This is a genomic window from Nocardia amamiensis (assembly GCF_015477605.1).
Taxonomy (GTDB): Bacteria; Actinomycetota; Actinomycetes; order Mycobacteriales; family Mycobacteriaceae; genus Nocardia; species Nocardia amamiensis_A.
This window is the reverse complement of the sequence record NZ_JADLQX010000015.1, coordinates 112,913-170,088: the sequence shown is the minus strand read 5'-3', so window position 1 is coordinate 170,088 and position 57,176 is coordinate 112,913. Positions and strand designations below refer to the sequence as shown.

Below are 57,176 nucleotides of genomic sequence, written 5' to 3'. Positions count from 1 at the left end.
TCTGCAGATCCGCGAGCACCTGGCACGGATGGAACTCGTCGGACAGCGCGTTGACCACCGGAACCGTCGCGGTGGCGGCCATCTCGTCGAGCCGGGACTGCTCGAAGGTGCGCCATACGATCGCGTCCACATAGCGCGAGAGGACCCGGCCGGTGTCGCCGAGCGTCTCCTCCCGGCCCAGCTGGGTGTCGCGGCCGTCGACGACCACCGCGTGCCCCCCGAGCTGGGCGATGCCCATCTCGAAGGAGAACCTGGTCCGGGTGGAGTTCTTCTCGAAGATCACGCCGACGCCACGCGGGCCTGCCAGTGGTTGCCGCGCGAACGGCTCCCTCTTGAGTTCCGCCGCGAGCGCGAGGATTTCGGCTTGCTCGGCCGGGCTGACGTCGTCGTCACGCAGGAAGTGCCGCACGGAGGTCATCGCGCCGCAGCTCCTTTCGCGTCGGCGATGGCGCCGTCGAGGATATCCGGCAGATCGGCGACGAAATTGTCCGCCTGCGTCTCGGTGAGCACCAGCGGCGGCGCGAGGCGGATCACGTCGGGCTTGGCCGGGTTGACGAGATACCCCGCCGCCCGCGCCCGCGCCTCGACCAGCGCCGACACCGTGTCGGTGAGCACGATGCCCAGCAGCAGGCCCGCGCCGCGCACGTGGTCGACCAGCGGATGCTCCAGCAGCTCGATGCCGTCGCTGAGCCGTTTGCCGACCGACTCCACGTGCGAGAGCAAGTCGGTTTCATCGATCGTGCGCAGCACCGCGAGCGCGGCCGCGGCGCACACCGGGTTGCCGCCGAAAGTGGTGCCGTGCAGGCCCGGCGTCAGCAATTCGGCCGCGCGTCCGTTGGCCAGCACCGCCCCGATGGGCAATCCGCCACCGAGCCCCTTGGCCAGGGTGATCACATCCGGCACGATGCCGACGGCCTGGTGCGCGTAGAACTTTCCGGTACGGCCGATGCCGGTCTGCACCTCGTCGAGCACGAGCAGCGCCCCGTTGCGCGCGGTGATCTCGCGCGCCTTGGCCAAGTAGTCGAACGGCGGCACCACCACGCCGCTCTCCCCCATGATCGGCTCCAGGAACACCGCGGCGGTGTCCTCGTCGACCGCGGCGTCCAGCGCCGCCGCGTCGCCGTAGGGCACGTGCACGACGCCGGGCGGCATCGGCTCGAACGGCGTCCGCTTGGACGGCTGGCCGGTGAGCGCGAGCGCGCCCATGGTGCGGCCGTGGAAGGCCTCCTCGCACGCGACGATCTTGTGCCGCCCGGTCAATCGCGCGATCTTGAACGCCGCCTCGACCGCCTCGGTGCCGGAGTTGCAGAAGAACGCCCGGCCCTCGCCGTCGCCGAAGTGCGCGAGCAACCGCTCAGCCAGCTCGACGACCGGCTCGCTGGCGTACAGATTCGAGACGTGCCCCAGCGTGCCGAGCTGCTGGGTGACCGCTGCCAGGATCGCCGGGTGCGCGTGGCCGAGGCTGTTGACCGCGATGCCGCCGAGGAAGTCGACGTAGCGGTTGCCGTCCGCGTCGTACACCACGGCACCCGCCCCGCGCACCAGCGCGACCTGGGGCGTGCCGTAGTTGTTCATCAGCGCGGCAGACCACCGCTTCTGCAGTTCAGCTGTGCTCATTGTTTCGTTCCGTCCGGCGAGCCCGGCCCGTCGAGGGCAGGCGTCACCATCGTTCCGATTCCTTCTCCGGTGAACAGTTCCAGCAACACCGCGTGCGGGACCCGTCCGTCGATCACATGCGCGGACGGCACCCCCGCTCGCACGGCGCGCAGGCAGGCTTCCATCTTGGGCACCATGCCCGCATCGAGCCGCGGGAGCAACTCGGCCAGCGCGGCCGTGTCGATGCGCGTGGTGAGCGACGACCGGTCCGGCCAGTTCGTGTACAGACCCTCGACGTCGGTGAGCACCACCAGTTTCTCGGCGCCGATGCCTTCGGCGAGTGCCGCCGCGGCGGTGTCGGCGTTGATGTTGTGCACCACGCCGTCGGCGTCCGGAGCGATGGTCGACACCACCGGGATGCGACCGGCGCCGATGAGGTCGAGCACGGCGTCCGGATTGACTTCGGTGACGTCGCCGACCAGGCCGATGTCGGTCGGTTCGCCGTCCACCTCGACGGTGCGGCGGGTGGCGGTGAACAGCCCGGCGTCCTCGCCGGAGGTGCCCACCGCGTACGGGCCGTGCGCGTTGATCAAGCCGACCAGCTCGCGGCCCACCTGACCGAACAGCACCATCCGCACCACGTCCATCACCTCGGGTGTGGTCACCCGGAAACCGCCGCGGAATTCGCCGTTCAGCCCCAGCTTCTTCAGCATCGCGCTGATCTGCGGGCCGCCGCCGTGCACCACCACCGGGTGCACACCGACCGTGCGCAGGAACGCCATGTCGGCGGCGAAGGCCCGCTTGAGGTTCTCGTCGATCATGGCGTTGCCGCCGTATTTGACGACGACGATCTTGTCCCGGAACTTCTGCAACCACGGCAGGGCGTCGGCCAGAACGTGCGCTTTGTCCAGCGCGGAAAGCGTGTGCAACACCTCACTCATGAGCTGTAGGCCGAATTCTCTTCGACGTAACCGTGCGAAAGGTCGGTGGTGCGGATGGTCGCCGTCGCGGAGCCGGCGTTCAGGTCGATCAGCACCTCGATGTCGGCGCCGGACAGGTCCACCTCGCGAGCGCCCGGCGCGCCGGCGCCGTCCACGCACACCGGATTTCCGTTGAACGACACGGAGATGCGGTTCGGATCGAGCGTCACCGGCGCCATGCCGACCGCGGCCAGCACCCGGCCCCAGTTCGGGTCGGAGCCGAACAGCGCCGTCTTGACCAGGCTGTCGCGGGCCACGGTGCGGGCCGCGGCCAGCGCTTCGTCCTCGGTCGCCGCTCCGGCGACGGTGACCAGCACCCGCTTGGTGACGCCCTCGGCGTCGGCCATCAGCTGGGCGGCCAGGTCGTCGCAGACCGCGAGCACGGCGGCGTCGAGTTCCTCCTGGCTGGGGGTCACCTCGCTGGCGCCGTTGGCGAGCAGCAGCACGGTGTCGTTGGTGGAGCAGGAGCCGTCGACGTCGAGCCGGTCGAAGGTGCGCGCGGTGGCGTTGCGCAGGGCCTGGTCGAGCTGGTCGGCGGTGACCGCGGCGTCGGTGGTGAGCACCACCAGCATGGTCGCCAGCGACGGGGCCAGCATGCCCGCGCCCTTGGCCATGCCGCCGACGTTCCACTTGTCGCGGTGATGGAACGCCGCCTCCTTGGGCACCGTGTCGGTGGTCATGATGGCCCAGGCGGCGTCCGAGCCGCCGGACAGGCCGCCACCCATCTCGTGCACGATCTCCGTAACGGCGGGGATCAGCTTGTCCATCGGGAGCCGGTCGCCGATCAGCCCGGTCGAGCAGACCGCGATCTCCCCCGCGCCGGTCTCGGTGCCCCAGTTGCTCAGCGCTGCCGCGAGCTCCTCGGCGGTCTTGTGCGTGTCCTGGAATCCGCCGGGGCCGGTACAAGCGTTGGCGCCGCCGGAGTTCAGGATCACCGCGCGCAGCCGCTTGCCGGTCAGCACCTGCTGTGACCACAGCACCGGCGCAGCCTTCACCTTGTTGCGGGTGAATACGCCCGCTGCCGGGTATTCCGGGCCTTCGTTGAACACCAGCGCCAGATCCGGCTTGCCGCTGGCCTTGATCCCCGCGGCGATACCCGCCGCGCGGAAGCCGAGCGGGGCGGTCACGCCCTGGGTCCGGACCAGCTTGCCGCTAGCGGTGTCGGTTGTCGTCACGGTGCCACTCCTACGGTGGAAAGTCCTTCGGTCTCGTCGAATCCGAGTGCGAGGTTCATCGATTGCACCGCCGCGCCCGCGGTGCCCTTGGTCAAGTTGTCGATCGCTCCGATCACCACGAGCAGACCGGCGTCGGCGTCCACCGCCACCTGCAGGGTGACGGCGTTGGAGCCCAGCACCGAACCGGTCTGCGGGAGCACGCCTTCCGGCAAGAGGTGCACGAAAGGCTCGTCGGCGTAAGCTTTTTCGTAGACGGCGCGCGCCTGTGCGACGTCGACGCGGGTCGGCGCGGTGCAGGTGGCGAGGATGCCGCGTGGCATCGGCGCGAGCACCGGAGTGAACGACACCGCGACATCCGTACCGCCCGCCGCCGCCAGGTTCTGCGCGATCTCCGGTGTGTGCCGGTGCGCGCCCGCGATGCCGTAGGCCCGCGCCGAGCCCATCACTTCGGAGCCCAGCAGCGCCACGTCCAGCTTGCGGCCCGCCCCCGACGTGCCGCTCACCGCGACCACGTGCACTGCGGGCTCCACGATGCCCGCGGCCACCGCGGGGGCCAGCGCGAGGCTGGCGACGGTCGGGTAGCAGCCAGGGACCGCGATGCGCGTCGCGCCGCGCAGCTTCTCCCGGCCGCCGGGCAGTTCGGGCAGACCGTAGGGCCAGCTGCCCGCGTGCGGGCTGCCGTAGTATTTCTCCCATGCCCCCGGGTCGGTGAGCCGGAAGTCGGCGCCGCAGTCGATGATCACCGTGGATTCGGGCAGCTCGGCCGCGATGGCGGCCGACTGCCCATGGGGCAGCCCGAGGAAGACCACATCGTGTCCGGCCAGTTCGGCGGCCGTGGTCGGCGCCAGCACCCGATCGGCCAGCGGAAGCAGATGCGGCTGCAACTCCCCCAGCGCGGTTCCGGCGTTCGAGCCCGCGGTCAGCGCCCCGATGACGAGGCGCCCGGTTCGGTAGGCCGGATGACCCAGCAGCAGACGCAACACTTCACCGCCCGCGTACCCGCTGGCACCGGCTACCGCGACCCGGATGACGGGTCCGCCCGAGGAATCAACCATGTGATGATTATGCATGATTGTGCAAGCTCATTCACAGCCTGGGTTGCCCGGCTCGGTCACGGGCAGGGTGATACCCGGCCTGCAATTACGCAAACCGCGGCGGTACCGAAACGTCCCATGGCTACCGTCACTGCATGACTTCGCCTTCCGCGCCCGCCCCGACCCCGATGACCAAGTTCCAGATCTTTCGCGGTCTGCACTACCGGGACCAGCCACTGGTGCTGCCGAACGCCTGGGATTTCGCTTCGGCCGCGCTGCTGGCCACCGAGGGATTCCCGGCCATCGGCACCACCAGTCTCGGGGTGGCCGCAGCTGCCGGGCTCGCCGACGGGGTGGGCGTCACCAAGACGGAAACGCTCGCCATCGCCCAGCGGCTGGCGCGGCTGGCGGTGCCGGTGACCGTCGACATCGAGGGCGGATTCGACGAAAGCCCCAGCGCAGTGGCCGATTTCGTCGAGCAACTCGCGGCGTGCGGGATCGCGGGCGTGAACCTCGAAGACGGGCGCGCGGGATCCGCACTGGCCGCGCCCGACCACCAAGCCGAGCTGATTTCCGCGATCAAGGACCGCACGCCGGAGGTGTTCGTCAACGCCCGCGTCGACACCCACTGGCTGAGCCTCGATCATGACTCCACACACGACCGCGTGCGCCGCTACACCGCGGCGGGAGCCGACGGCATCTTCGTTCCCGGCCTGACCGACCGAGCAGGCATCGAGGGGATCGTCACGACGACCGAGCTCCCGGTGAACATCCTGTACGCGGCCACCGGCCCCACCATCGCGACGCTGGCCCAACTCGGCGTACGCCGGGTCAGCACCGGCTCCCTGCTCTACCGCGCGGCACTGTCAGCCGCCGTGGACGTCGCACGAGCTGTGCTGCACGACATACCCGTGCCCTCCGGCATCGTGACCTATCCCGACATCCAGCGCCTCCTGCCCGCTCAGTGAAAAGGGCCCGTTTTCTCCCGCTCCGGAACGATCGTCAGGCGAAGAAAATGCGCGGCCGCTGTCGATCTGCCCCGAGTCCGTTCGTGTAGATGACGAGGCCGGTGCCGACCGGCCACACGTAAGGAGCGGACATGGGCAAGATCATCGCGGTTGAGCACCTGACCCTGGACGGCGTCATGCAGGCCCCGGGTCGTGCCGACGAGGACACCAGGGACGGATTCGCATATGGCGGCTGGGCGCACCGATACGACGATCCGGTACAGGCCGAGGTTATGGGCAGACATATGTCCGCCCATCGCGGCGCGCTGCTGTTCGGCAGACGCACCTACGAAGATTTCGCCGGATACTGGCCGCGTCAGGTCGGGAATCCGATCACCGAGGTGCTGGACAAGACCGAGAAATTCGTCGCGTCCCGCACCGCGCAGGGGCCGCTGGCCTGGCAGAACTCGACATGGCTCACCGGCGATGCGGTGACCGCGGTCCCCGAACTGCTGCGACGGCGGCCGGACCGGAACCTGGTGGTGCTCGGCAGCGGCGATCTGCTGCACTCGCTGATGCGGCACGATCTGGTCGACGAGTACCTTTTGCTGATCCATCCATTGGTGATCGGTTCCGGACGCCGTCTGTTCGACGGCGTGGACCTGGGCGATCTGCAGTTCGCCGATGCCGTACCGACCAGCACCGGCGTCATCATCGCCAGCTACGGGCGCAGATGAGGAGGACGACCCGATGAAGCAGTATCTGCTCAGCATCTACCAGCCCGATGGGGAGAGCGTCCCGGACGATCTCGATGAGATCATGCGCGAACTCGGAAAGCTGAACGACGAAATGCGGGCAGCGGGCGCGTGGGTGTTCGCCGCCGGTCTGCACGCACCCGGGACCGCCACCGTGCTGCACGCCAAGGACGGTGACATGCTCGTCACCGACGGCCCCTATGTCGAGGGCAAGGAGCACATCGGCGGATTCACCGTCATCCGTGCCGCCGATCTCGATGATGCGATGGAGTGGGCGCGCAAGCTGACCACCGTCCTCACCTTGCCCGTCGAGGTCCGGCCGATCCAGGACGAGTAGATGGGCGAACCTGTGACCGGCTCGGTGATCGAGGCGGTGTTCACCGAGCACTACGGTCGCGCGGTGGCGAGCCTGATCCGCGTCTTCGGTGACATCGGCGTCGCCGAGGACGCGGTGCAGGACGCGTTCACCGCGGCGGTCCAGCGCTGGCCCGCCGACGGCCTCCCGCCGAGCCCGCCGGGCTGGATCCTCACCACCGCGCGCAACCGCGCCATCGACCGCCTGCGCCGGGAAGCGTCCCGCGCCGACCGGCACGCGCAGGCCGCACTGCTGCACGCCGAGAACGAGCCCGACGAGGTGGCGGGAACGCTGCGCGACGACCGCCTCCGGTTGATCTTCACCTGCTGCCATCCCGCGCTGGCGGTGCCCGCTCAGGTGGTGCTGACGCTGCGGCTGCTCGGCGGCCTGAGCACCGCGGAGATCGCCCGCGCCTTCTTGACCTCGGAACCCACCATGGCGCAGCGGCTGGTCCGTGCGAAGGGCAAGATCCGCGACGCCCGCATTCCCTACCGGGTGCCCGCGGACGCGGATCTGCCCGCTCGGCTGCGCGCTGTGCTCGCCGTCGTCTACTTGATCTTCACCGAAGGACACACCGCAACTTCCGGTGTGCACCTGGTCCGCGCCGGCTTGTGCGCCGAGGCGATCCGCCTCGGGCGCCTGCTGAACGAGCTCATGCCGGACGAACCGGAGGTCGCCGGTTTGCTGGCACTGATGCTGCTGAGTGAGTCCCGTCGCGCCGCCCGCACCGGCGCCGACGGGTCGCTGATGCCGCTGCGGGAGCAGGACCGCAGCCTGTGGGACCGCGATCTGATCGCCGAAGGGCACGCCCTGGTCCGGCAGTGCCTGCGCCGCAATCAGCCGGGACCGTATCAATTGCAGGCGGCGATCAACGCCGTGCACACCGACGCACCCGTCGCCGCGGCCACCGATTGGACCCAGATACTGCGCCTCTACGACCAGCTCGCCGCGCTCACGCCGACCCCGATCGTCGCCCTCAATCGTGCGGTTGCGGTCGCCGAAGTAGACGGTCCCGCAACGGCATTGGAACTGCTCGACACCCTCGACCTGGCCGGTTACCACCTCTTTCACGCCATTCGCGCCGACCTGCTGGCCCGGCTGGGACGCACCACCGACGCCGCCGCTGCCTATGACGCCGCGATCACCCGCACCGAGAACACCGCCGAACGAGAATTCCTCCTCCGCCGCAAAGCAGAGTTGGGCGGCAGGGAGTCGCGGTAGCCGCGACTCAGCGCTTCTGGACCACGCGCTCGCCCTCGCCGGGCTTCCAGATGGTGATGTCGAGATGGTCGTCGGCGACCTCTACGGTCGAGGCGCCGGTGAGGTCGGCGACGTAGAAATGGTCGAATTCCTGGCCGCGGATGTCGAAACCGCTTTCGTCGAACAACTGCTGGGCGAAGCGGGCGTGCACGGCCCGGTCGGGCAGGTCGACGACGGCGCCGAAGAGTTTGGCGTCGCCGTCGGAGACGTTCGTGTCGACGGTGGCGGTGTGCAGGCAGAAGCGCGGGTCACGGGCCAGGTCACGGAACTTGGCCGTCCCCGGCATGCCCGCGATGACGAGGAAATCCTCGAAGATGCGCGGCTCGACCGGGCTGATCCGCGGGGATCCGTCGGAACGGAGCGTGCCGAGCATGCAGAGGTTGCCCGCGGCACGGTGCCTGCGCAGGAAGATCTCGGCGACATGCGGCGCTTCTTCGGTGAATCGGCTCCAAGTGGTCATGGGCACGACGGTACGGCGAATACTTGTCATCTTCTGTCAGGTTTTCCGGCTAGTCTCGCAGGCATGCGGGCGAGTCGACTGGTGCAGCTGTTGTTACTGCTGCAGACACGCGGCCGGTTGACGGCGCCTGAGCTGGCCAGGGAGCTGGAGGTTTCGGTACGCACCGTGTATCGCGATATCGATGCGCTTTCGGCGGCGGGTGTCCCGGTGTACAGCGAGCCGGGCCGGGCAGGCGGCGTGCGGCTGGTCGACGGCTACCGAACCCGGCTGACCGGACTCACCACCGAGGAGGCCGACGCGGTACTGCTGACCGGGTTGCCCGGAGCCGCCGCCGATCTGGGGCTCGGCACGGTGCTGGCCACCGCGCAGCTGAAGGTGCTCGCCGCACTGCCGCCCGAACTGCGCGGGCGCGCGACGCGCATCGCCGAGCGGGTGCACGTGGACGCGCCGGGCTGGTTCCACCGGCCGGACGAGACGCCGACGCTCGCGACTGTCGCCGACGCGCTCTGGCACGACCGGAGGCTGCGCGTGCGGTACGGACGCAAGGACAAGGTGGTCGAACGCGAGCTCGACCCGCTGGGCCTGGTACTCAAAGCGGGCACCTGGTACCTGGTGGCCCGCGACGGGTCGGCGCTGCGTTCCTATCGCGTGAGCCGCATCCTCGCCGCCGAACCGACCGGCGAAACCTTCGTCCGCCCGGCGGAATTCGACTTGCGGGCACACTGGGCCGACGCCGCCGACGATTTCGCGCGCTCGATGCTGCGCGTGCGGGCGCGGTGCCGGATCGCGGCAAGCCACCTACGGCTGCTGCGGCTGATGAACGATCCGGCGGCGGTCGCGGAGGCGCTGGCCTCCGCGGGACCACCCGATGCCGAAGGATGGGTGGAGGTGGTGGTGCCCTCTGAGTCCTACGAGGTGCTCGCGACGGGCATTCTTCCGCTCGGTGAGTTCGTCGAAGTGCTGGAACCGCCGCAGCTGCGCGCGCGGCTCGCGGCGACAGCCGCCGCGATGCACGCGCGCTACTCCGGCGCGTAGGCCACCCCGGCGCCCGTCCGAGAGACCGGTCGGCGGCTGAGCCGGACGGTGTTGCTTCCGGCATTCTGGACGACATGTTGGAAACGTCGGCCCGCCTGCTCAAACTGCTGGCCCTGCTGCAGACGCACCGCGACTGGACCGGCGCCGAACTGGCCGAACGGCTCGGCGTCACCGGACGAACCGTCCGCCGCGACATCGACCGGTTGCGCGAACTCGGCTACCCGGTCCACGCGACCCAAGGCACGGCCGGTTACCGGCTCGGCGCGGGCGCCGCGCTACCGCCCCTGCTGCTCGACGACGACGAAGCAGTGGCGGTGGCGGTCGGCCTGCGCAGCGCCTCCGGCACCGTGACCGGCCTCGAGGAAGCGTCGCTGCGCGCCTTGACCAAGCTGGAGCAGGTGCTGCCACCCCGGTTGCGGCACCGCGTCCGCACGCTGCGCGGCGCCACGCTGCGCGTTGCCGCGCCCGCTGTACAGGTCCACCCCGATACCCTCATGGCCATCGCCGAGTCCTGTCAGCGACACGAACGCTTGCGATTCGACTACCGCTCGCACACCGGGACGCCCAGCCTGCGCACCGCCGAGCCGCACACGCTCGTGCACTTCAGTAGGCACTGGTACCTGGTCGCCTGGGACGTCGACCGCGCCGACTGGCGCACCTTCCGGGTGGACCGGATCACCCCGCGGATTCCCACCGGCCCCCGCTTCACACCGCGGGAGCCGCCGGAAGGCGATGTCGCGTCGTACCTTTCCATGCGGCTGTCGCTCCATTCGTGGCCGCATCAAGCGACCGTGCTCCTGCACCGCTCCGCCGAGGACGCCGCCGACCGCTTGTGGCCGGGGATGGGCGCCGTGGAGGCCGTCGACGACCACAACTGCCGCCTGTATGTCGGCGCCGAGTCACCGGAGCAACTGGTGTGGATGATCACCTCGGTGGACCTCGACTTCACCTTGCTCGCCGGTCCGCAGGAACTCGTCGATGCCCTCCGCGCCCAAGCCGCCCGCTGCGGCCATGCCCTCCGCGACTTCGTTGCGCCCTAGGTGTACTGCCTCGCGAGACTTCTGCTTCGCCTGGATCGGGACTCGCGTGCGCTGCGCCGTCTGTACCCGGTGTGGCGGGACCTGACCGCGGCAACGCCTGGGGTCGTTTTGACCTTGCGCCCCGGCGACCGTCGCGATCTTCGACTGCCGAACGCCTTCACCGCCGCCGGGTGGAGATTCTGGACGCGGCGGCGACCATCGTCGGCCGATGGGCGGCGCCACTGCCAGAACACCTCGATCAGCTGGTCGAGGACAGCGACGTGCCCGAATACGATCGGGCGGCGTTGCAGTGTGCGGGAGCTTGCCGCTGCCTCGTCGCGGCTGGTCGCGAAAGGAGGAGCACACCGGGCCGGGGATCCGCCACTGAGCCACTATCACGTGCCAGAGTTGCAAACGCTTGTGCGGTTCTGGCAGCTAGCAGGTCCAATCCAGCACTGATCCCAGCGATCTGAGCTGTACCGACGAGGGGATCGCGCGTACCAGGGTGTCGCGGATAGCGACCACAGGCGCGAACGAGAGTTGTGCCGCCGCGCCGAAGCGACGGGAGCGGTCGGCGATCATCCGTGTGCGCGGCCTGCGCGCCCGGTCGTAGCGGGTGAGATCTTCGTCGGCGGCCGCCCTGGCCAGCACCACCGCGTCCTCCAGCGCCTGGCAGGCACCCTGTCCGAGGGTGGGCATCATCGCGTGCGCCGCGTCGCCGACCAGCGCGACGCGCCCTGCCACATAGGTTTTCAGTGCGGGCAGATCGTAGAGGTCGTGCTGCAGCAGGTCGGACTCGTTCGCCGCCGCGAGCAGGCCGGGGATCGGCTCATGCCACCCACCGAATCGGTCATGCAGCTCGGCCAGCCCGCCGCCCGGGGCGCCCTCGGGCATATTCGCCGTCGCGAAGCAGTAGACCCGGCCGTCAGCGATCGCGCCGTAGCCGAAACGCTCGCCGCGGCCCAAGGTTTCGCCCATGCCGACGATCGGCTCATGCGGCGTGACGACGACCCGCCACGCGGTATAGCCGCCATAGCGCGGCCGCACCTCCCCGCAGACCGCGCGGCGCACAACGCTGCGGATGCCGTCGGCGCCGACGACGATGTCGCCGCTGGACGTTCCGGCCGAGTGCCGCACCGTGCCATCGACTGCGGCTTCGGTCACCGTGACGCCGGTGCGCACCGCGTCCGCGGGGATCGCCGAGCGCAGGATGTGCACCAGGTCGGCGCGGTGCATCATGATCGGGCTGCCGTAGCGCGCCCGGATCGCCTCGGCGTCCATCCGCGTCAGCCAGCGGCCCGCTGGATCCCGGATGCCCGCCGTCCCTCCCTCGACGGCACGTTCGCGGACCCGATCGCCGAGACCGAGCGCGTCGAGGGCGCGAAGCGCGTTGGGCCACAGGGACAGTCCAGCGCCGACGGCGGTGATCTCGGTGGCCCGTTCGAGCACTTCGACATCCCACCCCTGCCGGAGGAAGGCCACAGCGGCCGCCAGACCGCCGATGCCACCGCCCACGACGACCGCCTCCGACATGGCTTCCCCTTTCTCCTGCCCGCGCCGCGGGCCGCTCACCTCGACGGTACTACTAATGTAGTGCGAGGCGCGGCGGCTGTAACCAGCATCACTACCGATGTAGTATTACGGTGTGTCCACCAAGCGCGAACTCGTTCTGGACGCGGCGATCGAGCTGCTCGGGTCCCGCGGCACCCGTGCGCTCACCCATCGGGCGGTCGACGAGGTCGCCGGCATGCCCGCCGGGTCGGCATCCAACTACTTCCGCACCCGCGAGGCGCTGCTGACCGGCATCGCCGAGCGGCTCGAAGCACGCGACTACGCGGACTGGGAAGCGCTCAGCCGCAGGCCCGTACCGAGCACGATCGATGAACTCGTCGACGGCATGGCCGCCTTCGTGGTCCACGCGGCGCGCACCGACCGGATACGAACGCTGGCCCGCTATGCCCTGTTCCTGGAAGCGCAGACCATGCCCGCGCTGCGCGAGAGCGTGCGGCGCGGACACCGCCGACTGACCGGCTGGGCCGCCACCCTGCTGGCCGGAGTCGGCGGCGACGAGGCGGCGACGCGGATTCTCGTCGCCCAGTTCGACGGAATCATCCTGCACCAGTTGGCGAATCCGGCGCCCGACTTCGATCCACGCCCCGCGCTGGACCGGTTGGTGCGTGCGCTGATCGGCGGCGCGGCAAGCTGACGGAACCTCTCAGGTCGGTACAGCTAGTCGTCGTCGTTCAGCAGACCCAGCTCGCGTTCGGCGTGCAGTAGGGCCAGCGCATCGATCCCGCGGTGCAGGATCTCGTCCACGCCGACGTCCTCGGCTCGCGGACGCAGGTAGATCAACGCGTCGAGGGCCGCTTGACTACCGGCGACACGTAATGCCTCGTCACGGCTGACCGGCCCGTCGCCGCAGTCCTGGCGGATCACGAAGGCGTACAGGATGCGCCGGACGTCTTGCTGCAGTTCGGTCGCCTTCAGGTACCGATTGATTTCGGCGGCGGCGTCGGCGTGGGACCCCTCCGATTCGGTGACGGTTGCCGTGTAGGTGTAGTTCTCGTCGGACCGAGTCCAGCGTGCGCCGGTGAGATGGACCGTCTCGAAACCTACATCGGAGAGCCGCTCGGCAATCTGGAACGGATCGTCGGATAGTAGGTAACCGGGTGTGTGCTCAGCGAGTCCAGCGCGTTGCGGATATGCCTCCCAGACGACCTTGGTCACCCACCTAACCTAGCCGACAATTGCCTTGAGCACCTGGAGAATCCGAGCAGAAAGGCTGTGACGACCGGACTGCTGGGAGGGGCTGGCGAGAGGCCTCATACGTCGGGGGGCATCGCGGAAGTGCGGTTGCCCGGCACGTAATCGTCGGCGTTCCGGGTCTGGGTTTCGCGGCGCGGGTAGGCAAGAGGCAGAACAACATCCCAATACGCGGATTTCACCGCGTCCCACAGCTGCCAATGCTTGGGGAACCACTCACGCACAAGGGCGAGGTCAGGGCGTGCGCCGTCTTCGCCGAAGTACACGACTCCGGCCGCGCCGTTGGGGATATCCACCGTCGTTCCGTCCAGACGCATCCGGTAGGCAAGGGTCCGACTGCGGTAATCGGTGAACGACTCCATCTCGATGCGTCGGCCGGTCATCCGCCACCTGGCCTCGCCGTGCCCGGTCGAAGTGATGTGCAACATGTTCGCCGGCTCCCTAGGAGTACCGGCCATGGGCCGTGAGCGTGTCCCGGCCTCGCCTGGTGATCTGGTAGCCGCTGGGACCGATCCAGCCGCCCGCGACGATCAGACCTCGCAACCGAAGACGCATCACCGCGTGGCGAACCTGCCAACCGGTAAGCCCGGCCGTCTTCATGAGCGAAGCGACAGAAAGGATTCCGCCGGGCTTCAGCGCCGACAGCACCGCGGCCTGCGCCCTGCTGAGTCGAATGGTCTTAGCCATGCGGAGAAGATGCGTCAACTACCCAGCCGGGGCGCGGGAATACGACGACCTCGGCAAACCCGCCGGAATCGCCTGATGGAGTTGTGCGATGGCGCCTACGATCGGCGCATTCTGAATCAAGCGGTAACCGCGGAACGCAACGATTGGGGGAGCATCGGATGACCGACGAAGGCGAACCGGAGGACTCGGGCAGCACCCTGCTGCGCAGGCAGCTCGGCCGGTTCTTGAGAGAAGCGCGCGAGGGAGCGGGGCTGACCACGGAGCGGGCCGCCGCGATCATGGAGTGGCACAAGTCCACCCTCAACCGCCTGGAACGTGGGCTGACCGAAAAAGTCAGAGTCCGTGACGTTGTGGCGCTGTGTGAGATATACGGGCTCGATGAAGACCAAACGGACGTCGCCAGAGGCCTCGCCGAGCAGACGCCAGCGAAGTCGTGGTGGCACGCCTATGGCGATCTGATCCCGGCATGGTTCAACCTGTATGTCGGATTGGAAACCGCTGCAAAGGAGTTGGCGGTATTCCAGCCGTTGCTGATACCTGGACTACTGCAATCCGCCGACTACGCACGGGCAATTGACCGACGCTACTTCCCGGAAGACACCGAGGAAGAACTGGAGCGCCGTGTGCGACTTCGGCATCAGCGACGACACATCCTGACTCGGTCGCGCCAGCCGACGACGGCGTCATTCGTACTTCACGAGTCCGTGCTACGAACCGTTGTCGGCAACCCGGGCGTGATGGCCACGCAGTTGCGGCATGTAGCGGACGCTGGCACTCTCGCCAATGTGGAGGTCCGAATACTGCCCTTCCATGTCGGGCTTCCGCTGGGCATAGCCCTGCCGCCGTTCACCATCCTGGACTTCGCCCCCGGCGGGCGGGGCAAACCGGGAGAGCCGCCCCTGGTCTACTGCGAGAGCTTCACCGGAAGCGCCTACCTTGAAGGACGAACGGATGTAATGAGATGTCGCCAGGCCTTCGCAACGCTTCAGCAAGCAAGCCTGGACACCCGGCCCAGCCGGGATCTTTTACGTGAGATAGCAAGGGAGTTCGGCCGTGATCGTTGATCTAACCGGGGCGCGGTGGTTCAAGTCGAGCCACAGCGGAGGGGGAGCCGACTGCGTAGAAGTCGCTTTCCTCGCAGGCGGTGCGGTCGGCATCCGTGACAGTAAGAATTCCACCGGCCCCGTACTGGTGTTCACCCCGAGCGACTGGAATGCCTTCACCGCAGGCGTGATGAATGGGGAGTTCGATCGCCCCACTACCTGACCACTCCCGATTTCTCGGACGGCTCTGCACTGGCGTCGCGCCCAGTGCAGAGCCTTCTTCATTTCTCCGCCACCGGACCGACTGACGGACCAGCGACCACATCCGACACCAGCGGCCTGCGTTGTCCAGATTCCGGTCTCGAAACCCGAGCCTTCGGTATCCAGTCGTTGACTGCCTGACGATTGAGGAATCGCGCGTCGCAGAAATCTGCCTGCTGATCCATGCGCCGACTATCCGCACCGGACATCGGTCACATGGTCCGTCAGTTGCGGACGATCACCCCTCAATCGCATCTCGGACAGACGCGCCGATGAGTCGAATCCCCGTGCGAGACAGAAGGAAAAGTGCAGATCAGACAAGGCTTTCTATTGCCTGAGCTGAGCCGTTTCGCCTAGGATTCGAACATGAGTTCGGGTGAGGAGAAATCGTTGTCGCCAGCGGTGGTGCCGCTGGCGGACGCGGTCGCGGGTCTGCTCGAGCTGCCGCTGACCAGATTGTCCGATGACGAGGTTGTCGATCTGCTGCGCGGTATCGAGGCCTGCGCCCGCAGGTTGGCGGCAGTGTCGCATCGGTTGCTGGTAGAGGTGGAAGAGCGGTCGATCCCGGCTCGTGCCGGGGCACGCACCAGCAAACGGTTTCTGATGGAAACCCTGCGGTTGTCGGCCGCCGACGCGGGCAGCCGGGTCGCGGCGGTGCGGGACCTCGGCGTCTGGCACACCATGGACGGCGCCGACACCGCACCGCTCCTGCCGCATACCGCCGCGGCGCAGGCTGCGGGCGAAATCTCGGCCGATCATGCACGCGGGATCGCGGCGGTGATGAAACGGGTACCTCGCGGCATCGACGACGCCGATCGCGAAGCGGCCGAACAGATCCTGGCCGAATTCGCCCGCTCCGGATCCCCGGACGACCTCAGCAAGGTCGGCGACCGCATCCTCGCCCATCTCGACCCCGACGGGCGGCTAACCGACGACGGGGATCGCAAAAGGATGCGCGGCATAACCCTCGGGCGTCAACGCGCGGACGGCATGACCCCGATCCACGGGGAGATCACCCCGCTGCTGCGGGCACTGCTGGATCCGATCCTGGCCAAGTTCGCCCGTCCCGGCATCAACAACCCCGAAGACCCTGACAGCCCCACCGGCCTGGACGGGCCGATCGACCCCCACGCCCTGGCCGACGCCGCGCAGCGTGATCACCGCTCGACCGCCCAACGCAACCACGACGCCCTGGTGGCGGTGCTGGAACCTGAGCTGGCCTTGGATCGATTGGGCAATCACCGCGGGTTGCCGGTGTCGGCGATTCTGACCATGAGCATTGACGATGTCGAAAAGAGGTCGGGGGTGGCGACCACTGCCTCCGGCGGCAGCATCCCCATCGGCGAGGCATTGAAACTAGCCGAACAAGCGCACCTGTTCTTGGCCGTGTTCGACCACCGCGGGCTACCTTTGCATTTGGGCCGCGCCAAGCGGCTGGCCACCCCGGCGCAACGGCTGGCGTTGATCGCCGCCCTACGCGGCTGCTCCCGCCCTGGCTGCGATGCGCCCGCCACTCTGTCCGCCGTACACCACATCACCGACTACGCCAAGGGCGGCGCTACCGACATCGGCAACGAAACCTTGGCTTGCGATCACTGCCACTCGCTGGTCCACGACGGACCCGGCGGCTGGAAAACCGTCACCCTCGGCAACGATTCACGGTTCCCGGGGCGATCAGGATGGATCGCGCCACCCCACATCGACCCCGACCAGATCCCACGCGTGAACCACCGCCACCACAGCGGCGAACTACTCGCCGAAACCATCACCCGCATCCACGAACAACACGAACAACACCGCCGACAACTGCGGCAACCCCCGCAACCCGGCAACACTGCCGCCTGATGGGAGGTAGCGGAGTAAGCCGCTGGCATAGGACACGCACCTGCGCCCCAGACGGACCAGCTATCCGCCGAGGGGAAGCCGCGACGAAGGTGTTGCGAGGCGCCGAGTCGTCACAGGATCCCGCGCAGGCACTAGGTAGTCGCCGCGCCAGATCCTCGGCAATGGTGAAGGTGCAGGCGGTGTCTCGATCACCCCCCAGACGATCGCGGTCGGGCAGCAGACCCCGGACAGGTCGGCGAGCTGCGGTCGCAGCCGCACGCTGTAACCGGCGAAATAGTCCGCGTACCGTTCGCGGCCGGAACGGGTATCCAGCCATCCGACGTAGCGGTCGAGCAGGGCGGCGTCGAAAGCACCTTGCCGAACATAGCGTTTCATGGCGCGGCGATGGATCTCGCCGAGCGGGGAGGAACTCGCGCACGACGTCGACCTCGTTCTCGACACCGTCGGTGGTCGCGACAGCAATCGCTTCCTGCGCACGATCCAGCGTGGCGGCGCCCTGTACCCGGTGTTCTCCGGCGATTACGACGACGAAGAGACCGCGAGGCTGGGCGTCACCGTCTCGGGCACCCAGGTCCGCTCGAACGGCGCGCAGCTCGCCGAACTGGGACGCCTGCTCGACGCGGGCACCGTCCGCGTCGCGATAGACAGCCACATTTCCACTCGCGGAGGCCCGAGCGGCACATCAACGCGCCGAACGCGGCCACATCCAAGGCAAGATCGTGCTCACGGTCGCTCGAGAACGAGCCGTTTCGTAGCCACGTACACGTGGGTATACCAACACGGTCGCGAGATCGACTGGCTAGCAACTGATGTGCTCGCTCGATCACGTGCACTCCTCGGCCGCACCGTCAGAAGAATGTGTGCAGTAGGTCGACTACACGCGGCGTCGGGGCGTCGGCGTCATCGATCACCGGGATGAGCCGCCACTTGTCGAAGGCAGTGCACGGATGAGAGAGGCCGAGTCGCACGACCGCGCCGATCGGCAATTCCGTTGCGGCGGATCCTGGTAGGCGCAAGAAGGTGTGCTGGTCGTTCAGTGCCGACACCATGGCGTCGGGGTCCAGTGGAATGCTTTTCGGTCCGGCGATGCGCTGCGGAATCGGGAACCCCTCATCGAATGGCAGATCGCGCTTTCCCGCATCCAGCAGGGCGAGCCCGGGCTCCGGGCGGGAGAGCGTGCGCGCCCAGCCATGCATCGCGGAGCGCAACGACCGCTCGCTGCGGGGTGCCGCCAAGGGCGACATGGCCGCGTAGAAGCCGTCGTCATGGATGACGTACGCCCCGGAGCGCAGGACTACCGTGGTCGCGACGCCACGTGTGCCCTGCTCGTCGGCGAGCGGGGCGAGGTATTCGACCGCCAGCTCCGGATAGGCACTGCCGCCCGCGGTGATGATCGCCGACCCCGGATACCGCCCGCCAGCGGCGAGTTCGTGATGCAGGCGGGCGAGTTCCGCGAGATAGTCGCGCGCGAATGCCATTCGGGGTGCGGTAGTGTGCGAGCGCGCCCTCGTAACCGCCGACCCCGGCCAGCGTCAGCCGGGACGCCCGGTCGATCGCGCGCGCGACGGCATGCGCTTGCTCGACTGTCCGTGCTCCGGTCCGGCCGCGTGGCCCGCCGAGCTCGACGAGGACCCGGACGCGCTCCGATCCCGGCGCGGTGCGCAGGTGCTCGTCCATCAGCGCGACCGTCTCGACACTGTCGGCCCAGCAGGCGAACTCGAAACCGGGGTCGTTCGCCAATTCCGTGGCCAGCCAGTGCAATCCGACCGGATCGACCAGCGCGTTGGCCAGCAGGATGCGGGCGACGCCGAAGGATCGCGCCACCTGCGTCTGCCAGATGGTGGCCAAGGTTATTCCCCATGAGCCGGCGGCCAGCTGATCGGCCCACAGCTGCGGGGCCATGGTGGTCTTACCGTGCGGCGCGAGCCGCACGCCCGCCGCGCGCACCCAGTCGGCCATCACCGCGATGTTCGTCGCGACCGCCGCGCGGTCGACGGTGAGCACCGGCGTCTCCAGCTGATCGAGAGTCGGTGCCGTGGCGAGGAACTCCCGCACGGTGCGGCCCCAAGAAGTCGGCGGCATGCCCTTGTGCTCAGGACCTATGACCCGGTCCTCGAGTGCCGCGACGGCTGTTTGATCGATCGGCACGGCGCTCTCCTTCCCGGCCTGGTCCGACCGGCATCTCTTCTTCAACTACCCGGCAGTACGGCATGCCGCGCCCTCGTGGAGTGACGCCGGCGAGGCGAACACGGCACTGACGGAGATCGTCGCCAGGTGCCGGGCCTCTTATGAGGGACTGTGTCACCAACGCATCGGCTATCCGGACCGACCGCGTAATCCCCGGATGGCGCAAGGGCTGTTCGGTCGATAGGCACGGATCTTCTCGGCCCACGTCCGGCAGCGTTCCTCTTCAACAGCTCGAGAGCGTCGAGGCGGTGCCCACAGAGTTCCCGCGCGGCGCACCCAGGAAGTCGCCGGTATGCCCTCGCGCGCGAGACCCTCGTGTGATCCCCGCGGGCCGCGACAGCCGCTTCATCGATCGACAGCTCGTCCCGAGCCGTCCGAACTCCACTGCTTCTCAGCGCATGTCTGCCCCAGCGAATCGGCACCAGCCGGTCAGCCCGAGTTACGCAGGGCAGTGGCCAGGCCGTTCATGGTCAGCAGGATGCCGCGCTTGACCAATTCCGAGTCATCCCCCGCGCGCAGGCGGCGCAGCAGCTCCACCTGCATCTGGTTCAGCGGTTCCAGGTAGGGGAAGCGGTTGTGGATGGACTCGGCCAGCGAGGGATTGTCGGCCAGCAGGTGGTCGTTGCCGGTGATCGCCGCGTGCATGCGGATGGTCCTGGCGTGCTCGTCGCGGATCATGCCGAAGATCTGCTCCCGCAGCGCCACGTCGTCGACGAGTTCGGCGTAGCGGGCGGCGATGTCCAGATCGGTCTTGGCCATCACCTGGGCCAGATTGGACAGCACCGTCCGGAAGAACGGCCAGCGGCGGTACAGATCCGCCAGCGTCGCAAGACGCTCCGGGTCGCCGCCGATCCACTCCTCCAACGCGGTGCCGGTGCCGTACCAGCCGGGCAGCATCACCCGCGCCTGGCTCCATGACATCACCCACGGGATGGCACGCAGGTCGGCGACCGAGCTGGTCGGCTTGCGCGATGCGGGCCTGCTGCCGATGTTCAGGTCGCCGACCTCCGCGACGGGCGTGGACTGGCGGAAATACTCTACGAAGCCAGGGGTTTCGTGCACCAGACGCGCATACGCCGCACGGGCGCGCGCCGCCAGGTCGTCCATGATCCCGTAGGACGGCTCCGCGTCGGGCCCGAGGCCTTCCACGTCCAGCAGGGTCGACTCCAGCGTGCCCGCGATCAGCGACTCCAGATTGCGATGCGCCGCACCGGGTTCGGCGTACTTCGCGGCGATCACCTCACCCTGCTCGGTGAGCCGCAGCGAGCCGCGCACCGCACCCGCGGGCTGGGCGAGGATCGCGTCGTAACTGCGTCCGCCGCCGCGGCCCACCGTGCCGCCGCGCCCGTGGAACAGCCGCAACCTGATTCCGGTCTTGCGGGCCACCTCCACCAGGTCCAGTTCGGCCCGGTACAACGCCCAGTTGGCGGCGAGGTATCCGCCGTCCTTGTTGGAGTCGGAGTAGCCGAGCATCACTTCCTGGCGCATCCCCTGTGCCGCCACCAGCTCGCGATACACCGGAACCTCCAGCGCCGCGGACAGGGTGGCCGCCCCGGCTCCGAGGTCCTCGATGGTCTCGAACAGCGGCACGATGCCCACCGGGCAGCTCGGCGGCACGCCGGGCTCCCCCGGATCGAGCAGTCCGCCCTCCTTGAGCAGCAGAGCGGCTTCCAGCAGGTCGCTGACCGACGTGCACATGCTGATGATGTAGTTCGGCACCGCCTCGGCGCCGAGGGTTTCCACCACTTCCCGTGCGGCGCGGACGATGCCGAGTTCCTTCGCGGCCAACTCGCTCAGCCGCGCGTGCGGGCCGAGCAGCGGACGGCGGGTGCTCAGCTCGGCCGTGAGCAGCTCCACCCGCCGCGCCTCCGGCAGGCTCGCGTAGTCGGGGTGCACCCCCGCCCAGGCCAGCAGTTCCGCGACCACCTGCTCATGCACTTCGGAGTTCTGCCGCATGTCCAGGCCTTGCAGGTGGAAGCCGAACGTCTCCAGGGCGTAGCGCAGCGCGGCGAGTCGGTCGTCGGCGAGCAGGTCGTCACCGCTGCCACGCAGCGAGGCGTCCACGGCGTCGAGGTCGTCCAGCACCGCCTGGGGTGTCGAGTAGGGGCGCGCCCCGGCATCCAGGCCGTTCGGGGGAACCTCCCCGAGCGCCGCCTGCGCCGTGGCGGTCAGGCGAGCGCGAATATGATGCAGCGCACGGCGATACGGCTCGTCGGCGTGCGTGGCGGGATCGGGATATCCGGTCTCGGCGAGCGCGGCCACCTCGGGCGTCACCGCTACGAGCCGGGCCGACAGCGACAGCGTCTTCTCCAACTCGACCAGCTCGTGCAGATAGCGCTCGAAGGCGACCCCCGCGGCGCGGTAGGCGGCCTGACGCACGACATCGGCGGTGACGTAGGGATTTCCGTCCCGGTCGCCGCCGATCCACGAGCCGGGCCGCAGCATCGGGCGCGGCAGCAGCTCAACACCGGGCCAGCGTGAACGCAGCGCGGCGCGCACCTCGGCGTTGATCGCCGGGATCACGTCGAACAGGGTGAGGTCGTAATAGCGCAATCCCACCGAGATCTCGTCCTGGATGCGCAAACGGGCCAACCGGATCAGCGCGGTGCGCCACAGGCTGAGCACCTGGCGGCGAATCTGCGACTCGAGATCGGCGCGCTCGCGTTCGTTCTCGGCATAGCGCTGGCGCCGCCGCATCAACTCGGTGATCCGGGCCTGCGCGTCGAAGACGGTGCGGCGGCGGGTCTCCGTCGGGTGCGCGGTGATCACCGGCGAGACCAGCGCGTCGGCCAGCAGATCGGCGACCCGCCGTCCGTCCAGCGCCGCCGCGTCCAGCTTGCGGTAGGTCGCCGCCAGCGAGGAATCCTGCGGCGGCTCCCCGGCCGCCTCGTGCGCGGCGCGGCGACGGTCGCGCTGGATGTCCTCGGCCAAGTTGGCCAGCAGCACGAAATAGCTGAACGCGCGGATGAGCGGGAGAGCCACCGCGATGTCGACACCGTGCAGCATCTCCGCGACGGCGCTGCGACCGACCTCCTCACGGCGCACCCGGAACGCCTCGATGCGCACCCGTTCGATGAGGTCGAAGACCTCCGGTCCCTCGTGGCCGCGGATGGTGTCGCCGAGCACGCCACCGAGGAACCGGATGTCGTCACGCAGCGGCCGGATGGCGTCCTGTGGGGTGTCGATCGTAGGTTCGCCCATGATCAGACAGTATTGTCCGGTCTGCGAATGTGTGCGACGCGGGCCACACCGGGCCCGCCCGGCTCAGCCCTGCAGTTCGGAAAAGCGCAGGTGGTTGCCCCACGGGTCGCGGAATCCGCAGTCACGAACCCCGTACGGCTGCGAGATGGGCTCCTGCGTCACCTCGACCCCGGCATCGCGCAGCCGGGCGAAGGTCGCGTCCACGTCGTCGGTGACGAAGATCAGGGTGCCCTGCGCGCCACTGGCCAGACGCTCCCGCGCCGCCGCGCGCGCCGCGTCGTCCGGCACCATCTCGGGGGTCTCCAGGATGAACTCGATCCCCGGCTGCTTCGCCGGACCGACGGTCACCCAGCGCCCGCCGGCGAACGGCAGATCCGCGCGCACCTCGAGGCCGATCACGTCGCGGTAGAACTCCAGGGCCTTCTCCTGGTCTGCGACCAGCACGCCGATGTGGGACAGGGCGAGGTCTTTGCCGTTGCTCATGACTCTGTGCTTTCTGCTCGTTGGGCTTGCACCACTACAGACGACGGGCGCGCGGCGAATTCATCGGCGGATGCTTCGTTCGTCCGGTGACCGCGGTGCGTTGCGTCGGCCAGTCTGCCGCAATTCGGCCGACCCCAGGATGCCGGACTCGTGGTCGACATCCCAGCCGTCCGTAGCGACCGGTGAACCCCGGCCGAGGTGGTGGCTGAGGCCACAGACCAGCGACCGAGCGCGCGGCAGCGCTCCTCCTGCCGCTCAGGCGGGGAGGTCGACCGTGCGGTGCAGGAGCACCTGCTCGAGCAACGACACCAGCACGTCCTTGACCGAATCGCGTTGCCTCGCATCGCACTCCAGCACCGGAACCCAATGCTCCAGTTCGAGCGCCTCACGGACCTCGTCGAGGTCGAAGTGGGTGCTGCCCTCGAAGCGGTTGACCGCGACGACGAACGGCGTGCCGCGTTCCTCGAAGTAGTCCAGTACCGGATAGCAGTCGTCGACGCGGGTGGTGTCCACCACGATCACCGCGCCGAGCGCGCCGTCGACCAGGTCGTCCCAGAGGAAGACGAATCGGTCCTGTCCCGGTGTGCCGAACAGGTACAGAATCAGCGAACCGTCGAGGGTGATGCGGCCGAAGTCCAGGGCGACCGTGGTCTGCGTCTTGTCCGCGCGGTGTCCCGGATCGTCCACGCCGACGGCCATCTCGGTCATCGCCGCCTCCGTCACCAGCGGCTCGATTTCGGAGATGGCCGCGATGAATGTCGTCTTCCCGACGCCGAATCCGCCGCTGACCACGATTTTCACCGACGACGGCATGGCAGGCGTTCGTATGTCAGAGTGCCCGGACAAGGTCCCTGATCCTCTCGATGGCAGCGGCGGTGAGCTGGTCGGCGGCGCGCACGGTCACGTGTCCGGTGGCGGCCAGGTCGCTGACGACGACCTTCGCGACCCCGATCGGAACGCGCAGCGCGGTCCCGATCTCGGCGATGGAGTGCGGCTGCTGGCACAGCCGCACGAGGGTGTGCTGTTCGAAGCGCAGCGGCGCGGTCAGCGCCCCGGGCTCCGCCCGCACGAGTGTCTCGATCCGCAGTCCGTCCAGCAACGGTGTGGTGCGGCCGGCGGTGACGACGAAGGGGCGCACGAATCGCTCGTCGCCACCGGCTGATTCGTCGGCCGGGCGGCTCGGCGGCGTGCCGAAGCCGCCGTAGGTCCCCTGGACCGAGATCATGCGCGGGTCCGGCAGCCGAGGGATGTCCGGCGGTCTCATCGCCGCAGCGTCTCACGTAGTTCGGCGATGAGCGCCGGGTCCAGCAGCGCGCCCGCGCGGTCGGCGAGTACCGCCATCTCGTAGCCGACCAGGCCGACGTCGCACCCGCTGTCGGCGATCACGCCGAGGCAGCTGCCGTCGCCCATCGCCGAGACGAGCAGGAATCCGCGCTTCATCTCGATCATGATCAGTTTCAGACCGTCGAACGAGTAGCTGCGCGACGCGCTCTTGGCGAGGCCCACCAGACCGGACACCATGGCGGCGAGCCGGTCGGCGGAGGTGCGGTCCAGGCCTTCGGACATCGCGATGAGCAGTCCGTCCGACGAGACCGCGACCGCTTCCCGGACTCCGTCGGTCTCGCGGACGAAGTTCGCCAGCATCCAGTTGAACGTGTGCGGGTCGGCGCTCGATAGGTGGGTGGTCACCGGATCTCCTGTATCTTGCGGGGGTTCCCGCACCCCGGCGGCTCGATGAGCGCTGCGCGATCATGTCTCATCGAGCCTCCTCTGCGATGGGCACGGCAGGCTGTAATTCGTGCGCCGAATCGACGGCGCGGATGTCAGTGGGGCGCGGGGCGGCGGCCGGTGTGCCACGCTGGTGTCCGGTCCGGAAGGCGGACAGCATGCTGCGGGTCTCCGCAGGAGAGCGGTCGACCGCCGGTGCGAGCTGCGGCCGGGGAACGGCGGCAGGACCGGGACGCGCGGCAGCCGCGCGGGCTTTCTTGTTTCGCTTCACCAAGCCGTTCTTGGTGTGCTGAATCGTCGGCTCTTCTGAGTTCGATTGCGCTGTCGGACGGGTGGATTCGACCGCGGGAGGGGTTGGCGCGGCCGCCGATCCGGTTCGCGGCGAGACGAATTGGACATAAGCCGATGTGCCGCCCACGGAGTGCGCCGGGGCCGAGATCACCGACATGGGTGGCGCACCGATCTGATCGGCCGCAGTCGCGGAAGGGCGCTGCACCCCCGCACCCGAAACGACCGGGAGCGGAGCGGTAGCACCTCGCGTTGGGCCACCTGGCGCTGAGTATGTCACTCCGGCCGCCTGTCCGGAGTCGGTCCCGCTTTCGGCTCGGGCCGCAGCAGAGCCCTCACGCACGGCGTCGCCTGGCTGATTCAACTCAGCCTCCAGCATTCCCGGCGGCAGCATCAGGCGCGCCACGATGCCGCTCACCGGCGAGACGCTCAGCTCGACGCCGATGCCCAGCCGCCGGGCCAGCCTGCCGACCACGTAGTGGCCGAGATTGCGGGTGGGCGCGACGACGAAGTCCTGTTCGCCGCGCAGCCGTGCGTTGGCCTGGTCCAGTTGCTCCGCGGGCATGCCGACACCGTGATCGACCACGGCGAGCAGGTACCCGCCCGGCACGGCGCGACCGTAGATCTCCACTTCCAGATCCGGCGGGGAGAAGGCGAGCCCGTTCTCGATCAGCTCGGCGAGCATGTGCGCCAGCTCGCTGGCCGCCGTCCCGCTGATCAGCACGTCGTCCATGCGCCGCAGCACCACCCTGCGGTAGTCGTCGACTTCGGACAGACCGGCCCGGATCACGTCGCTCAACGGGATCGGTTCCGCCCAGCGGCGCGGGCTCGCCTCGCCGACCAGCACGAGCAGGCTTTCGGCGTTGCGGCGCATGCGGGTGGCGAGGTGATCGAGCTGGAACAAGTTCGACAGCGCCTTGGGATCGAGTTCCTCGCGTTCGAATTCGCTGATCAGATTGAGCTGGCGGCGGACCAGGTTCTGGCTGCGGCGGGCCAGGCTCACCATCGACTCGGTGGTGTTGCGGCGCACCAGCGCCTGCTCCGACGCGAGTTCGAACGCGGTGGACTGCACCCGGTCCAGCGCTCCGGCCACCGCGGCGATCTCGGCGCTCGCTCCCGGCGGTGTGCGCACCGGCGCGGGCGGGTCCGGCCGGGTGTCGGCGCCGGTGCGCCAAGCGGCGATCACGTCGGGCAGTCGTCGGCCCGAGACGTCGTCGGCGTCGGCGGCCAGCGTCGCCAGCGGCCGCACGATCGCCCGCACGGCGGCGACGACCAGCGCCACCTCCACCGCGATCGCGGCCAACGCCGCGAGCACGAACGCGCCGAGAACGGCGGCGGCCTTGCGGCGCAACACATCCGCGCGCTGCCGCACGTCGGCGCCGACCGCCTGCTGCACGGTGCGCTGCTCGTCGATCACCGCGGTCATCCGGGTCCACCAGCTGATCGGGTCGACCGGCCGCACCAGCGCTCCCGCGCTGGAGGCGATCGCGATGTTCTCCGCCTCCGCCGCCGCGAGCGCGTCGGCGCCGTCCAGCGCGGCGTCCAGACCCGACCGCTGGGCCGGGGTGGCGTCGCGGGCGAACGCGGCCAGACCGGCCAGCTTGGCCGCGCGGATGTCGAGGAACTGCACGTACTCTCCTGGCCCGAACTCGTCGGCGGCGAAGACCCCGTTGAGGAAGCCGCGTTCCCGCGCGGTCTGCTCCTTGGCCTCGCCCAGCGCGTACAGCGCTTGCAGGCCGTGCCGGACCGTGGGGTCGCTCGCCTGGTCGAGACCGAGGGACAGGTGGTTCAGCGTGTCGATGGCGTCGGTGTAGTACTGGAAGGCGGCCTGCCGTGACGTACGCAGCTCATCGATTCGGGACCGGGTCGCGTCCAGGTCGGTCAGCGGCCGGGCGGCCGAGCGCACCCGATCCGCGCCTGGCGGGTTGCTCGCCATCGCCTGCTGTAAGTCGCGCAGCGCGCGGTCGACGGCGCCGCGCTGGTCGGCCACCGGCTGCCGCAATCGTCCGTCGCCGCCGAGCAGGCCGTTGGTCAGACCGCGCTCCCGCTGCGTCTCGTGCACCAGGTCCTGGACCGCGAGGGCCAGCGACACCGCGGCAACCGTATCCCGGCTCTTGCGATACGCGTCGATCTCCCGCACGACCAGAGCGCCCAGCAACGCGAGCACCAGAACCAGTGACACGACGAGGATTCGGGCCAGCTGTCCCCGAATGGTCCGCGGGCGCACAATTCCGCTGCTGGACGCCTGCCGTTCACCGACGAGGGCGACGGGCGCGGCGACCCGTGTGCCGCCGGAATTCTCCGGCCGTCGACGTAACCGCACCACCCTGGCTCCTCCGATTGCCCCGCCGTGATCGCTCCGCGGTGAGCGCACGAAAACAAGGGCAAACTTTCACAGCGCCTATCCACTGTCAATGCGAAAAGCGGACAAATCGGACACTGTGCGGACTTCTAAACACACTGGCAACGAAGGGTTACCGGGCGCGACAAAAGCGACATCCATCCCCACCGGGCCGGATGCCGAATCACACTGCGTGATACCCGTCTTCGCCCGGCGTCAAACCCACTAGCGCGGCTCTGATACAGTCCGGCCCGACACTCCGGAGGGTAAGAGAGCGGATGGCGCACCGAATCACGTTGGTTCCCTTGGCGGTAGCACTTGTGCTGGGACTGTCCGCCTGCGGCGGCGGCGAATCCGGCGGGACACCGGCCGCGACCAGCACGAAAGCCACGAGCGCCAGTGGTGCGCAAGCCCAGCTGTTCGACCCGTGCACCGGCATCCCCGAGACCGCGCTGACCGCAGCCGGACTCGACCCGGCCACCGAACAGGTCGGCGTCGGCGGCGTCAAACAACCCGGTTGGGAGATCTGCGGGTGGAAGGGCGCCGACTACACCCTCGGCGTGTTCTCCACCAGCGGGACCGTGGCCGAGTTCGAGCGCAAGCCGGGCAATGTCGAATTCCAGGACGTCACCATCGCCGGACGCGCGGGCCGCGAGTTCCGCGTCGACGGGGCGGCCAAGGATCAGATGTGCGACGTGCTGTTCTCCGCCGAGCAAGGGTTGCTGCAGCTGACGCTGGTCAACAAGACCGCCGGGCAGAGTCCCTGCGACCGGCTGGCAGAGGTCGGCGAGGCAATCGTTCCCGCACTGCCGCGGTAACGGAACAGGCTTTCCGATCACGCGCTGCCAACAAGGCAGCGCTCGGCTGGCACAGGCGGGCCTGACGATCGTCCCGGTACTACCGATGCAGCGGAGCTACCCTCTCGCCAGCGGTGCGCACACGGCGCCCGAATTCCGAGCGCTGCAGACGTTATGCCCGTTGTCCTCCAGTCGGTTCCCGTGGCGGTCCGCCTCGAGAACGGCGTTGCCGAGCACTATTCTCCGGCGAGAATACCGCGCACCGCGTCGGAGGTGTAGAACGGTTCGAGGCGCTCGCGAATAAGCTTGGCCAGCAGACCTTCCCGCTTCGCGCCTTCGATGACCGCGGGGCCGTAGCGCAGGATCTCCTTGGCGATGTCGTCGCCGGAGAGGCCGAGTTCGGGCAGCATGGCCGCCAGCGTGTAATCGCCGTACTTGATGAAGAACACTTCGACGCACTCCTCCACGAGCAGGCCGAAGTACTCCTTCTCGCGCGTGGTGACGGCGATTTCGTAGCACAGCAGCACCAGCTCGTTGAGATCCTTCTGGGTCAGGTATTCACGCAGCCCGCTGACCGGTTCGTCGGCATGCAGGTCCCAGAACTCCATCGCGGCGTCGTGCACCGGGGCGTCGCGCAGCATCTCGCGGATCGCGTTGTTGGTGCGCTTGAGCGCGAACAGCGCGCCCTTGCCGGCGAGGTCGCCGACGAAGGTGCTGTCGGCGACCTTCTTCGCCCGATTGGCGGCGGACTGGCCCAGCGACATGAGCGAGGAGACGCCCGGAATCTTCTCGGCGCGTTCCCGGTTGGCCTGCATGAAGTCGTTGATCAGCTTGTCCACGAACTTCGAGGCGACGGTGGCCACCAGCGGGCTCTCGGTGAGCCGGTCCAGGATGCGCTCCTGCGCTTGATGCATGCCGAAGATCTTCTCCAGCAGCGCCTCGACCGGCTCGCGGTCGACCACCTCGCCGAGCGTGTAGTCGTGATTGGCGGCGATGTGGTCGTAGATGGAATCGGCGAACACCCCGACCATGTCGGCCAGCACCGGGCTGCCGCCGATCAGCTCGATGACGGTGCGGACGGTTTCCTTGGCCTGCTCGATCTCGACGATGTCCCGGAAGACCAGCGTGTCGGCGACCGCGAGCACCGCTTCGGTGTCGCGCGCGATCACCTCGGCGAAGCGGTCGCCGGTCACCTCGGCGAGCAGGAATTCCACTTGGGCGTCCAGCAGCCGTTCGGCGATCTCACGCGGCTCGCTCATCGAAATCCATCCATCACAGTCGTCGTCCGGCGCGGCCGGCCCGGATCACGGCTGGTCTGCGTCGGTGTCGTTGCCATGCAACGATTTCCGAATCCGATCCAGGCGCTCCCGCGCGGCCTTCTCGCGCGCCTCCCATTGTTCGTCCACGCCGCGGCCCGCGGGAGTTTGCCGGTCGAGTTCGCTCATCCCCTGCGCGGTGCCGAAGCGCTGCTCGACCTTATCGCGAACTGACTCGAAAGTAGGAACACCCGAGGCCGAATATCCGCCACTCTCGGCGGGTGTGACGATACCCGACGGCGGTACCGGTACCGCCGGTACCGCGGAAACGCCTCCGACCTGGCCGAATACCTCCGGCGCCTGGCCAGGGACCGGAACCGTCCCAGATGGCGTGGCGGGATTCACATCCACCGCGCGGCCTTCGGCACCCGACTCGAGCAGTCCCACCAGCGCCGCGTGGACCGCCGCGAACCCCGGCCGCCCCGCTGTCGCGACCAGCAGCACACCCGCCAGCTCCGCGTCGGACAACCCGGCCAACCGGCCCGCTATATCGCTGTTGTCACTCATGACGCCAGGCTACGCAGCGGCGACCGGAGTGTCCGGCTCACCGCCGGACCACGCTGCCCGCCCAGTGCCGGACCAAGTCGTACCAGGCTGAGCCGCCGACCGTGATCAGGTCGTTGTGCCCCGCGCCGGGAAAGACGACCAGCCGTTTCGGCTCCCTGGCCGCGGCGTAGAGCCGTTCCGCGTGCCGCGGCGGCAGCAGCTCGTCCTGGTCGCCGTGCATGATCAGCACCGGGGCGCGCAGCTCGCGGATGCGGCGTTCGTTCGGATACGCGTTCGGGACCAGCGGCGCGGGCAGGAAGGGATACACCGAGCGAGCCGCGTCGCGCAGCCCGGTGAACGTGGACATCAGCATCAACCCGGCCGGTGGGTGATACTGCGCCAGCTCCAGCATGACGCCGCCACCGAGCGATTTGCCCAGGTAGAGCACATGATCTGGATCGACATCGGGTTGCGCCAGCAGCGCCTCACGCGCCGCGCGGGCGTCGAGGTAGGTGCCGTGCTCGGTGGGCCTTCCGGTGCTGCGCCCGTACCCGCGGTAGTCGAAGGCCAGCACGTCGAACCCCGCCTCGGTCAGCAGCGCGAAGATCGGCACGCGGTCACCGATATTGCCCGCGTTGCCGTGCGCGAACAGGATGTGCCCAGCCGATTCCCGCGCCGGAATCCACCAGGCGTGCAAGACCTCGCCGTCCAAGGTGGTCACGGACAGGTCGGTGTAGTCCATGCCCAGCAACGCCGGGGTCTGCGCGATCGTCCGTTCCGGCAGGTAGGTCAGCGCGTTGAGGATCGGACTGGCCGGATGTCGCATGCCCCTGTTCTTACCCCTGGAGCGTGGCGGGGCGATAGGCGGGTGGCGCCAGAGGGGCGGCACCGGCCATGGCCTGTCACCGACGCTGGCCGAACGCGTCTGCGGACGCCGCCCTCCGGACGCCGCAGCGCCTGGATCGAGCTGCCGGGCGGCACCCCGAGACGCGACCATGCCGCCGCAGCATCGGCACGGTCGCAGAAGCCTCGGCTCAGCCGCGCAGGACCGCACCCACGGCGTCGGCGGCCGCCGCGACGGCCGCGTCCCGCGCGGCGCTCGCCTCGTCTTCGGTGAGCGTCCGATCGGCAGCGCGGAAACGCAGCGCGTAGGTGAGCGACTTGCGTCCCTCGCCCGCCTGCGCGCCCTCGTAGACGTCGAACAAGGCGATGTCCTCCAGCAGCTGGCCGCCGCCTGCGCGCAGCGCGGACTCGACCGAGGCCGCCGGAATCGTCTTCTCGACACTCACCGAAACGTCCTGGAGCACCGCGGGGAACGGCGACACCGTCGGCACCGGCCTCGCTTCCCGCAGCGGCAGCGCGTCCAGGTCGAGTTCGACGGCGCAGGTGCGCGGCGGCAGACCCGAACGCTCCAGCACGGCGGGGTGGAGTTCGCCCGCGTAGCCGACGACGGCGCCCTCGACCACCAGCTTCGCGCAGCGACCGGGGTGCCACGGCAGGTGCGCGGCGGGACGGCGCTCGATGGTGACGCCCGCCGCGTCGGCGACCGCGTCCGCCAGCGCGAACGCGTCCGCGGCCTCGACCGGCCGACCCGGCCCCCACGGCCCGCGCGGCTCGCGGCGACCGGTCAGGACGGCGGCCACGTGCACCGGCTGGTGGGGCAGCGAGTCGAGCAGTTCGGCCACCTCTTCTTCGGTGGGACGCCGGTCCACCGGAAGCGGCTCGATCGCCCGGGTGTTCGGGCCGGGCAGCACCACCTGCGCGATGCCGTAGATCGCGAGATCGCGCGCGCCCCGCGAGATATTGCGGGCGGCCACCTCGAGCAGGCCGGGCAGCAAGGTGGTGGCCAGTTCGGCGCGTTCCACGTCGAGCGGGTTGAGCACCCGGGTGGTGACCCGGCGCGGATCGTCGGCGTCCAGGCCCCAGGTGTCGAACACACCCGCGGGCAGGAACATCGGCGGCGGGACCTCCACGGCACCGGCGAACGCGAGCGCTCGGCTCACCGCGCGACGGCGGCGCTGGGCCTGGGTGAGCCCGCGCCCGGCCGGGGCGGCGGGCAGCACGGACGGGATCTGCTCGAGCCCCTCCAGCCGCAGCACCTCCTCCACCAGGTCGGCGGGTTGCGCCAGGTCGGGACGCCAGCTCGGCGGGGTCACCACCAGCTGACCGTGTCCGGTCTCGCTGACGCCGACCTCGACGGTGCAGCCGATCTGGGCCAGGCGGCGCGCCGAGGTCCCGGTCGGGTAGACGACGCCGGCGACGCGATCGGCCAGATCGATGTCGATGCGGATCGGCTCGGCGGCGGGAACGGGGATCCGGACGTCGGTGAGCACCGGTTCGACGGTGCCGCCCGCGATTTCCGCGAGCAGGCTCGCGGCCCGGTCGAGCGCGGCGACGTTGATCTCGGGATCGACGACGCGTTCGTACCGCTTGCCCGCCTCGGACACCAGCTTGTGCCTGCGCGCGGTCCGGTAGATCCGCAGCGGGTTCCAGGTGGCCGCCTCCAGCAGGATGTCGGTGCTCTCCGCACCCACCTCGGTGCTCGCGCCACCCATCACGCCGGCCAGCGAGACGACGCCGGAATCGTCGGCGATCACCACGTCCTCTGGGTCGAGCACGCGCTCCACGTCGTCCAGCGTGCGCAGCTTCTCGCCGCTGCTCGCGCCGCGGACCACCAGCCCGCCCGACACCTTCGTCGCGTCGAACGCGTGCAGCGGCTGCCCCAGCTCGAGCATCACGTAGTTGGTGACGTCCACCGCGGGCGAGATCGGGCGCACACCCGACAGCAACAGCCTGCGCTGCAGCCACCAGGGGCTGACCGCCGTCGGGTCGATGCCGGTGACCCGGCGCGCCGCGAAGCGGGTGCACTGCGAACTCGGCTCCACCTGGATCGACCAGGCTTCCTGCTGGTGGTCGGGCAGCGTCCGCACCGCCGGGTCGGCGTAGTCGAGATCGAACCCGCAGGCCAGTTCGCGGGCCAGGCCGCGTACCGAGAAGCAGTAACCGCGGTCGGGGGTGATGTTCAGCTCGATGACCGTGTCGTCCAGCCCGAGCAGTTCGTTGGCGTCGGTACCGGGCTCGGCGGTGCCCGGCTCCAGCACCAGGATGCCGGAGTGGTCCTTGCCGATGCCGAGTTCGGCGACCGAGCAGATCATGCCGTTGGAGACATGGCCATAGGTCTTGCGCGAGCTGATCTGGAATCCACCCGGCAGCACACCGCCGGGCAGCACCACGACCACCAGGTCGCCGACCGCGAAATTCCGCGCGCCGCAGACGATCTCCTGCAACTCGGGATTACCGACGTCCACCTTGCAGAAGCGGATCGGCTTCTTGAACTCGGTCAGCTCGGTGATCTCGGCGACCCGGCCGACCACCAGCGGCGGCCGCCCCTCCCCGCCGTTGACGCGCTGGAGCTTGTCGACCTCTTCGACTTCCAACCCGACCCGGACGAATCCCGCGTCGAGCTCCTCCGGCGTCACCGACCACTCGGGGTTGGTGCGCTGGATGATGTCGGTCAGCCAGGACTGCGCTACTCGCACTTGACGTTTCGCTCTCTCGATCGAAGGGTGGGGTCAGGACCGGATACCGAAGGGCAGTGTGAAACGCACGTCGCCTTCCACGATGTCCCGCATGTCCGGGATGCCGTTGCGGAACTGCAGCGTGCGCTCCAGGCCCATGCCGAACGCGAATCCGCTGTACACCTCGGGATCGATCCCGCTGGCGATCAGCACCTTCGGATTCACCATGCCGCAGCCGCCCCATTCGACCCAGCCGGGACCGCCCTTCTTGTCCGGGAACCACACGTCGACCTCCGCGGAGGGCTCGGTGAACGGAAAGTAGTTGGGGCGCATGCGCGTCCGGGTCTCCGGACCGAACAGCGCCCTCGCGAACGCGTCCAGGGTGCCGCGCAGGTGCGCCATGGTCAGGCCCTTGTCCACCGCCAAACCCTCGATTTGCGAGAACACCGGGGTGTGCGTGGCGTCCAGTTCGTCGGTGCGGAATGTGCGGCCGGGGCAGACCACGTAGATCGGCAGGTCTCGTTCCAGCATCGAGCGCACCTGCACCGGAGAGGTGTGCGTGCGCAGGACCTGCCGGGAGCCCTCCGGCGCGATGTGGAAGGTGTCCTGCATGGTGCGCGCCGGGTGGTCGGGCAGGAAGTTCAGCGCGTCGAAGTTGAAGTGCTCGGTCTCCACCTCGGGGCCCTCGGCGACCTCCCAGCCCATAGCGACGAACACGTCGGCGATCTGCTCGGAGATGACCGTGATCGGATGCCGGGCGCCCACCGCCGTGCGGCGCGCAGGCAGCGTCACGTCGATGGCCTCGGCGACCAGCACGGCGGCGTCGCGCTCGGCCAGCAGCGTGGCGCGGCGGACCTCGAACGCCTCGGACACTCGGCCTCTGGCCAGGTTGACCCGCTTGCCCGCGTCGGCCTTCTCCGCTTTCGGTAGTGCGCCCAGAGCGCGCTGCGCCAGCGCCAGCGGCGCCTTGGCGCCGAGGTGTTCGGTTTTCGCGACTGCGAGCGCATCCAGGTCGGCGGCAGCGGCGAACGCCTTCTCGGCGGCCGCCGCGGCCGCGGCCAGTGCCTCCTCGGTCAGCGCCGCGTTCTGCTCGCCTGCGTCGATGTCGTCGGCCACGATGCTCCGTCTCTCCCCTGGGGATCGGTTCGCGGGCACAGCTCATTGCCGACCCGCATTGCTGCTGGTCGCATCGTATTCGATGGCTCGGGGGCGATTCACGCGGATTACCCGCTAGCGCAGACCGGAGAGTCTGTTATCGCGCTCGAAATGCGCCCCTTCCAGCCGCAGCGCTGGGAGGGGCGCACCGCATGCGATCAGCTCGCCACCACCCGCCGCGGCAACAGCAGGGAGATCAGCGCGCCCGCCGCGACGATCCCCGCGCCGACCCAGACCGCGGGTACCAGCCCGTCCACGAAGCTTTGCGGCGCCAGGTAGGAACCGGACGAGGCGAACACCGACGCCAGCACCGCGACACCCACCGCCACGCCGACCTCCCGGACCGTATTGTTGGTCCCCGAGGCCATGGCCTGGTCCTCCGGAGCCGCGCTGGCCATCACGATGGTCGACGCGGGCGCGAAGGTCAGCCCCATGCCGACGCCCGCGAGCAGGAACGGCGCGACGTAGGAGCCGTAGCCGATGTCGACGGTGGTGATCGCGGCCATCCAACCCAGCGCGACGGCCAGCAGCACCTGCCCCGTGGTGATCAAGGTGCGTGCGCCGATCCGGTCCACCAGCAGGCCCGCGATCGGCGCCACCACCATCGGCGCCATGGTCCACGGCATGGTGCGCACACCCGATTCCAGCGGGCTGTAGCCCTGCACCACCTGGAAATACTGTGCGAGCAGGAAGATCGACCCGAACACGCCGACCGAGAACGCGAAGCCGACCACGTTGCTCACACTGAAGGCCCGGGAACGGAACAGCCGCAGCGGCAGCATCGGCTCCGGCGTGCGCAGTTCCCAGCCGATCAGGCCGACCAGCAGCGCGGCGCCGCCGATCAGCGCGGACAGCACGCCCGCGGAGGTCCAGCCGTCATCGGCCCCGTGGATGATGCCCCACACCACCGCGAGAACGCCGCCCGCCGACAGCAGCAGGCCGACCGGATCGAGGCGGCGGCTGCCGCCGTGCGATTCCGCGAGCACTCGCGCCGCGAACGGCAGCACCAGCAGGCCGATCGGCACGTTCAGCCAGAAGATCCACTGCCAGCTGAGCCCGTCCACCACCGCACCGCCGACGAGCGGCCCGAGCGCGACGCCGAGACCGGCGATCCCACCCCAGATGCCGATGGCCGCGTTGCGCAACCGTTCCGGCACCGCCGCCGACAGCAACGTCAGCGACAGCGGCATCACGCCCGCCGCACCGAAGCCCTGCACCGCGCGTGCGGCGATCAGTATGCCCGGCTCGGTCGCCAGCGCGCAGGCGGCGGACGCCAGCGTGAACAGGCCGATGCCGAACAGGAAGATCCGGCGCCTGCCCAGCCGGTCGCCGATGGCGGAGGCGGTGAGCAGCAGCGAGGCGAACGACAGCGTGTACGCGTTGACGAACCACTGCAGGTCGGCCAGCGAGGCACCCAGTTCGGTGCGGATCACCGGCAGCGCGTTCGTCACGACCAGGTTGTCCAGCGTGACCATGAACATCGGGATGCCGACGGCGGCCAGGACGGCGGCGAGCCTGCGCCCGCCGATCGTCCGCGCGGGCGCCGCGACCGGCGCCGCGGCGGCGGATGGGAGAGTTTCGGTCATGTCCGTCCTTGTTGTAATTGACTGATAACAACTGATTCGAACAGTATGCATTGACTGATAACATGTCAAGGGCAGGCCCCGAAGGCGAGTTCTCGCCCGATATGGCGAGGCGTTCTCACCCGGAGCGGCGGACGCCCTGCCGCGAAAACGACAGAAATGGAGCACGATGGCGGGAACGACCAGGATCAGAATGACCGCGACCGAACGGGGCGAGCAGGTATTGCGCGCGGCCGTCTCGGCCTTCGCCGAATCCGGTTACGCCGCCACCCGCACCGACGAGATCGCCAGGCGCGCAGGCGTTTCTCAGCCGTACGTGATCCGGCTCTTCGGCACCAAACAGCACCTGTTCCGCGCCGCGATGCACCGCGTATGCGACCGGATCGAAGAAATCTTCCGAGCGTCACGCAACGCGGCGCCCCGCGATGCGAGCCCCGACGAGGCGCTGACCGCCCTCGCCAACGGCTTTTCGATGTTCCTAGCCGAACGCGAACTGCTCCAGGTGCTACTGCACGGCTTCGCCGCCAGTGCCGACCCCGAGATCGGCGACGAGGTAAGGGCGCGGTTCGGCGGGATCTACCGACTGATCCGGGAACTGACCGGAGCACCCGAAACCGAGGTACGGCGGTTCCTCTCCACCGGCATGTTGCTCACGGTGATGAGCGCGATGCGGGTTGCCGGGCCCGACGCGGTACCCGCGGACTGGGCGACGGAGATCATGGAAGACCTGGGCAAATACGGCGATTGACCAGGCGGGGCTACGTCCCGCCGGACCGGACATCCGGTGCCGGACCGGGGCGTCACCGTTCGCGGCAGCCACAGCCGACCCGGAGGGCACACCGTGATGACGCGATCGCCACCGCCGCACGCAATGCGTTTCCACCGAAGCAACACCGACCATTGCCCGTTCGCGACGCCGCAGGCGCCGCATATTAACCGCCGTAGCGGACGCGAGAGTTCGCGTAGAGGCAGATCGCGGCGGCGGTGGCCAGATTCAGGCTCTCGGCGCGGCCGCGAATGGGGATGCGGATGCGGTGGTCGGCGCGGCGCGCGACGGCGGGGTCCAAGCCGTGCGCCTCGTTCCCGAACAGCCACGCGACCGGTCGGGTGAACAGCTCATCGGCGTCGTCGAGATCGACTTCGCCGTTCGCCGCGGTCGCCAGGATCGTGATGCCCGCCGCCGCGATCGCCTCCAGCGTTTCGGCGACGTCCCGGTGCCGTGCGATCGGCACGTGGAAGATGCTGCCCGCGCTGGCCCGCACGCACTTGCCGTTGTGCGGGTCGACGGTGTCGCCCGCCAGCACGACGCCGTCGGCGCCGACGGAATCGGCGACCCGGACCAGCGTCCCCGCGTTCCCGGGCTCAGCCATCTCGACCGGAACGGCAAGTATCCGCGGGCTCGCGTCGAGGATTCGCGCCAAAGGCACGTCGAGCAGATCGCAGACCGCCACCAGCCCCGGAGCCGTGACGGTCTCGCCGAGATGCTGTGCCGCGCGGTCGCTCACCAGCGTGGTGCGAACCCCCGTGGCGGCCGCGGCGGCGATCAGCGCGTGGTCGCGTTCGGCGGCCGCTCGCGAGTAGAACAGTTCGTGCACCCGCGCCGTCTCCAGTGCGGCGGCGACGGCGTTGGCGCCCTCGGCGAGGAATCGGCCCGCCTTGCGACGCTGCGCGCTGCGCTGGAGCTTGACAGCGGAAACGACCCGAGGATTGCGCCAGTCGATAGCTTCAGCTTCCACAGCGACCTGCCGATGTCGACCCCGGCACGGGAGCGACTCGCGGATTGCGCGAGCTCATCGAGAGATGGCTCAGCGGATCGGCCGGAGGTCTACTCGACAGAACGACCCGTGGATTGCGCTCGCTGAGCGCTTCCACGGGTCGTTCCGACAGATGTTCTTGTGTCAACGAAGCCTGGCTCAGGCGGCCGGGGCGTTGACATCCTGCGGCAGGGCGGCCTTGGCGACCGCGACGAGACCGGCGAACGCCTCGGCGTCCGACACCGCGAGCTCGGCGAGAATCTTGCGGTCCACCTCGACACCCGCGGCCTTCAGGCCCTGGATGAAGCGGTTGTAGGTGATGTCGTTGATCCGCGCCGCGGCGTTGATCCGGGCGATCCACAGCTTGCGGAAGTCACCCTTGCGCGCCCGGCGGTCCCGGTACGCGTAGGTGAGCGAGTGCAGCTGCTGCTCCTTGGCCTTGCGGTACAGCCGCGAGCGCTGGCCGCGGTAGCCCTTGGAGGCCTCGAGAATGGAACGGCGCTTCTTCTGCGCGTTGACGGCCCTTTTGACGCGTGCCACTGGTCAGTCCTGTTCGATGTGGGGGCGCGGAGCGGCGCCCGGAAATGGGTCGGGAATGGCGCCGGACATGGTCCGGTCGCGATGCGCCGGCTGGTCTGCGCGGCGGCGCAATCAGATACCGAGCAGCTTCTTCACGCGACGGACGTCGGCGGCGGCGACGACCTCCACGCCGTCCAGACGACGAGTCCGGCGGGTGGGCTTGTGCTCGAACAGGTGGCGACGGTTCGCCTGCTGGCGGAGCAGCTTGCCTTTACCGGACACCTTGAATCGCTTCGAGGCGCCGCTGTGGCTCTTCATCTTCGGCATGGATTCCTCTATCTGTCGTCCGGCGGCCCCGTGGGACCGCCGGTGTTCTGATCGGTGTTACTGCGGGCCGGCCGTCTCGGCCTGCTCCGCGGCGGGCTGGCCGGCCGGTGCGGCGCTGGGCGCCGGGCGCTGGGCGGACTCCTGCTGCGCCTTCACCCGCGTCTTCGCACCCTTGTGGGGGGCGAGGACCATGGTCATGTTGCGACCGTCCTGCTTGGCCGAGGTTTCCACGAAACCGAGGTCGGCGACGTCGGACGCCAGCCGCTGCAGCAGCCGGAAGCCGAGTTCCGGCCGGGACTGCTCACGGCCGCGGAACATGATCGTCACCTTGACCTTGGACCCGGCCTCGAGGAAGCGCACGACGTTGCGCTTCTTGGTCTCGTAGTCGTGATCATCGATCTTCGGACGGAGCTTCTGCTCCTTGATCACCGTCTGCTGCTGGTTCTTCCGAGACTCGCGCGCCTTCTGCGCCGTCTCGTACTTGAACTTGCCGTAGTCCATGATCTTGCAGACCGGTGGACGGGCATCGGGTGCCACCTCGACGAGATCGAGGTCGGCTTCGAGGGCGACGCGTAATGCATCCTCAACACGCACGATCCCAACCTGCTCGCCGCCAGGTCCGATGAGCCGGACCTCGGGAACACGGATGCGATCGTTGATGCGGGTCTCAGTGCTGATGGGGCCTCCTAGGTCAAGCGGTGTCGTCAGACGACCGCACGCAATAACTGCAACCCCTGTTCAACACGAAGGCCCCGGTGCGGTATTCCGCGACACGGGGCCCGATGTCGACCGATCGCCGATCGCGAGCGAACTCGGATCGACCCTCGTGTGGCGGCTCTCCTGCGAGAACCGCGGCACGAGAAACCCGCCCTCGCGGGGCGGGTGACCGGACCGTTGGCCGTACGATCACTCGTCGGCAACGGTGGGAGTCGGGCTCCACTTATCAGCCCCGGGCAAGCCCCGGGGCGGTCGTCAGCGGACAGTCTAACATTCCGTTCGGCTATCGCCGAATCGGCACGAATCGGGACGAAATTCGTTTGCCCGGGCGTGTGCGGCGCCCTGGTGGTGGGGCGCTGCGATCGATCACGCCGAGGGGAAGACCCCACCCGCACGCGAGGACGTGCACTGGCCCGGCGACGGCCCGGCGGCCATCACCTGTCTGCGCGATCTCGGCACCGAGTGGGAGCGCGTGCTCGACGGACTGACCGAATCGGACCTGGATCGCCCCTCCGCCTATCCCTGGCCCGCCGACGCCGGGCTGACCCTCGCGCATCTGGCCGGCTGGGTGAACGCGGAGCTGATGAAGAACGTCGCGGAGATCGGCCACCTCCGGATGCTGCGGGCGGCGTCGCTAGCCTGATGGGCATGACTGACGAGCTCGACTCCTCCGTACGCGAACTGGCCGACATCCCCGCGGTCGAGGTGATCAGCCGTGCCGCCGTGATGCTGATGAGCTCGGCGGCGGAGAAGCTCGGGCTGGCCGACGCCGATCCGGACGCCAGTCCGCGCCGCGACCTGGACGAGGCGCGGCGGGTGATCACCGCGCTGGCCGGGCTGGTGACGGCGTCGGTGGAGTACCTGGGCCCGCATGCCGGGCCGATCCGCGAGGGTCTGCAATCGCTGCAGCGCGCCTTCCGCGAATCCTCCGCCCATCCCGACGAGCCGGGCAAAGGTCCGGGCGAGAAATACACCGGCCCGGTCTACTGACTCGAAGCTGAACTCACTCCCGCCGAGGCATCGGCTGGAAAGCCATCCAGCCGCTGCCATGCGCCACCCCAGGCGCGCGAGGCGGAAATTCTGGACGAAACACACTCTCCCACACCAAAGTTTAGGAAAATTCCCAGCGGGTAGGGCACAGTGAGGCCATGGCTACTCGGATTCTTCTCGCTCCCGGATTCTGGCTCGGTGCATGGGCGTGGGACGAGGTCGCCCCCGATTTGCGCCGGCGCGGCAACGAGGTAACCGCGCTCACGCTGCCCGGCTTGGACGCCGCGGACCCCGACCGGTTGTCGGCGACCCTGGAAACCCAGGCGCAGGCCATCCTCGACGCGGTGCCCACGGGTGAAACCGTCGTGCTGGTCGCGCATTCCGGCGGCGCGGCGCCCGCCTATCTGGCCATCGACCGCTCGCCCGAACTGTTCCGCCGCGCGATCTACGTCGACAGCGCGCCGCTGCCGAACGGCTTCGTCATCAACTCCGCGCTCGACATCGCGGCACGCGAATGGACGCTGCCGGAATGGTCCGACCTGGAAGCCGAGGGCAGCAGCCTGGCCGGACTGGACGAGCTGGCCTTGGCACGCTTCCGCGAGCGCGCCGTGTCCGAGCCGGTGTCCATCGCCGCGGCGCCGCTGCGCCTGAGTGATTCCCCCGAACGGCTCGCCGTCCCCACCACCGTTGTCTGCAGCACCATGACCGCCGAACTGGTCAAGAAGCTGCGGGACAACGGCGAAACGTCGATCTTCGCCGAGCTGGGCCGCATCGACGCCGAATATGTCGACCTGCCGACCGGTCACTGGCCGATGTGGTCCAAGCCGAAAGAACTCGCGGAGCTCATCGACGCGATCGCAAACCGCTGACAGCATCGCCAGGCGACACCTTCAACCGCCGACCGGCCAACGCACCGACGACGAAAACGGCGCGACCCGATCGAACCCGGACCCCACCGCGCCCACGACGGGTCAGCCGACCGCCGCCGCCTTCTTCGTCACCCGCTTGGTCGCCTTGACAGCGGTGGATTCGGCTCCCCGCGCCGACTTCTTCGCCGGAGCCTTCTTCGCGGCTTTCGGCGCGGGCGGCTGGTTCAGCGCCTCCCGGAGGAACTGCCCGGTGTAGCTGCCCGCGACCGCCGCGACATCTTCCGGCGTGCCCTGGGCCACCACGGTGCCGCCGCCGGATCCGCCCTCCGGACCCATATCGATCACCCAGTCGGAGGTCTTGATGACGTCCAGGTTGTGTTCGATCACGATCACCGTGTTGCCCTTGTCCACCAGCCCGTTGATCACGGCGAGCAGCTTGCGGATGTCCTCGAAGTGCAGGCCGGTGGTCGGCTCGTCGAGGATGTACACCGTGCGTCCGGTGGACCGCTTCTGCAGTTCGGCGGCCAGTTTCACGCGCTGCGCCTCGCCGCCGGACAGGGTCGGCGCGCTCTGGCCGAGACGCACGTAGCCGAGCCCGACGTCCACCAGGGTCTTCAGATAGCGGTAGATCGAGGTGACCGGTTCGAAGAACGCCGCGGCCTCCTCGATGGACATGTCCAGCACCTCGGCGATGGTCTTGCCTTTGTAGTGCACCTCGAGGGTTTCCCGGTTGTAGCGGGCGCCGTGGCAGACCTCACACGGGACGTACACGTCCGGCAGGAAGTTCATCTCGATCTTCAGCGTGCCGTCGCCGGAGCAGGCCTCGCAGCGGCCGCCCTTGACGTTGAACGAGAATCGGCCCGGCTGGTAACCGCGGACCTTCGCCTCGGTGGTGGCCGCGAACAGCGTGCGGATCTTGTCGAAGACGCCCGTGTAGGTGGCCGGGTTGGACCGCGGCGTCCGGCCGATCGGCGACTGGTCCACCTGCACGAGTTTGTCCAGGTGGTCGAGCCCGTTGACCCGGGTGTGCCGGCCCGGCACCTGCCGCGCGCCGTTGAGCCGGTTCGCCAGCACCGTGGCCAGGATGTCGTTCACCAGCGTGGACTTGCCCGATCCGGATACGCCGGTCACCGCGGTGAGCACGCCCAGCGGGAAGCTGACGTCGATGCCGGTGAGATTGTGCTCGCTGGCCCCGACCACGGTGAGCTGCCGCTTCTTGCTGACCGGCCGGCGTACCAGCGGTACCTCGATGCGCTCCCGGCCGGAGAGGTAGGCGCCGGTGAGCGAATTCGGGTCGGTGAGCAGTTCCTCGTACGGCCCGCTGTGCACCACCGTGCCGCCGTGCTCGCCGGCGTACGGGCCGATGTCGACCACCCAGTCGGAGGCGCGGATGGTGTCCTCGTCGTGCTCGACGACGATCAGCGTGTTGCCCAGATTCCGCAGGCGCGTGAGTGTTTCGATGAGCCTGCGGTTGTCCCGCTGATGCAGGCCGATGGACGGCTCGTCGAGCACGTAGAGTACGCCGACCAGGCCGGAGCCGATCTGGGTGGCGAGCCGGATGCGCTGTGCCTCGCCACCGGAGAGGGTGGCGGCCGCGCGGGAGAGCGTCAGGTACTCCAAGCCGACATCGAGCAGGAAGCCCAGTCGCGCCTGCACCTCCTTGAGCACCTGCCCGGCGATGGCGGTCTCGCGCTCCCCCAGGGTGAGCGAGTTCAAGAACCGGGAGCATTCGCCGATGGACAGATCACTGACGTCGGCGATGGATTTCTTGTGGCCGTTCGCCGCGATGGTGACCGCGAGGATCTCCGGGCGCAGCCGAGCGCCGTTGCACACCGGGCACGGGATGTCGCGCATGTACCCGTCGTAGTGCTCTTTCATCTGCTCGGACTCGGTGTTCTCCATGCGCCGCTGCAAGAACGGCATCACGCCCTCGAAATCCGCGTAGTACGAGCGTTTGCGGCCGTAGCGGTTGGTGTAGGACACGTGCACCTGGTCGGCGCTGCCCTCGAGCACGGCTTTGCGCGCCTTGGGCGGGAGGTCCTGCCACGGGGTGTCCATCGAGAAACCGATGGAATCGGCGAGGCCGGACAGCAGCCGGGTGAAGTACTCGGCGGTCTGCCCGCGCGACCACGGGGCGATCGCGCCGTCGTTCAGGCTCAGCGCCGGGTCGGGCACCACCAGCTCCGGGTCGACCTCCTTGCGGATGCCGAGGCCGGTGCAGTCCGGGCAGGCGCCGTAGGGCGAGTTGAACGAGAACGAGCGCGGCTCCAGGTCCTCGATGTCGAGCGGGTGACCGTTCGGGCAGGCCAGGCGCTCGGAGAAGCGGCGCTCCCGGTCGTGCGCGTGCTCGTCGCGGTCGACGAAATCGAGCACGACGATGCCGTCGGCCAGCCGCAGCGCGGTCTCGATGGAGTCGGTCAGGCGCTGCTTGGAGCTCGGTTTGACCGCGAGGCGATCGACGACGACCTCGACGTCGTGCTTCTCCTGCTTCTTCAGCTTCGGCGGATCGGTGAGCGGATACACCACGCCGTCGACCCGCACCCGGGAGTAACCCTGGGTGTTGAGCTGGTCGAAGAGGTCGACGAACTCGCCCTTGCGGGTGCGCACCACCGGCGCGAGCACTTGGAAGCGGATGCCCTCCTCCATGGCGAGCACCTGGTCGACGATCTGCTGTGGCGTCTGCTTGGCGATCAGCTCACCGCAGACCGGGCAGTGCGGGGTGCCCGCGCGTGCGTAGAGCAGACGCAGGTAGTCGTACACCTCGGTGATGGTCCCCACGGTCGAACGGGGATTGCGGTTGGTCGACTTCTGGTCGATCGAGACCGCGGGCGAGAGACCCTCGATGAAGTCGACGTCGGGCTTGTCCATCTGGCCGAGGAACTGGCGCGCGTAGGCCGACAGCGACTCGACGTAGCGCCGCTGCCCTTCCGCGAAGATCGTGTCGAAGGCCAAACTCGACTTGCCCGAGCCGGACAGACCGGTGAACACGATGAGACTGTCGCGGGGCAGGTCGAGATCGACCCCCTTCAGGTTGTGCTCCCGAGCTCCGCGCACAGTGAGGCGTTCCGCCACAGGCCGTCCCTTCTCCTTCGTGTTCGGCGTCCAGACATACCCCCGGCCGCCATGCTAGGCATCGGCACCGACAAGTTTCGCCGACCGCCCGTCACCTCGATGAATGGCGGGGACGCTGCGGCCGGAGATCACGGATGGAGCCGGGAAACGGGCCAGGACGCCTCCGTAGCATCGCCCTCTCGGCACCACTGGTCAACAGCAGGGCGCGGGCGGTCATTCCCCTGGGTGGCTTTGCGGTGCCACAGGGCGGGCCGTGCGGACTTCCGAGCAAGTCGACCCCGGCATGCCCATGGTGATACAGCTCCCCGACTCCGCGCCGAGCGCGCGGATAGCCGACTAGACTGAGCGGGCTCTGCGCACCCCACCGGACTCCGGAAACATCTATGACGGACGTCACTCCCAGCCTCCCGGCTACGGTGCTCGACACCTTGCGCGCCATCGTGCGGACCGCCGCACGCCTCGTCGACGCACGCTACGGCGCGCTCGGCGTGCGCGGGCACGACCGGCAGCTGGTCGAATTCATCCACGAGGGCATCGACGACGCGACCCGCGCGGAGATCGGCCGACTGCCCGAGGGGCACGGCATGCTGGGACTGCTGTTCCTGCAGCCGGAACCGATCCGGCTGGCGGATCTGTCGAAACATCCCGCGGCCGTGGGATTTCCGCCGCGGCATCCGCCGATGGGCAGCTTCCTCGGTGTCCCGGTGCGCATCGGCGAGGAGATCTTCGGCAACCTGTACCTCACGGAAAAGGCAGGCGGGCAACTGTTCACCGATGACGACGAGTCGATCGTGCTGGCGCTGGCCGCCGCGGCGGGCATCGCGATCGAGAACGCCAGGCTGTACGAGTCCGCGCGGACCAGGCAGGCATGGATCACGGCGACCCGCGACATCGCGACCGAGTTCCTCGCGGGCACCACGCCGGACCTGGTCCTCGCCCAAGTGGTCGCCCGCGCTCGCGCGCTGACCGGCTCGCAGCAGGCGCTGCTCGCCGTGGTGCCGCCGGGGACGCCACCCCAAGAGGCCACCGAGCTCCTCGTGGCGCAATGGTTCGGCCCCGGCCCCGGCCCGCGGCGGGTGCGCAGCGCCGACACCGCCACCGGCAAGGCGCTCACCGAACGCGCGGTGGTGCAGGTGACCGACGCCGGGGCCGTCGATCTGGGCGCACCGATCGGGCCGGCGGGGCCCGCGCTGATCCTGCCGCTGCGGACGGCCGACCTCGTGCTCGGCGTGCTGATCCTCGCGCGCCCGCCCGCCCGCGGTTCCTACACCGACGACTTGGTCGAGCTGACCGCGGCCTTCACCGACCAGGCGGCGCTGGCCATGCAGCTGGCCGACACCCAGCGCAGGATGCGAGAGCTCGACGTGCTGGCCGACCGCGACCGCATCGCGCGCGATCTGCACGACCACGTCATCCAGCGGCTGTTCGCGGTCGGCCTCGGGCTGCGGGCCACTGCCGCCCGCACCGACGACCCGGAAGTGCGGCAACGGCTTTCGGCCGAGATGGACGGCTTGCAGGAGGTGGTGCAGGAGATCCGCACGTCGATCTTCGACCTGCACGGCGGCGACCCGCTGCGGCGACGGCTGGAGGACGCGATCCGGCAGCAGACCGCGGACGCCGCCTTCCGGACCAGCGTGCGGTTCTCCGGACCGTTGTCGGTGGTGGGCGACGCACTCGCCGATCACGCGGAAGCCGTGGTGCGCGAATCGGTCAGCAACGCGGTGCGTCACTCCGGCGGGAACCGGCTGTCGGTCGAGATCGCCGTCGGTGACGAACTGACCGTCCTAGTCGAGGACAACGGCGCGGGCATGCCCGCGAACGTGACGCGCAGCGGACTGGCCAATCTCGCGCACCGCGCGCATCTCTCGGACGGCCACTGCACCGTGGAACGCACCGCGGACGGCGGCACCAGGGTCCACTGGTCCGCGCCGCTCGCCTAGCGCATCAAGCGGGCAGGACGAGCGCGAGGTCGTCGTCGTAGCGCCGGTACAGCAGCCCACCGCGGCCGCGGTCCGGGTCGGTGTAGAACAGGAACGGCAATCCTTTGCGGCAGAGCACGTTCGCCGCATCGGCCGGATTGAGGCGCGGCGCCGGTTCCGCGTCGACGACGACCGGGACGGAGCCCGCGATCACTTCCGGCGACCAGTCCGGCGGGCACGTCGCGCGCTGCCGGATGAGGCGCACACCCTCCGCGGCCCAGTGCACCACCGCGTCCTCGCCGGTCTCGACGTCGGTGAACAGGTGGGCGTCGTAGTCCATCGCGTCCAGCACGGCGACCGCCTCGGCGGGCGTGCAGGTCAGCAAGGTGCAGTGTTTCCTGCGGACGATCTCCCGCGGTTCGCCGACCAGGGCCAGCGCGGGGCGAGCCGGGTCCGGCCAGGTCCGCGACTCGCGCGCGGCCAGCCTGGCCAGGTGACGGTCGAGGCGTTCGACGGCGAACGTCACCGCGAAGCCGCGTGGACCGGTGACCTGGACCCGCGTGGTGAAGTTCTGGCCGCGGACAGTGGCCTGCACCACCGTCGGCTCTTCCGGGTCGGATGGCGCGGTGAGGCGTGCCCGGGCGGCGGCGTCGAGGTGATGTCTGCGCAGGACGCGGCCGATCCCCCGCACCGTCCTGGTCACGTCCAGGTCCGGTACGGGTCCGCGAGCGGTCACCGCCACTTCCGGTTCCGCCGCCGTCGCCCACTGTTCCGACGTGAATCGCCGCCCCGAGGAAACCATCTGTCACGCCCCACTTTCCAGATCGATCCAGTGCACCCATGCCACCACTGCAGAAGTGCCGCGAACAGGGCCGAAAGTCACCATTGGTGAATACGACTGGCGCAGTGACGGTTCCGTTCCCGATTGGACACTCAACACCATGCACCATGGTACGGACCATGATCAGCGCAATCCACCCCCGCGACGCCATGCTCACGCCCGCCGGAACGACCAGCGGCCGCGGCGCGTAGCTGTGTGGACGTCGGCGAACAGGTGCGTCCTGGACCGTGGTCCCGCCGGGTATCCGGTCCGGAGCGATGCCGCGCTTGCCGCTGAGCACCCCCACCGACGCTGCCGGCTCAGTCGGATCAGGTGATCGCGCCGATCCCGGCTGTCTCATAAGATCTTGATGCCGGGGTTGTTCGAGCCCGGAACCGCGCAGCGTTGTCCGGGTCGACGCCCGGCAGCATCGCTGCCGCATCGGCTACCCCGGCCGAGCACGCGGTCGTCCGCACCGGGACGCGGACGGTTCTGTGATGAACGCCGGATCGAACCCGAAATAGTGCCGGTACTGTGATTCAGAGCGATAGCGTGGTCGGTGTGATCTTGTCCACGTCGATACCACAATAATCCCGTGTTCCAATGGCCATAATGGGGTCGATGATCGGGGGTTCGAGTGGGTGATGACAAGCTAGCCGCCGCGGTCGACGCCGCCGAACAGCTGGCCGCGCGCTACCGCTCCCTGGTCGAGCACACCCCCGACGGGATCTGTGTGCACGAGGGCGGGATGGTCGTCTACGTCAATCCCGCTACCATCCGTCTGCTCGCCGCCGAGAGCGCCGAGCAGGTGGTCGGCAGGCCGCTGACCGACTTCGTCCATCCGGCCTCGGTCCCCGCGCTGCTCGACCGCATCGGCGCACTCACCGTCGCGGGCGCTGCCTCCGCTCCCACCGAGATCACGCTGATGCGACTGGACGGCGGGACCGTCCCCGCCGAGACGGTGTCGGTGCTGACCGCGTGGCACGACCGCCTCGCCTATCAGGTGGTCATCCACGACCTGACCGCCCAGCGTCACGCCGAGGCCGCGCAGCGCAAGGCCGAGCACTACTTCACCACCGTGGTCTCCCAGCTGGAGGAGGGTGTCGTGGTGATCGATCCGGAGGGGCGGATCGAATCGATGAATCCCGCGGCCAAACGCATCTTCGGCACCGAGGGACCCGACCGGCAGGTGATCGGCCGCACCATCCAGTCGCTGCCGCTGGTGCTGCTGGACGCCAACGCCCAGCCGCTGCCGCCGAGCCGCCATCCCGTCGCACGCACCCTCGCCACGGGCGAGACCATCACCGGCTACATCTTCGGGGTCGACCGCGTGGACGGCCAGCGCCGCTGGCTGTCGGGCAGCAGCCGCCTGCTCAATCCCGGCGACGCGCGTTCGTCGGCGGTCTCGTCCTTCGCCGACATCACCGAATTCCGCGCCAGCAGGCGGCAACTGGAGTACCAGGCCACGCACGATTCGCTGACCGGCCTGGCGAACCGCTCGTTGATCCTGTCCCAGCTGGCCGGCGCGCTGGCCAGCACCGAGGAACTACTGCCGGTGTCCACCGTGCTGTTCATCGACCTGGACGGGTTCAAGGCGATCAACGACACGCTCGGGCACGCCATCGGCGACACCGTGCTGCAGATCGTCGCGCAGCGGCTGCAACGCGCGCTGCGCGGTGACGACATCGTCGGCAGGCTCGGCGGAGACGAGTTCCTCGTGCTGCTGTCCGGGGTCACCCGGCGGGTCGACATCGACGCGCTGGTGGCCCGGCTCCGTTCCACCATGGCCGAGCCGATCATCGCCCGCGGGCACCGCATCCAGGTGAACGCCTCGATCGGGGTCACCGAGCTCAGCGCGGGCGACCGCCGCACCCCGGAGGCCGTGCTGCACGACGCGGACCTGGCGATGTACCGCGCGAAGCCGCCGGGACACCGGGACGGCGCCGCCGCCCTCGGCCGCAGACCGAACAGCACCCACGCCTCCTGACGGGTTGTCCATGATCATCGAACACGCCCTGCTGCCCGTTCGCCCGGAGTCGGCCGCCGACTTCGAGGCCGCCTTCGCGGCGGCGCGGCCGATCATCGCGAGCATGCCCGGATTCCGATCGCTGTCGCTGTCACGCGGCATCGAGTCGCCGGGCAGCTACCTGTTGCGGGTGGAGTGGGACCACCTCGACGATCACGTCGTCGGATTCCGCGGCTCCCCGGAATACCAGCGCTGGAAGGATCTCTTGCATCACTTCTACGACCCGTTCCCGGTGGTCGAGCACTTCGCGCCGGTGGTGCCCGCCGCGGCCGACGATCACGGCGCCGGGTCGCCGTCATGGGCGTCACCTGCGATTACGGCGAGCCCTCCGCAACCCCAGTAGACTCGACAACCCTGCTTTCCGAGCGGTCACCTGCCCGGCCGGGTAGCGTGCTCGTGGCTCTTCGCGGTGACAAGGAGTTCCGTTTTGCCCGACCTCACTCAGGACCGTGCCACCGATGCCGGCACCCCCGAGCGGACCCGCGAGACCGAACAGGAACAGACCTACCTGTCGGTGCTGTACGACCGGCTGGACGAGATGCGCGCCTACGCGCGCAACCGGCTGCGCACCGTGTTGCTGGAGACCGGCGGCACGCCGCAAGCCCGCAGCGAGCGGGAGTCCTTCACCCAGCTCTACAGCGAGGACCTGGCGAAATACGACGCCGCCGAACACGGGCTGTGCTTCGGCCGCATCGACCTCGACGGTGACCAGGAGGAGTACCGCTACATCGGCAGGCTCGGCATCCTGGACGAGAAGGACGACTACGAGAGCCTGCTGCTGGACTGGCGCGCCCCGCTGGCCCGGCCGTTCTACCTGGCCACCACCGCGGCGCCCGACGGCGTGACCCGCCGCAGGCACATCCGCTCGCGCAACCGCATGGTGACCGCGATCAACGACGAATACCTCGATCTGGAGGCCGCTCGCCGGGCCGGCGTCACCGCGGCCGACGGCGGTGTCGGCAGCGAGAGCGCTTTGCTGGCCGCGCTCAACGCCGCACGCACCGGCCACATGAACGACATCGTCGAGACGATCCAGCACGAGCAGGACGCGATCATCCGCTCCGAGCACAAGAGCGTGCTCGTCGTGCAGGGCGGGCCGGGCACCGGCAAGACCGCCGTCGCGCTGCACCGCGCCGCATACCTGCTCTACACCTACCGCCAGCAGCTGGCCAAGAGCGGCGTGCTGATCATCGGTCCGAACGCCACCTTCCTGGACTACATCGGTCAAGTGCTCCCGTCGCTCGGCGAGACGGGAGTCCTGCTGTCCACCATCGGCGACCTCTACCCGGGCGTGCGGGCAACCCGCGAGGACTCGCTGCGCGCGGGCGAGATCAAGGGTTCGCTGGCGATACTCGACGTGCTCAAGCAGGCGGTGCGCGACCGTCAGGAACTGCCGGCCGAACCGATCCGGCTGAGCTTCGACGGGTATCCGGTCGTGCTGGACCGCAAGATCGTCAGCAAGGCACGCGGCCGCGCCCGGTCCTCGCGACGCCCGCACAATCTGGCCCGGCCGATCTTCGCCGCCTCGGTGATCGACGCGCTGACCGACCAGCTCGCGCACACCATGGGCGCCGATCTCTCCGGTGGTCCCAGCCTGCTCAGTTCGGCCGATCTCACCGAGATCCGGGACGAGATGCGCGCCGACCCGCAGATCCAGGCCGCCATCAGCGACCTGTGGCCGATTCTGTCGCCGCAGGACGTCCTCGCCGACCTGCTCGCCGACCCGAAGCGACTGGACCGGGCCGCGAGCTCGCTGGACCCGGCCGACCGCGCCGAATTGCTGCGTCCCGACAACGGCGAGTTCAGCGCCGCCGACGCGCCGCTGCTGGACGAGCTCGCCGAATTGCTCGGCGTGGACGACACCGAGGAGCGCGAGCGCGCCCGTCGCCGCTGGCGCGCCCAGCTCGCCGAGGCGCAGGACGCGCTGGACATCCTGACCGGCTCCGCACCGCAGGATCTCGAAGACGAGCTCGACCCCGAGATCCTCATGGCCTACGACCTGATCGACGCCGGCCAGCTGGCCGAACGCCAGGACGTGCGTACTCGGCAGACCACCGCGGAACGCGCCGCGGGCGACCGCACCTGGACCTACGGGCACGTCATCGTGGACGAGGCGCAGGAATTATCGGAGATGGCCTGGCGCATGGTGATGCGGCGCATCCCGAATCGGTGGGTCACCGTGGTCGGCGACGTCGCGCAGACCGGCGACCCCGCGGGCACGTCCTCTTGGCGGCGAATGCTGGAACCCTACGTCGCGGCCCGGTGGAAGCTGACCGAGCTGACCGTCAACTACCGCACGCCCGCCGAGGTCATGGACGTCGCGGCCGACGTTCTCGCCGCGATCGATCCCACCGCGTCCGCGCCGCGGTCGGTGCGCGAGACCGGGGTCGCCCCCCGCGCGTACCGGGTCGCTCCCGGCGACGTGCCCGCGCAGGTCGCTCGGCTCGTCGCCGCCGAGACCGGCCCGGGAACCACGGCGGTGATCGCGCCGCACACGCTGGTGGCGGAGCTGAGCGATCTCGCGGACGAGTCGGTGCGGGTGCTGACCGTGCACGAGGTGAAGGGCTTGGAGTTCGACGCGGTCTACCTGGTCGAGCCGCAGAGCATTCTGGACGAGTCGCCGCGTGGGCTCAACGATCTCTACGTCGCGCTCACCCGAGCGACCCAGCGGCTGGGTGTGGTGCACAGCGCCGAGTTGCCGGAGGTACTCGACCGGCTGCGCTGACAGTGCAGCTGCTGGCCGGCGAAAGGCCCTGTGCCGCAGGCCGACTCGCGTGGATACCGAGCCTCGTACGAATACCGGTTCACGCGCAGGCGCACGTCGCGTCCAGCCGGTCGTACAGTCTCACTTCCGCTCAGGGGGTGCCGTCGCAGGCGGCACGGCCCTGAGCGGGGTCGGGTAGAAACAACCAGCTCAGCGCACGGTGTGCACGATCAGCACATCCGAGCGGGACTTGCGCGCCACGTCGGAGGGCACCGAACCGAGCAGCCTGCCGGTCAGCGTGTTCAGACCACGATTGCCGACCACCAACAGGTCAGCGTCGACCTCCTTGACCAGCGACAGCAGCGACTCCACCGGCTCACCGACCACGGCGCGCTCGATGATGTCGGCCGCACCCGCCGCGATGGCCTTGTCGCGCGCGATGCGCAGGATCTCGCTGGTCGGCGCGGAACCGCGAACCTGGTAGGCATCGTCCTTGAGGACATCGGCGGCGGCGGCGATGTCGCGATCGTCGGTCGGGTAGTACGCGCAGGCCACGACCAGCGTCGCGCCGGAGACGCCGGCCAGAGCGCCGGCCTTCTCGACGGCGACATACGACGAGTCCGAGCCATCGGTACCGACGACAATGGTCCGGTAGGCGGTCATTCTCTCCTCCAACTATGCGGTGGGTCGGGTGCCGCGCGCGGGATCTCCCGGCCAGGTCGGGGCGTCGGCGCGGCGACTGGGGTCGACCATAGCGGCAAACGGAGCGGAAATTTCCGAAATCGCAAGACATCACACTCGCGGTGTTCGACGATTCCCGCCACGGATTCGCCGCGGAATGCCGGAAAGGCCCGACCAACCAGGACCAACCCAATTTCGGTGAAGTAAACCTGTGACGTGCCACAACGGAATCGAACGGTATTGCGTCCCTGGGATATTCGTCACAGGACCAGGTACGTCACATGCGGATCGGCCCGCCCCGGCCGCGCGAAACACGCTCCGGGACGGGCCGATCGACCCTGGGCTACCGTGCCGCTACGGCCACTGCCGATAGTTGGCCCAGAATATGCCGAGAATCGCACCGATGATGTCCATGTCTTCCTCTTCCCGCGATAAAAAGGACAGGCAATATTAGCGCGCCGACCGGACTATAGGTCGAAAAGCGGCCCGGTGATGGTCAATCCGAGTTCGTCCACATGCGCGAAGAACGCGAACAGCATCAGAGCGGCGCCCGCCAGGGCGAGATCCTTGTTGAACTGGATCATCTCTTGCTGCCTGGCTTGCGGATCGGTCTCCTTCCAGAACCCGTGCATCAGGAAGGCGGTCGGCAGCAACATGACCACCAGCAGTAGCGACCCGAGATCGGCCCACACGCCGAGCAGCACACTCAGGCCGCCGAGCGCCAGCAGCGCACCCGAGGCGAGCACGGCGTACGTCGGCATTGGCACGCCCCGGCTCTGCGTGTATCCCGCCATCGCCCCGGTCTGGGCGAAGTGCCCGAATGCGGAGCTGAGGAACAGCACCACGAACAGCACCCGGCCGATCAACACCACGACATCCATGTCCGGCTCCTCGTCGGCTGTCCAGCGACTACGTCCTGGTCGGCATGACCTTTGCGGTGACCTCGTCGCGGGATCGAAGCGAATACTTGGCATATTCCAGCGGAGCCATACCCACTTCGGCGGTGAACTCACGCGAGAAGTGTGCCTGGTCGAAATAGCCCAGCTCCGCGGCCAGCGCGGCGAGATCTTCGGTCCGGCCCTTGGCCAGCAGATCGGCGCCGTCCTGCAATCGATATCGCCGCAGCACCCATTTCGGACCCGCCCCGACGTATCGGCGGAACATGCGCTGCAGCGTGCGAGCGGGCACGCCGAAGCGGTCGGCGATCTGGTCGACCCTGGTCAGCTCCTGGTCGGTGGCCATGGCGTCGACGATGCGCAGCACCAGCCGGTAGGTCGGGTCGTCGACCGCGGGCTTGCCTGCGAGGTACTCCTCGACGACAGCGCGGCGCCGCTCGTCGGTCGGCGAGTCGAGCACCCGTTCGGTCAGACCAGCCGCGTCGGGCATGACGTCGGTGACGGCCACGACGCGGTCCCGGAACGAGCCGACATCGAGCCCGGTGAACGCACCGAAACCGCCCGCCCGGAAGCGGATACCGAATGTCTCCCCTACCCCGCTGAGTTCGCGAATGAATTTGGTGGTGCGCACACCGTTGACGAATCCACCGGTACGCATGGCGGATCGCTCGAAGGTGACGTTCACGCTCGGATAGGACAGCACCTCGGCGCGATACGGCGGCCTGCCGCGCAGATCCCAGCGCACCGCCCAGTACCACTCGACGTAGCGGTCCACCCCGTTGCCGGGCGGCAAACGATGCAGCGAGCGATGTTTGGCTTGCTCGGCCGGATGCAGAATGCCTTTGGTATCGGTGGGCACCAAAGGATTGCGCGACGGGCGCGGTTCTCCGGATTCGGCGTCACTCGGCACGGTGTCGCTTTCTTACAAGACCCGCCGACCACGATCGACAAAAGTTGTGATCATGACGAACACAGTGAATCCCATCGCCGACGGCTACCACTCGATCACCTGCTTTCTCGCTGTCGGTGACGGCAACAAAGCCATTGATTTCTACACCGCCGTCTTCGGGGCCGAGGTGATCGGCCGCAACGACCTGCCCGACGGCCAGCCCGCGCACGCGGAGCTGAAGATCGGCGACTCGACGCTGCAACTGGGGATGCCGATCCCGGACAACGGCGTGCTCGCCCCGAACGGTGAGTGGGTGCACACCTCGATCGTGCACTACTGCCCCGACGTCGACGCGGTCGTGCGGCGCGCCGTCGAGCACGGCGCCCGCAGTGCCGAGGAACCGCAGACCTTCGTGACCGGCGATCGTTACGGCGTGATCATCGATCCCTTCGGCCACCGCTGGGCGGTGCTCACCAAAGTCGAGGACGTCTCGCGCGAGGAAGCCGAGCGCCGGGTCAACGAATGGATGGCCAGCCAGGCCTGATGGCCCCGCCGCCGCCGGTGCGACGCAACTCAACTCAATCCGGCGGCGTCCATGCCGCGCAATTCCTTCTTGAGGTCCGCGATCTCGTCGCGCAACCGGCCGGCGAGTTCGAACTGCAACTCCCTGGCCGCGTTCATCATCTGATCGGTGAGCTCTTTGACGAGATCGGCGAGTTCGGCACGCGGCATCGACTTGACGTCGCGGCCTTCGTACACTCCCGCGCTGACCGCCCGGCCGGGCTCGCCTTGGGCACGCCTGCCGCGGCTGACATTGCGGCCCGAGCCGCCGACCTCCACCTCGGTCTCGTCGGCCTCCCGGTACACCTGGTCGAGGATGTCGGCGATCTTCTTGCGCAACGGCTTCGGATCGATGCCCATCTCCTCGTTGTAGGCGACCTGCTTCGCCCGGCGGCGTTCGGTCTCATCGATGGCGTACCGCATGGAGTCGGTGACCTTGTCCGCGTACATGTGCACTTCGCCGGAGACGTTGCGCGCGGCACGTCCGATCGTCTGGATCAGCGCCGTGGTGCTGCGCAGGAACCCCTCCTTGTCCGCGTCGAGGATCGCCACCAGCGACACCTCGGGCAGATCGAGACCCTCGCGCAGCAGGTTGATGCCCACCAGCACGTCGTATTCGCCGAGCCGCAACTGCCGCAGCAATTCGACGCGGCGCAGGGTGTCGATCTCCGAGTGCAGATAGCGCACCCGGATGCCGAGCCCGAGCAGATAGTCGGTGAGATCCTCGGCCATCTTCTTGGTGAGCGTGGTGACCAGAACCCGCTCGTCGCGCTCGGTGCGTTCCCGGATCTCGTGGATCAGGTCGTCGATCTGGCCCTTGGTCGGTTTGACCACCACCTTGGGATCGACCAAGCCGGTCGGCCGGATGACCTGCTCGACCACCTCGCCGCCGGTCTGCCCCAGCTCGTACGGGCCGGGCGTGGCCGACAGATAGACCGTCTGACCGATGCGGTCGGCGAACTCCTCCCAGGTGAGCGGCCGGTTGTCCACCGCGGACGGCAGGCGGAACCCGTACTCCACCAGGTTGCGCTTGCGGGACATGTCGCCCTCGTACATGCCGCCGATCTGCGGGACGGTGTTGTGTGACTCGTCGATGACGAGCAGGAAATCCTCCGGGAAGTAGTCCAGCAGCGTGGCGGGAGCCGAACCGGCCGCGCGTCCGTCGATGTGGCGCGAATAGTTCTCGATGCCGGAGCAGAACCCGACCTGCCGGATCATCTCCAGGTCGTATTGGGTGCGCATGCGCAGCCGCTGCGCCTCGAGCAATTTGCCCTGGCGCTCCAGTTCGGCGAGCCGCTCCTCGAGTTCGGCCTCGATATCGCGCACCGCGCGCTCCATCCGCTCCGGCCCGGCCACGTAGTGGGTAGCCGGGAAGATCCGCAGCGTGTGGACCTGGCGGACCACGTCGCCGGTGAGCGGGTGCAGGTAGTACAGCGCCTCGATCTCGTCACCGAAGAACTCGATGCGGACCGCGAGTTCCTCGTAGGACGGAATGATCTCCACGGTGTCGCCGCGCACCCGGAACGAGCCGCGGGTGAACGCCATGTCGTTGCGGGTGTACTGCACGTCGACCAGCAGCCGCAGCAGCGCGTCCCGGTCGATCTCGGTGCCCACCTCCAACTGCACCGACCGATCCAGATACGACTGCGGCGTGCCGAGGCCGTAGATGCACGACACCGACGCGACCACCACCACGTCGCGCCGGGACAGCAGGCTGGAGGTCGCCGAATGGCGCAGCCGCTCGACGTCGTCGTTGATCGAGCTGTCCTTCTCGATGTAGGTGTCGGTCTGGGCGATATACGCCTCGGGTTGGTAGTAGTCGTAGTAGGAGACGAAGTACTCGACGGCGTTGTTCGGCAGCATCTCGCGCAGTTCGTTGGCCAGCTGGGCGGCCAGCGTCTTGTTCGGCGCCATCACCAGGGTCGGCCGCTGCAGCCGCTCGATCAGCCAGGCCGTGGTGGCCGATTTGCCGGTGCCGGTGGCCCCGAGCAGCACCACGTCGCGTTCCCCCGCCGTGATCCTGCGCTCCAGCTCAGCGATCGCGGCAGGCTGGTCACCGGCCGGCTGATGCTCGCTGACCACCTCGAACCGGCCGCCGACGCGCTCGATCTCGCCGACCGGGCGGAACTCCGAG

Annotated in this window: 55 protein-coding genes and 3 pseudogenes (2 of these 58 running past the window's edge); 23 read left to right on the top strand and 35 right to left on the bottom strand. The window is 68.8% G+C overall.

Going from position 1 to position 57,176, the window contains the following annotated elements:
• The 5 genes in view from argF to argC are tightly spaced (each overlapping or abutting the next) and all read right to left on the bottom strand, a layout consistent with a single transcriptional unit that may run on beyond the window.
• Positions 1–418, bottom strand: the start of a protein-coding gene (gene argF / locus IU459_RS21025; protein ID WP_195131250.1) for an ornithine carbamoyltransferase. Its footprint begins 527 nt before the window's first position; only the first 418 of its 945 coding nucleotides appear in the window; its start codon is at positions 416–418; its stop codon lies beyond the left edge, outside the window.
• Positions 415–1,617 (bottom strand): acetylornithine transaminase, encoded by a 1,203-nt coding sequence (locus tag IU459_RS21020; RefSeq protein ID WP_195131249.1) that lies wholly within the window; start codon positions 1,615–1,617, stop codon positions 415–417. Before IU459_RS21020 ends, argF begins: the two co-directional genes overlap by 4 nt.
• Positions 1,614–2,537, bottom strand: a complete 924-nt coding sequence (gene argB / locus IU459_RS21015; RefSeq protein WP_195131248.1) for an acetylglutamate kinase — start codon at positions 2,535–2,537, stop codon at positions 1,614–1,616. Before argB ends, IU459_RS21020 begins: the two co-directional genes overlap by 4 nt.
• Positions 2,534–3,751 carry a bifunctional glutamate N-acetyltransferase/amino-acid acetyltransferase ArgJ gene (argJ, locus tag IU459_RS21010; protein ID WP_195131247.1) on the bottom strand — a complete coding sequence of 406 codons (1,218 nt, stop codon included), beginning with the start codon at positions 3,749–3,751 and terminating at the stop codon, positions 2,534–2,536. The genes argB and argJ overlap by 4 nt, the downstream gene beginning before the upstream one ends.
• Positions 3,748–4,806: an N-acetyl-gamma-glutamyl-phosphate reductase gene (argC, locus tag IU459_RS21005; protein WP_195131246.1), complete on the bottom strand. Its 1,059-nt coding sequence runs from the start codon at positions 4,804–4,806 to the stop codon at positions 3,748–3,750. The genes argJ and argC overlap by 4 nt, the downstream gene beginning before the upstream one ends.
• 134 nt (positions 4,807–4,940) lie before the next feature.
• Between argC and IU459_RS21000 the strand changes: the two genes are divergently transcribed.
• The 4 genes from IU459_RS21000 to IU459_RS20985 all read left to right on the top strand — a co-directional run bounded on the left by IU459_RS21000 (position 4,941) and on the right by IU459_RS20985 (position 8,063).
• A complete protein-coding gene (locus IU459_RS21000) occupies positions 4,941–5,753 on the top strand; it encodes an isocitrate lyase/PEP mutase family protein (RefSeq protein ID WP_228838232.1) in 813 nt (270 codons plus the stop codon).
• Positions 5,754–5,884: 131 nt separating this feature from the next.
• Complete coding sequence (locus IU459_RS20995; RefSeq protein ID WP_195131245.1) at positions 5,885–6,469, top strand: dihydrofolate reductase family protein; 585 nt, start codon at positions 5,885–5,887, stop codon at positions 6,467–6,469.
• A gap of 13 nt (positions 6,470–6,482) precedes the next feature.
• Positions 6,483–6,824 (top strand): YciI family protein, encoded by a 342-nt coding sequence (locus IU459_RS20990; protein ID WP_195131244.1) that lies wholly within the window; start codon positions 6,483–6,485, stop codon positions 6,822–6,824.
• Entirely contained in the window at positions 6,825–8,063 is a 1,239-nt protein-coding gene (locus IU459_RS20985) for an RNA polymerase sigma factor (RefSeq protein WP_195131243.1), read from the top strand.
• Positions 8,064–8,070: 7 nt separating this feature from the next.
• Here the strand turns inward: IU459_RS20985 and IU459_RS20980 are convergent, their stop codons facing one another.
• The gene (locus IU459_RS20980) at positions 8,071–8,562 is read right to left on the bottom strand and encodes a pyridoxamine 5'-phosphate oxidase family protein (protein WP_195131242.1); all 492 of its coding nucleotides are present in this window, start codon (positions 8,560–8,562) and stop codon (positions 8,071–8,073) included.
• Positions 8,563–8,625: 63 nt separating this feature from the next.
• On the opposite strand from IU459_RS20980, the gene IU459_RS20975 reads away from it, so the two are divergent.
• From IU459_RS20975 to IU459_RS39740, 3 genes are all read left to right on the top strand, one after another.
• Positions 8,626–9,597: a helix-turn-helix transcriptional regulator gene (locus tag IU459_RS20975; protein ID WP_195131241.1), complete on the top strand. Its 972-nt coding sequence runs from the start codon at positions 8,626–8,628 to the stop codon at positions 9,595–9,597.
• A gap of 74 nt (positions 9,598–9,671) precedes the next feature.
• Positions 9,672–10,637: a helix-turn-helix transcriptional regulator gene (locus IU459_RS20970; RefSeq protein WP_195131240.1), complete on the top strand. Its 966-nt coding sequence runs from the start codon at positions 9,672–9,674 to the stop codon at positions 10,635–10,637.
• Positions 10,638–11,075 (top strand): DUF6545 domain-containing protein, encoded by a 438-nt coding sequence (locus tag IU459_RS39740; protein ID WP_324198962.1) that lies wholly within the window; start codon positions 10,638–10,640, stop codon positions 11,073–11,075.
• Here the strand turns inward: IU459_RS39740 and IU459_RS20965 are convergent.
• On the bottom strand, positions 11,052–12,149 hold the full coding sequence (locus IU459_RS20965; protein WP_195131294.1) for an FAD-dependent monooxygenase: 1,098 nt from the start codon (positions 12,147–12,149) through the stop codon (positions 11,052–11,054). The two genes, IU459_RS39740 and IU459_RS20965, sit on opposite strands and share 24 nt — an antisense overlap.
• A 112-nt stretch (positions 12,150–12,261) precedes the next feature.
• Here IU459_RS20965 and IU459_RS20960 point away from each other — a divergent pair, with 112 nt between their 5' ends.
• Positions 12,262–12,822 carry a TetR/AcrR family transcriptional regulator gene (locus IU459_RS20960; protein ID WP_195131239.1) on the top strand — a complete coding sequence of 187 codons (561 nt, stop codon included), beginning with the start codon at positions 12,262–12,264 and terminating at the stop codon, positions 12,820–12,822.
• 23 nt (positions 12,823–12,845) lie between these two features.
• On the opposite strand, the gene IU459_RS20955 is transcribed toward IU459_RS20960, so the two are convergent.
• From IU459_RS20955 to IU459_RS20945, 3 genes are all read right to left on the bottom strand, one after another.
• Positions 12,846–13,343 (bottom strand): hypothetical protein, encoded by a 498-nt coding sequence (locus tag IU459_RS20955; protein WP_195131238.1) that lies wholly within the window; start codon positions 13,341–13,343, stop codon positions 12,846–12,848.
• A 95-nt stretch (positions 13,344–13,438) separates the two neighbouring features.
• Positions 13,439–13,807: a hypothetical protein gene (locus IU459_RS20950; protein ID WP_195131237.1), complete on the bottom strand. Its 369-nt coding sequence runs from the start codon at positions 13,805–13,807 to the stop codon at positions 13,439–13,441.
• Between the two features lie 13 nt (positions 13,808–13,820).
• The gene (locus IU459_RS20945) at positions 13,821–14,066 is read right to left on the bottom strand and encodes a hypothetical protein (protein ID WP_195131236.1); all 246 of its coding nucleotides are present in this window, start codon (positions 14,064–14,066) and stop codon (positions 13,821–13,823) included.
• Between the two features lie 158 nt (positions 14,067–14,224).
• Here IU459_RS20945 and IU459_RS20940 point away from each other — a divergent pair, with 158 nt between their 5' ends.
• From IU459_RS20940 to IU459_RS20930, 3 genes are all read left to right on the top strand, one after another.
• Positions 14,225–15,130, top strand: a complete 906-nt coding sequence (locus IU459_RS20940) for a helix-turn-helix domain-containing protein (RefSeq protein ID WP_195131235.1) — start codon at positions 14,225–14,227, stop codon at positions 15,128–15,130.
• Positions 15,120–15,332 carry a DUF397 domain-containing protein gene (locus tag IU459_RS20935; RefSeq protein ID WP_195131234.1) on the top strand — a complete coding sequence of 71 codons (213 nt, stop codon included), beginning with the start codon at positions 15,120–15,122 and terminating at the stop codon, positions 15,330–15,332. The genes IU459_RS20940 and IU459_RS20935 overlap by 11 nt, the downstream gene beginning before the upstream one ends.
• 404 nt (positions 15,333–15,736) lie before the next feature.
• Positions 15,737–17,215 carry an HNH endonuclease signature motif containing protein gene (locus IU459_RS20930; protein WP_195131233.1) on the top strand — a complete coding sequence of 493 codons (1,479 nt, stop codon included), beginning with the start codon at positions 15,737–15,739 and terminating at the stop codon, positions 17,213–17,215.
• A gap of 60 nt (positions 17,216–17,275) precedes the next feature.
• On the opposite strand, the gene IU459_RS20925 is transcribed toward IU459_RS20930, so the two are convergent.
• Entirely contained in the window at positions 17,276–17,590 is a 315-nt protein-coding gene (locus IU459_RS20925; protein ID WP_195131232.1) for a hypothetical protein, read from the bottom strand.
• On the opposite strand from IU459_RS20925, the pseudogene IU459_RS40135 reads away from it, so the two are divergent.
• Positions 17,589–17,807 (top strand): annotated as a pseudogene (locus IU459_RS40135) (hypothetical protein); the annotation flags it as partial. The gene IU459_RS20925 and the pseudogene IU459_RS40135 sit on opposite strands and share 2 nt — an antisense overlap.
• Positions 17,808–17,901: 94 nt before the next feature.
• Positions 17,902–17,970 (top strand): annotated as a pseudogene (locus IU459_RS40130) (hypothetical protein); the annotation flags it as partial.
• Positions 17,971–18,063: 93 nt separating this feature from the next.
• On the opposite strand, the gene IU459_RS39735 reads toward IU459_RS40130, so the two are convergent.
• The 8 genes from IU459_RS39735 to IU459_RS20885 all read right to left on the bottom strand — a co-directional run bounded on the left by IU459_RS39735 (position 18,064) and on the right by IU459_RS20885 (position 27,428).
• Positions 18,064–18,459 carry a hypothetical protein gene (locus IU459_RS39735; protein WP_324198961.1) on the bottom strand — a complete coding sequence of 132 codons (396 nt, stop codon included), beginning with the start codon at positions 18,457–18,459 and terminating at the stop codon, positions 18,064–18,066.
• A gap of 19 nt (positions 18,460–18,478) precedes the next feature.
• Complete coding sequence (locus IU459_RS39730) at positions 18,479–19,363, bottom strand: hypothetical protein (RefSeq protein ID WP_324198960.1); 885 nt, start codon at positions 19,361–19,363, stop codon at positions 18,479–18,481.
• Positions 19,364–19,831: 468 nt separating this feature from the next.
• Positions 19,832–22,603, bottom strand: coding sequence for a phosphoenolpyruvate carboxylase (gene ppc, locus IU459_RS20910; protein ID WP_195131231.1), 2,772 nt, complete (start codon positions 22,601–22,603; stop codon positions 19,832–19,834).
• A 63-nt stretch (positions 22,604–22,666) separates the two neighbouring features.
• On the bottom strand, positions 22,667–23,086 hold the full coding sequence (locus IU459_RS20905) for a VOC family protein (RefSeq protein ID WP_195131230.1): 420 nt from the start codon (positions 23,084–23,086) through the stop codon (positions 22,667–22,669).
• Positions 23,087–23,341: 255 nt separating this feature from the next.
• A complete protein-coding gene (locus IU459_RS20900; RefSeq protein ID WP_195131229.1) occupies positions 23,342–23,899 on the bottom strand; it encodes a GTP-binding protein in 558 nt (185 codons plus the stop codon).
• 16 nt (positions 23,900–23,915) lie between these two features.
• The gene (locus tag IU459_RS20895; RefSeq protein WP_195131228.1) at positions 23,916–24,350 is read right to left on the bottom strand and encodes a DUF742 domain-containing protein; all 435 of its coding nucleotides are present in this window, start codon (positions 24,348–24,350) and stop codon (positions 23,916–23,918) included.
• Complete coding sequence (locus tag IU459_RS20890) at positions 24,347–24,775, bottom strand: roadblock/LC7 domain-containing protein (RefSeq protein WP_245671375.1); 429 nt, start codon at positions 24,773–24,775, stop codon at positions 24,347–24,349. The genes IU459_RS20895 and IU459_RS20890 overlap by 4 nt, the downstream gene beginning before the upstream one ends.
• A gap of 67 nt (positions 24,776–24,842) precedes the next feature.
• Positions 24,843–27,428 carry a sensor histidine kinase gene (locus tag IU459_RS20885; RefSeq protein ID WP_324198959.1) on the bottom strand — a complete coding sequence of 862 codons (2,586 nt, stop codon included), beginning with the start codon at positions 27,426–27,428 and terminating at the stop codon, positions 24,843–24,845.
• 320 nt (positions 27,429–27,748) lie between these two features.
• Here IU459_RS20885 and IU459_RS20880 point away from each other — a divergent pair, with 320 nt between their 5' ends.
• Positions 27,749–28,261 (top strand): DUF3558 domain-containing protein, encoded by a 513-nt coding sequence (locus IU459_RS20880; RefSeq protein ID WP_195131227.1) that lies wholly within the window; start codon positions 27,749–27,751, stop codon positions 28,259–28,261.
• 215 nt (positions 28,262–28,476) lie between these two features.
• On the opposite strand, the gene IU459_RS20875 is transcribed toward IU459_RS20880, so the two are convergent.
• From IU459_RS20875 to IU459_RS20850, 6 genes are all read right to left on the bottom strand, one after another.
• Entirely contained in the window at positions 28,477–29,499 is a 1,023-nt protein-coding gene (locus IU459_RS20875) for a hypothetical protein (protein ID WP_195131226.1), read from the bottom strand.
• Between the two features lie 45 nt (positions 29,500–29,544).
• Complete coding sequence (locus tag IU459_RS20870; protein WP_195131225.1) at positions 29,545–30,063, bottom strand: PspA/IM30 family protein; 519 nt, start codon at positions 30,061–30,063, stop codon at positions 29,545–29,547.
• A gap of 37 nt (positions 30,064–30,100) precedes the next feature.
• A complete protein-coding gene (locus IU459_RS20865) occupies positions 30,101–30,868 on the bottom strand; it encodes an alpha/beta hydrolase (protein WP_195131224.1) in 768 nt (255 codons plus the stop codon).
• Between the two features lie 208 nt (positions 30,869–31,076).
• Positions 31,077–33,581: a phenylalanine--tRNA ligase subunit beta gene (gene pheT, locus IU459_RS20860; protein WP_195131223.1), complete on the bottom strand. Its 2,505-nt coding sequence runs from the start codon at positions 33,579–33,581 to the stop codon at positions 31,077–31,079.
• Positions 33,582–33,614: 33 nt separating this feature from the next.
• On the bottom strand, positions 33,615–34,676 hold the full coding sequence (gene pheS / locus IU459_RS20855) for a phenylalanine--tRNA ligase subunit alpha (protein ID WP_195131222.1): 1,062 nt from the start codon (positions 34,674–34,676) through the stop codon (positions 33,615–33,617).
• Between the two features lie 197 nt (positions 34,677–34,873).
• Entirely contained in the window at positions 34,874–36,301 is a 1,428-nt protein-coding gene (locus IU459_RS20850; protein ID WP_195131221.1) for an MFS transporter, read from the bottom strand.
• Between the two features lie 190 nt (positions 36,302–36,491).
• On the opposite strand from IU459_RS20850, the gene IU459_RS20845 reads away from it, so the two are divergent.
• On the top strand, positions 36,492–37,046 hold the full coding sequence (locus IU459_RS20845) for a TetR/AcrR family transcriptional regulator (RefSeq protein ID WP_228838231.1): 555 nt from the start codon (positions 36,492–36,494) through the stop codon (positions 37,044–37,046).
• 184 nt (positions 37,047–37,230) lie between these two features.
• Here the strand turns inward: IU459_RS20845 and IU459_RS20840 are convergent, their stop codons facing one another.
• From IU459_RS20840 to infC, 4 genes are all read right to left on the bottom strand, one after another.
• On the bottom strand, positions 37,231–38,034 hold the full coding sequence (locus IU459_RS20840) for a TrmH family RNA methyltransferase (RefSeq protein ID WP_195131219.1): 804 nt from the start codon (positions 38,032–38,034) through the stop codon (positions 37,231–37,233).
• Between the two features lie 177 nt (positions 38,035–38,211).
• Positions 38,212–38,592 (bottom strand): 50S ribosomal protein L20, encoded by a 381-nt coding sequence (gene rplT / locus IU459_RS20835; protein ID WP_039797323.1) that lies wholly within the window; start codon positions 38,590–38,592, stop codon positions 38,212–38,214.
• Positions 38,593–38,703: 111 nt separating this feature from the next.
• Positions 38,704–38,898 carry a 50S ribosomal protein L35 gene (gene rpmI, locus IU459_RS20830; protein ID WP_040777415.1) on the bottom strand — a complete coding sequence of 65 codons (195 nt, stop codon included), beginning with the start codon at positions 38,896–38,898 and terminating at the stop codon, positions 38,704–38,706.
• 57 nt (positions 38,899–38,955) lie between these two features.
• Positions 38,956–39,621: a translation initiation factor IF-3 gene (infC, locus tag IU459_RS20825; protein WP_083889279.1), complete on the bottom strand. Its 666-nt coding sequence runs from the start codon at positions 39,619–39,621 to the stop codon at positions 38,956–38,958.
• 397 nt (positions 39,622–40,018) lie between these two features.
• Between infC and IU459_RS20820 the strand changes: the two genes are divergently transcribed.
• The 3 genes from IU459_RS20820 (at position 40,019) to IU459_RS20810 (ending at position 41,474) form a co-directional block, all read left to right on the top strand.
• Positions 40,019–40,258, top strand: a complete 240-nt coding sequence (locus IU459_RS20820) for a DinB family protein (RefSeq protein ID WP_440446516.1) — start codon at positions 40,019–40,021, stop codon at positions 40,256–40,258.
• Between the two features lie 5 nt (positions 40,259–40,263).
• Entirely contained in the window at positions 40,264–40,605 is a 342-nt protein-coding gene (locus IU459_RS20815) for a DUF1844 domain-containing protein (protein ID WP_067467427.1), read from the top strand.
• A 158-nt stretch (positions 40,606–40,763) separates the two neighbouring features.
• Positions 40,764–41,474, top strand: a complete 711-nt coding sequence (locus IU459_RS20810) for an alpha/beta fold hydrolase (RefSeq protein ID WP_195131218.1) — start codon at positions 40,764–40,766, stop codon at positions 41,472–41,474.
• Positions 41,475–41,576: 102 nt separating this feature from the next.
• On the opposite strand, the gene uvrA is transcribed toward IU459_RS20810, so the two are convergent.
• Complete coding sequence (gene uvrA, locus IU459_RS20805) at positions 41,577–44,546, bottom strand: excinuclease ABC subunit UvrA (protein WP_195131217.1); 2,970 nt, start codon at positions 44,544–44,546, stop codon at positions 41,577–41,579.
• 383 nt (positions 44,547–44,929) lie between these two features.
• On the opposite strand from uvrA, the gene IU459_RS20800 reads away from it, so the two are divergent.
• The gene (locus IU459_RS20800) at positions 44,930–46,486 is read left to right on the top strand and encodes a sensor histidine kinase (RefSeq protein WP_195131216.1); all 1,557 of its coding nucleotides are present in this window, start codon (positions 44,930–44,932) and stop codon (positions 46,484–46,486) included.
• Between the two features lie 4 nt (positions 46,487–46,490).
• Here the strand turns inward: IU459_RS20800 and IU459_RS20795 are convergent, their stop codons facing one another.
• A complete protein-coding gene (locus IU459_RS20795; protein WP_324198958.1) occupies positions 46,491–47,201 on the bottom strand; it encodes a sigma 54 modulation/S30EA ribosomal C-terminal domain-containing protein in 711 nt (236 codons plus the stop codon).
• Between the two features lie 721 nt (positions 47,202–47,922).
• Here IU459_RS20795 and IU459_RS20790 point away from each other — a divergent pair.
• The 3 genes and pseudogenes from IU459_RS20790 to IU459_RS20780 all read left to right on the top strand — a co-directional run bounded on the left by IU459_RS20790 (position 47,923) and on the right by IU459_RS20780 (position 52,036).
• A complete protein-coding gene (locus IU459_RS20790) occupies positions 47,923–49,272 on the top strand; it encodes a diguanylate cyclase domain-containing protein (protein ID WP_195131214.1) in 1,350 nt (449 codons plus the stop codon).
• Between the two features lie 10 nt (positions 49,273–49,282).
• Positions 49,283–49,567, top strand: a pseudogene (locus IU459_RS20785) (antibiotic biosynthesis monooxygenase family protein); the annotation flags it as partial.
• 171 nt (positions 49,568–49,738) lie between these two features.
• Positions 49,739–52,036: a HelD family protein gene (locus IU459_RS20780; protein WP_195131212.1), complete on the top strand. Its 2,298-nt coding sequence runs from the start codon at positions 49,739–49,741 to the stop codon at positions 52,034–52,036.
• A gap of 189 nt (positions 52,037–52,225) precedes the next feature.
• On the opposite strand, the gene IU459_RS20775 is transcribed toward IU459_RS20780, so the two are convergent.
• The 3 genes from IU459_RS20775 to IU459_RS20765 form a co-directional block, all read right to left on the bottom strand.
• On the bottom strand, positions 52,226–52,678 hold the full coding sequence (locus IU459_RS20775) for a universal stress protein (protein WP_195131211.1): 453 nt from the start codon (positions 52,676–52,678) through the stop codon (positions 52,226–52,228).
• A 485-nt stretch (positions 52,679–53,163) separates the two neighbouring features.
• On the bottom strand, positions 53,164–53,577 hold the full coding sequence (locus tag IU459_RS20770; RefSeq protein ID WP_195131210.1) for a DoxX family protein: 414 nt from the start codon (positions 53,575–53,577) through the stop codon (positions 53,164–53,166).
• Between the two features lie 28 nt (positions 53,578–53,605).
• Positions 53,606–54,451, bottom strand: a complete 846-nt coding sequence (locus IU459_RS20765; RefSeq protein ID WP_324198957.1) for a helix-turn-helix domain-containing protein — start codon at positions 54,449–54,451, stop codon at positions 53,606–53,608.
• Between the two features lie 103 nt (positions 54,452–54,554).
• On the opposite strand from IU459_RS20765, the gene IU459_RS20760 reads away from it, so the two are divergent.
• Entirely contained in the window at positions 54,555–55,025 is a 471-nt protein-coding gene (locus IU459_RS20760) for a VOC family protein (protein ID WP_195131209.1), read from the top strand.
• A gap of 29 nt (positions 55,026–55,054) precedes the next feature.
• On the opposite strand, the gene uvrB is transcribed toward IU459_RS20760, so the two are convergent.
• On the bottom strand, positions 55,055–57,176 hold the 3' portion of the coding sequence (gene uvrB / locus IU459_RS20755) for an excinuclease ABC subunit UvrB (protein ID WP_195131208.1). The gene runs 68 nt beyond the window's last position; only the last 2,122 of its 2,190 coding nucleotides appear in the window; its start codon lies off the right edge, out of view; the stop codon is at positions 55,055–55,057.

Coding starts and splice junctions, on each gene's coding strand:
- IU459_RS21020 (WP_195131249.1), bottom strand. CDS start 1,617: ATGAGCACAGCTGAACTGCAGAAGCGGTGGTCTGCCGCGCTGATGAAC.
- argB (WP_195131248.1), bottom strand. CDS start 2,537: ATGAGTGAGGTGTTGCACACGCTTTCCGCGCTGGACAAAGCGCACGTT.
- argC (WP_195131246.1), bottom strand. CDS start 4,806: ATGGTTGATTCCTCGGGCGGACCCGTCATCCGGGTCGCGGTAGCCGGT.
- IU459_RS21000 (WP_228838232.1), top strand. CDS start 4,941: ATGACTTCGCCTTCCGCGCCCGCCCCGACCCCGATGACCAAGTTCCAG.
- IU459_RS20995 (WP_195131245.1), top strand. CDS start 5,885: ATGGGCAAGATCATCGCGGTTGAGCACCTGACCCTGGACGGCGTCATG.
- IU459_RS20990 (WP_195131244.1), top strand. CDS start 6,483: ATGAAGCAGTATCTGCTCAGCATCTACCAGCCCGATGGGGAGAGCGTC.
- IU459_RS20985 (WP_195131243.1), top strand. CDS start 6,825: ATGGGCGAACCTGTGACCGGCTCGGTGATCGAGGCGGTGTTCACCGAG.
- IU459_RS20980 (WP_195131242.1), bottom strand. CDS start 8,562: ATGACCACTTGGAGCCGATTCACCGAAGAAGCGCCGCATGTCGCCGAG.
- IU459_RS20975 (WP_195131241.1), top strand. CDS start 8,626: ATGCGGGCGAGTCGACTGGTGCAGCTGTTGTTACTGCTGCAGACACGC.
- IU459_RS20970 (WP_195131240.1), top strand. CDS start 9,672: ATGTTGGAAACGTCGGCCCGCCTGCTCAAACTGCTGGCCCTGCTGCAG.
- IU459_RS20965 (WP_195131294.1), bottom strand. CDS start 12,149: ATGTCGGAGGCGGTCGTCGTGGGCGGTGGCATCGGCGGTCTGGCGGCC.
- IU459_RS20950 (WP_195131237.1), bottom strand. CDS start 13,807: ATGTTGCACATCACTTCGACCGGGCACGGCGAGGCCAGGTGGCGGATG.
- IU459_RS20945 (WP_195131236.1), bottom strand. CDS start 14,066: ATGGCTAAGACCATTCGACTCAGCAGGGCGCAGGCCGCGGTGCTGTCG.
- IU459_RS20940 (WP_195131235.1), top strand. CDS start 14,225: ATGACCGACGAAGGCGAACCGGAGGACTCGGGCAGCACCCTGCTGCGC.
- IU459_RS20930 (WP_195131233.1), top strand. CDS start 15,737: ATGAGTTCGGGTGAGGAGAAATCGTTGTCGCCAGCGGTGGTGCCGCTG.
- IU459_RS20925 (WP_195131232.1), bottom strand. CDS start 17,590: ATGAAACGCTATGTTCGGCAAGGTGCTTTCGACGCCGCCCTGCTCGAC.
- IU459_RS39735 (WP_324198961.1), bottom strand. CDS start 18,459: ATGTCGCCCTTGGCGGCACCCCGCAGCGAGCGGTCGTTGCGCTCCGCG.
- ppc (WP_195131231.1), bottom strand. CDS start 22,603: ATGGGCGAACCTACGATCGACACCCCACAGGACGCCATCCGGCCGCTG.
- IU459_RS20905 (WP_195131230.1), bottom strand. CDS start 23,086: ATGAGCAACGGCAAAGACCTCGCCCTGTCCCACATCGGCGTGCTGGTC.
- IU459_RS20900 (WP_195131229.1), bottom strand. CDS start 23,899: ATGCCGTCGTCGGTGAAAATCGTGGTCAGCGGCGGATTCGGCGTCGGG.
- IU459_RS20895 (WP_195131228.1), bottom strand. CDS start 24,350: ATGAGACCGCCGGACATCCCTCGGCTGCCGGACCCGCGCATGATCTCG.
- IU459_RS20875 (WP_195131226.1), bottom strand. CDS start 29,499: ATGAGCGAGCCGCGTGAGATCGCCGAACGGCTGCTGGACGCCCAAGTG.
- IU459_RS20870 (WP_195131225.1), bottom strand. CDS start 30,063: ATGAGTGACAACAGCGATATAGCGGGCCGGTTGGCCGGGTTGTCCGAC.
- IU459_RS20865 (WP_195131224.1), bottom strand. CDS start 30,868: ATGCGACATCCGGCCAGTCCGATCCTCAACGCGCTGACCTACCTGCCG.
- IU459_RS20850 (WP_195131221.1), bottom strand. CDS start 36,301: ATGACCGAAACTCTCCCATCCGCCGCCGCGGCGCCGGTCGCGGCGCCC.
- IU459_RS20845 (WP_228838231.1), top strand. CDS start 36,492: ATGACCGCGACCGAACGGGGCGAGCAGGTATTGCGCGCGGCCGTCTCG.
- rpmI (WP_040777415.1), bottom strand. CDS start 38,898: ATGCCGAAGATGAAGAGCCACAGCGGCGCCTCGAAGCGATTCAAGGTG.
- IU459_RS20815 (WP_067467427.1), top strand. CDS start 40,264: ATGACTGACGAGCTCGACTCCTCCGTACGCGAACTGGCCGACATCCCC.
- IU459_RS20810 (WP_195131218.1), top strand. CDS start 40,764: ATGGCTACTCGGATTCTTCTCGCTCCCGGATTCTGGCTCGGTGCATGG.
- IU459_RS20800 (WP_195131216.1), top strand. CDS start 44,930: ATGACGGACGTCACTCCCAGCCTCCCGGCTACGGTGCTCGACACCTTG.
- IU459_RS20775 (WP_195131211.1), bottom strand. CDS start 52,678: ATGACCGCCTACCGGACCATTGTCGTCGGTACCGATGGCTCGGACTCG.
- IU459_RS20770 (WP_195131210.1), bottom strand. CDS start 53,577: ATGGATGTCGTGGTGTTGATCGGCCGGGTGCTGTTCGTGGTGCTGTTC.
- IU459_RS20760 (WP_195131209.1), top strand. CDS start 54,555: ATGACGAACACAGTGAATCCCATCGCCGACGGCTACCACTCGATCACC.